Annotated in this window: 54 protein-coding genes (2 of these 54 only partly in view); 29 read left to right on the top strand and 25 right to left on the bottom strand. The window is 67.5% G+C overall.

Features of this window, described 5'->3' with window-relative positions; genetic code table 11:
• A protein-coding gene (locus AS181_RS18310; RefSeq protein WP_058252960.1) for a metal-sensitive transcriptional regulator crosses the window boundary here: on the top strand, window positions 1–327 show its 3' portion. The gene continues 21 nt to the left of window position 1, outside the view; only the last 327 of its 348 coding nucleotides appear in the window; its start codon lies beyond the left edge, outside the window; its stop codon occupies window positions 325–327.
• Window positions 328–349: 22 nt separating this feature from the next.
• Here the strand turns inward: AS181_RS18310 and AS181_RS18305 are convergent, their stop codons facing one another.
• Complete coding sequence (locus AS181_RS18305) at window positions 350–1,285, bottom strand: M23 family metallopeptidase (protein ID WP_058252959.1); 936 nt, start codon at window positions 1,283–1,285, stop codon at window positions 350–352.
• A 269-nt stretch (window positions 1,286–1,554) separates the two neighbouring features.
• Here AS181_RS18305 and AS181_RS18300 point away from each other — a divergent pair, with 269 nt between their 5' ends.
• Window positions 1,555–2,208 carry a DUF305 domain-containing protein gene (locus tag AS181_RS18300; RefSeq protein WP_058252958.1) on the top strand — a complete coding sequence of 218 codons (654 nt, stop codon included), beginning with the start codon at window positions 1,555–1,557 and terminating at the stop codon, window positions 2,206–2,208.
• Window positions 2,209–2,236: 28 nt separating this feature from the next.
• Here AS181_RS18300 and AS181_RS18295 read toward each other — a convergent pair whose 3' ends face one another.
• The gene (locus AS181_RS18295; protein ID WP_005179979.1) at window positions 2,237–3,187 is read right to left on the bottom strand and encodes a M56 family metallopeptidase; all 951 of its coding nucleotides are present in this window, start codon (window positions 3,185–3,187) and stop codon (window positions 2,237–2,239) included.
• A 235-nt stretch (window positions 3,188–3,422) separates the two neighbouring features.
• On the opposite strand from AS181_RS18295, the gene AS181_RS18290 reads away from it, so the two are divergent.
• Both AS181_RS18290 and AS181_RS18285 read left to right on the top strand, forming a co-directional pair.
• Entirely contained in the window at window positions 3,423–3,740 is a 318-nt protein-coding gene (locus AS181_RS18290; RefSeq protein ID WP_058252957.1) for a hypothetical protein, read from the top strand.
• Between the two features lie 135 nt (window positions 3,741–3,875).
• Window positions 3,876–5,216, top strand: a complete 1,341-nt coding sequence (locus tag AS181_RS18285) for an IS256 family transposase (RefSeq protein ID WP_254859612.1) — start codon at window positions 3,876–3,878, stop codon at window positions 5,214–5,216.
• 475 nt (window positions 5,217–5,691) lie between these two features.
• On the opposite strand, the gene AS181_RS25645 is transcribed toward AS181_RS18285, so the two are convergent.
• The gene (locus AS181_RS25645; RefSeq protein WP_269434039.1) at window positions 5,692–5,817 is read right to left on the bottom strand and encodes a hypothetical protein; all 126 of its coding nucleotides are present in this window, start codon (window positions 5,815–5,817) and stop codon (window positions 5,692–5,694) included.
• 682 nt (window positions 5,818–6,499) lie between these two features.
• On the opposite strand from AS181_RS25645, the gene AS181_RS18280 reads away from it, so the two are divergent.
• Window positions 6,500–6,958 carry an Hsp20/alpha crystallin family protein gene (locus AS181_RS18280; RefSeq protein ID WP_058252977.1) on the top strand — a complete coding sequence of 153 codons (459 nt, stop codon included), beginning with the start codon at window positions 6,500–6,502 and terminating at the stop codon, window positions 6,956–6,958.
• Window positions 6,959–7,905: 947 nt separating this feature from the next.
• Here the strand turns inward: AS181_RS18280 and AS181_RS18275 are convergent.
• From AS181_RS18275 to AS181_RS18255, 5 genes are read right to left on the bottom strand one after another with little or no spacing between them, the layout of a single operon-like run.
• A complete protein-coding gene (locus AS181_RS18275) occupies window positions 7,906–9,198 on the bottom strand; it encodes a DUF58 domain-containing protein (RefSeq protein ID WP_058252955.1) in 1,293 nt (430 codons plus the stop codon).
• Window positions 9,198–10,280 (bottom strand): AAA family ATPase, encoded by a 1,083-nt coding sequence (locus AS181_RS18270; protein ID WP_058252954.1) that lies wholly within the window; start codon window positions 10,278–10,280, stop codon window positions 9,198–9,200. Before AS181_RS18270 ends, AS181_RS18275 begins: the two co-directional genes overlap by 1 nt.
• The gene (locus AS181_RS18265; protein ID WP_231742537.1) at window positions 10,277–11,560 is read right to left on the bottom strand and encodes a DUF4350 domain-containing protein; all 1,284 of its coding nucleotides are present in this window, start codon (window positions 11,558–11,560) and stop codon (window positions 10,277–10,279) included. The genes AS181_RS18270 and AS181_RS18265 overlap by 4 nt, the downstream gene beginning before the upstream one ends.
• Window positions 11,557–12,237: a DUF4129 domain-containing protein gene (locus AS181_RS18260; RefSeq protein WP_058252953.1), complete on the bottom strand. Its 681-nt coding sequence runs from the start codon at window positions 12,235–12,237 to the stop codon at window positions 11,557–11,559. The genes AS181_RS18265 and AS181_RS18260 overlap by 4 nt, the downstream gene beginning before the upstream one ends.
• Complete coding sequence (locus tag AS181_RS18255) at window positions 12,234–13,118, bottom strand: glycerophosphoryl diester phosphodiesterase membrane domain-containing protein (RefSeq protein ID WP_058252952.1); 885 nt, start codon at window positions 13,116–13,118, stop codon at window positions 12,234–12,236. The genes AS181_RS18260 and AS181_RS18255 overlap by 4 nt, the downstream gene beginning before the upstream one ends.
• Before the next feature lie 373 nt (window positions 13,119–13,491).
• Here AS181_RS18255 and AS181_RS18250 point away from each other — a divergent pair, with 373 nt between their 5' ends.
• A complete protein-coding gene (locus tag AS181_RS18250) occupies window positions 13,492–13,881 on the top strand; it encodes a nuclear transport factor 2 family protein (RefSeq protein ID WP_058252951.1) in 390 nt (129 codons plus the stop codon).
• A 105-nt stretch (window positions 13,882–13,986) separates the two neighbouring features.
• On the opposite strand, the gene AS181_RS18245 is transcribed toward AS181_RS18250, so the two are convergent.
• Entirely contained in the window at window positions 13,987–14,667 is a 681-nt protein-coding gene (locus tag AS181_RS18245; RefSeq protein ID WP_058252950.1) for an SDR family oxidoreductase, read from the bottom strand.
• An 85-nt stretch (window positions 14,668–14,752) separates the two neighbouring features.
• On the opposite strand from AS181_RS18245, the gene ggh reads away from it, so the two are divergent.
• Window positions 14,753–16,093 carry a glucosylglycerate hydrolase gene (gene ggh, locus AS181_RS18240; protein WP_058252975.1) on the top strand — a complete coding sequence of 447 codons (1,341 nt, stop codon included), beginning with the start codon at window positions 14,753–14,755 and terminating at the stop codon, window positions 16,091–16,093.
• On the opposite strand, the gene AS181_RS18235 is transcribed toward ggh, so the two are convergent.
• Window positions 16,090–16,713 carry a TetR family transcriptional regulator gene (locus AS181_RS18235; RefSeq protein WP_058252949.1) on the bottom strand — a complete coding sequence of 208 codons (624 nt, stop codon included), beginning with the start codon at window positions 16,711–16,713 and terminating at the stop codon, window positions 16,090–16,092. The genes ggh and AS181_RS18235 overlap by 4 nt on opposite strands.
• 122 nt (window positions 16,714–16,835) lie before the next feature.
• Here AS181_RS18235 and AS181_RS18230 point away from each other — a divergent pair, with 122 nt between their 5' ends.
• The gene (locus AS181_RS18230; RefSeq protein ID WP_058252948.1) at window positions 16,836–18,311 is read left to right on the top strand and encodes an MDR family MFS transporter; all 1,476 of its coding nucleotides are present in this window, start codon (window positions 16,836–16,838) and stop codon (window positions 18,309–18,311) included.
• Window positions 18,312–18,336: 25 nt separating this feature from the next.
• Here the strand turns inward: AS181_RS18230 and AS181_RS18225 are convergent, their stop codons facing one another.
• Both AS181_RS18225 and AS181_RS18220 read right to left on the bottom strand, forming a co-directional pair.
• Window positions 18,337–18,666 (bottom strand): hypothetical protein, encoded by a 330-nt coding sequence (locus AS181_RS18225; protein ID WP_058252947.1) that lies wholly within the window; start codon window positions 18,664–18,666, stop codon window positions 18,337–18,339.
• Between the two features lie 125 nt (window positions 18,667–18,791).
• Window positions 18,792–19,082, bottom strand: coding sequence for a WhiB family transcriptional regulator (locus tag AS181_RS18220; RefSeq protein ID WP_058252946.1), 291 nt, complete (start codon window positions 19,080–19,082; stop codon window positions 18,792–18,794).
• A 554-nt stretch (window positions 19,083–19,636) separates the two neighbouring features.
• Here AS181_RS18220 and AS181_RS18215 point away from each other — a divergent pair.
• From AS181_RS18215 to AS181_RS18155, 13 genes are all read left to right on the top strand, one after another.
• Window positions 19,637–20,020: a cupin domain-containing protein gene (locus tag AS181_RS18215; RefSeq protein WP_058252945.1), complete on the top strand. Its 384-nt coding sequence runs from the start codon at window positions 19,637–19,639 to the stop codon at window positions 20,018–20,020.
• 9 nt (window positions 20,021–20,029) lie between these two features.
• Window positions 20,030–20,614, top strand: a complete 585-nt coding sequence (locus AS181_RS18210; protein ID WP_058252944.1) for a dimethylamine monooxygenase subunit DmmA family protein — start codon at window positions 20,030–20,032, stop codon at window positions 20,612–20,614.
• Window positions 20,611–21,612 carry a PDR/VanB family oxidoreductase gene (locus AS181_RS18205; RefSeq protein ID WP_058252943.1) on the top strand — a complete coding sequence of 334 codons (1,002 nt, stop codon included), beginning with the start codon at window positions 20,611–20,613 and terminating at the stop codon, window positions 21,610–21,612. The genes AS181_RS18210 and AS181_RS18205 overlap by 4 nt, the downstream gene beginning before the upstream one ends.
• Window positions 21,609–23,141: a heme-dependent oxidative N-demethylase family protein gene (locus AS181_RS18200; protein ID WP_058252942.1), complete on the top strand. Its 1,533-nt coding sequence runs from the start codon at window positions 21,609–21,611 to the stop codon at window positions 23,139–23,141. The genes AS181_RS18205 and AS181_RS18200 overlap by 4 nt, the downstream gene beginning before the upstream one ends.
• Window positions 23,138–24,136, top strand: a complete 999-nt coding sequence (locus AS181_RS18195; RefSeq protein ID WP_058252941.1) for a PDR/VanB family oxidoreductase — start codon at window positions 23,138–23,140, stop codon at window positions 24,134–24,136. The genes AS181_RS18200 and AS181_RS18195 overlap by 4 nt, the downstream gene beginning before the upstream one ends.
• Complete coding sequence (locus AS181_RS18190) at window positions 24,133–25,143, top strand: heme-dependent oxidative N-demethylase family protein (protein ID WP_078112481.1); 1,011 nt, start codon at window positions 24,133–24,135, stop codon at window positions 25,141–25,143. The genes AS181_RS18195 and AS181_RS18190 overlap by 4 nt, the downstream gene beginning before the upstream one ends.
• 56 nt (window positions 25,144–25,199) lie before the next feature.
• On the top strand, window positions 25,200–26,570 hold the full coding sequence (locus AS181_RS18185; protein WP_058252940.1) for an ammonium transporter: 1,371 nt from the start codon (window positions 25,200–25,202) through the stop codon (window positions 26,568–26,570).
• 227 nt (window positions 26,571–26,797) lie between these two features.
• The gene (gene glnT, locus AS181_RS18180) at window positions 26,798–28,156 is read left to right on the top strand and encodes a type III glutamate--ammonia ligase (protein WP_435084634.1); all 1,359 of its coding nucleotides are present in this window, start codon (window positions 26,798–26,800) and stop codon (window positions 28,154–28,156) included.
• Between the two features lie 63 nt (window positions 28,157–28,219).
• Complete coding sequence (locus AS181_RS18175) at window positions 28,220–29,116, top strand: glutamine amidotransferase (RefSeq protein WP_058252939.1); 897 nt, start codon at window positions 28,220–28,222, stop codon at window positions 29,114–29,116.
• Window positions 29,104–29,862, top strand: a complete 759-nt coding sequence (locus AS181_RS18170) for a protein glxC (protein ID WP_058252938.1) — start codon at window positions 29,104–29,106, stop codon at window positions 29,860–29,862. Before AS181_RS18175 ends, AS181_RS18170 begins: the two co-directional genes overlap by 13 nt.
• A 335-nt stretch (window positions 29,863–30,197) precedes the next feature.
• Window positions 30,198–31,529, top strand: coding sequence for an FMN-binding glutamate synthase family protein (locus AS181_RS18165; protein ID WP_058252937.1), 1,332 nt, complete (start codon window positions 30,198–30,200; stop codon window positions 31,527–31,529).
• A complete protein-coding gene (locus AS181_RS18160) occupies window positions 31,526–32,716 on the top strand; it encodes an NAD(P)/FAD-dependent oxidoreductase (RefSeq protein WP_058252936.1) in 1,191 nt (396 codons plus the stop codon). The genes AS181_RS18165 and AS181_RS18160 overlap by 4 nt, the downstream gene beginning before the upstream one ends.
• A gap of 94 nt (window positions 32,717–32,810) precedes the next feature.
• A complete protein-coding gene (locus AS181_RS18155; RefSeq protein WP_442902795.1) occupies window positions 32,811–33,458 on the top strand; it encodes a helix-turn-helix domain-containing protein in 648 nt (215 codons plus the stop codon).
• 9 nt (window positions 33,459–33,467) lie between these two features.
• On the opposite strand, the gene AS181_RS18150 is transcribed toward AS181_RS18155, so the two are convergent.
• From AS181_RS18150 to AS181_RS18105, 10 genes are all read right to left on the bottom strand, one after another.
• Entirely contained in the window at window positions 33,468–34,154 is a 687-nt protein-coding gene (locus AS181_RS18150; RefSeq protein ID WP_058252934.1) for an EthD domain-containing protein, read from the bottom strand.
• Window positions 34,155–34,549: 395 nt separating this feature from the next.
• A complete protein-coding gene (locus AS181_RS18145) occupies window positions 34,550–35,836 on the bottom strand; it encodes an MFS transporter (RefSeq protein ID WP_058252933.1) in 1,287 nt (428 codons plus the stop codon).
• A gap of 57 nt (window positions 35,837–35,893) precedes the next feature.
• A complete protein-coding gene (locus AS181_RS18140; protein WP_058252932.1) occupies window positions 35,894–36,367 on the bottom strand; it encodes a MarR family winged helix-turn-helix transcriptional regulator in 474 nt (157 codons plus the stop codon).
• A gap of 91 nt (window positions 36,368–36,458) precedes the next feature.
• Window positions 36,459–37,088, bottom strand: coding sequence for a TetR/AcrR family transcriptional regulator (locus AS181_RS18135; RefSeq protein WP_058252931.1), 630 nt, complete (start codon window positions 37,086–37,088; stop codon window positions 36,459–36,461).
• A gap of 130 nt (window positions 37,089–37,218) precedes the next feature.
• Complete coding sequence (locus tag AS181_RS18130) at window positions 37,219–38,748, bottom strand: acyl-CoA synthetase (RefSeq protein WP_058252930.1); 1,530 nt, start codon at window positions 38,746–38,748, stop codon at window positions 37,219–37,221.
• A 7-nt stretch (window positions 38,749–38,755) separates the two neighbouring features.
• Entirely contained in the window at window positions 38,756–39,883 is a 1,128-nt protein-coding gene (locus AS181_RS18125) for a DUF5938 domain-containing protein (RefSeq protein WP_058252929.1), read from the bottom strand.
• An 84-nt stretch (window positions 39,884–39,967) separates the two neighbouring features.
• On the bottom strand, window positions 39,968–40,771 hold the full coding sequence (locus AS181_RS18120) for an SDR family NAD(P)-dependent oxidoreductase (RefSeq protein ID WP_058252928.1): 804 nt from the start codon (window positions 40,769–40,771) through the stop codon (window positions 39,968–39,970).
• A gap of 260 nt (window positions 40,772–41,031) precedes the next feature.
• Window positions 41,032–43,125, bottom strand: a complete 2,094-nt coding sequence (locus AS181_RS18115) for a PhoX family protein (RefSeq protein ID WP_058252927.1) — start codon at window positions 43,123–43,125, stop codon at window positions 41,032–41,034.
• Between the two features lie 146 nt (window positions 43,126–43,271).
• Complete coding sequence (locus AS181_RS18110) at window positions 43,272–45,314, bottom strand: TPM domain-containing protein (protein ID WP_058252972.1); 2,043 nt, start codon at window positions 45,312–45,314, stop codon at window positions 43,272–43,274.
• A 93-nt stretch (window positions 45,315–45,407) separates the two neighbouring features.
• Window positions 45,408–46,199, bottom strand: coding sequence for an LLM class F420-dependent oxidoreductase (locus tag AS181_RS18105; protein ID WP_058252926.1), 792 nt, complete (start codon window positions 46,197–46,199; stop codon window positions 45,408–45,410).
• A gap of 94 nt (window positions 46,200–46,293) precedes the next feature.
• Here AS181_RS18105 and AS181_RS18100 point away from each other — a divergent pair, with 94 nt between their 5' ends.
• The 3 genes from AS181_RS18100 (at window position 46,294) to AS181_RS25450 (ending at window position 49,698) form a co-directional block, all read left to right on the top strand.
• Window positions 46,294–47,457, top strand: coding sequence for a MalY/PatB family protein (locus AS181_RS18100; RefSeq protein WP_058252971.1), 1,164 nt, complete (start codon window positions 46,294–46,296; stop codon window positions 47,455–47,457).
• An 85-nt stretch (window positions 47,458–47,542) separates the two neighbouring features.
• The gene (locus AS181_RS18095) at window positions 47,543–48,187 is read left to right on the top strand and encodes a class I SAM-dependent methyltransferase (protein ID WP_078112485.1); all 645 of its coding nucleotides are present in this window, start codon (window positions 47,543–47,545) and stop codon (window positions 48,185–48,187) included.
• Between the two features lie 113 nt (window positions 48,188–48,300).
• Entirely contained in the window at window positions 48,301–49,698 is a 1,398-nt protein-coding gene (locus AS181_RS25450; RefSeq protein ID WP_058252925.1) for a PGAP1-like alpha/beta domain-containing protein, read from the top strand.
• A 36-nt stretch (window positions 49,699–49,734) separates the two neighbouring features.
• On the opposite strand, the gene AS181_RS18085 is transcribed toward AS181_RS25450, so the two are convergent.
• The 3 genes from AS181_RS18085 to ilvD form a co-directional block, all read right to left on the bottom strand.
• Window positions 49,735–50,001, bottom strand: a complete 267-nt coding sequence (locus tag AS181_RS18085; protein ID WP_068972112.1) for a lipopolysaccharide assembly protein LapA domain-containing protein — start codon at window positions 49,999–50,001, stop codon at window positions 49,735–49,737.
• A gap of 144 nt (window positions 50,002–50,145) precedes the next feature.
• Window positions 50,146–51,090 (bottom strand): manganese catalase family protein, encoded by a 945-nt coding sequence (locus AS181_RS18080; protein ID WP_058252924.1) that lies wholly within the window; start codon window positions 51,088–51,090, stop codon window positions 50,146–50,148.
• 174 nt (window positions 51,091–51,264) lie between these two features.
• Entirely contained in the window at window positions 51,265–52,980 is a 1,716-nt protein-coding gene (ilvD, locus tag AS181_RS18075; protein WP_058252923.1) for a dihydroxy-acid dehydratase, read from the bottom strand.
• 173 nt (window positions 52,981–53,153) lie between these two features.
• On the opposite strand from ilvD, the gene AS181_RS18070 reads away from it, so the two are divergent.
• The 5 genes from AS181_RS18070 to AS181_RS18050 all read left to right on the top strand — a co-directional run.
• The gene (locus tag AS181_RS18070) at window positions 53,154–53,993 is read left to right on the top strand and encodes an alpha/beta fold hydrolase (RefSeq protein ID WP_058252922.1); all 840 of its coding nucleotides are present in this window, start codon (window positions 53,154–53,156) and stop codon (window positions 53,991–53,993) included.
• Window positions 53,994–54,204: 211 nt separating this feature from the next.
• The gene (locus AS181_RS18065) at window positions 54,205–55,041 is read left to right on the top strand and encodes an alpha/beta fold hydrolase (RefSeq protein WP_058252921.1); all 837 of its coding nucleotides are present in this window, start codon (window positions 54,205–54,207) and stop codon (window positions 55,039–55,041) included.
• Between the two features lie 34 nt (window positions 55,042–55,075).
• On the top strand, window positions 55,076–55,903 hold the full coding sequence (locus AS181_RS18060) for an alpha/beta hydrolase (RefSeq protein WP_058252920.1): 828 nt from the start codon (window positions 55,076–55,078) through the stop codon (window positions 55,901–55,903).
• Between the two features lie 122 nt (window positions 55,904–56,025).
• Window positions 56,026–56,313, top strand: coding sequence for a DUF1490 family protein (locus AS181_RS18055; RefSeq protein ID WP_058252919.1), 288 nt, complete (start codon window positions 56,026–56,028; stop codon window positions 56,311–56,313).
• Window positions 56,314–56,400: 87 nt separating this feature from the next.
• A protein-coding gene (locus tag AS181_RS18050) for a heavy metal translocating P-type ATPase (RefSeq protein WP_058252968.1) crosses the window boundary here: on the top strand, window positions 56,401–57,443 show its 5' portion. Its footprint extends 1,099 nt past the window's final position; 1,043 of the gene's 2,142 nt are visible here — the first part of the coding sequence; its start codon is at window positions 56,401–56,403; the stop codon falls past the right edge of the window.

Below are 57,443 nucleotides of genomic sequence, written 5' to 3'. Positions count from 1 at the left end.
GGACAATCCTCCACCCCGGAAGAATCCTCTGCCTCGGAACACTCCTCCCACGGTTACATCAGCGACAAGGGCAAATACCTGGCCCGCCTCAAGCGCATCGAAGGCCAATCCCGAGGTATCCACCGGATGGTCGACGAGGAGCAGTACTGCATCGACATCCTGACCCAGATCTCGGCGCTGACCAAGGCACTGGAGGGGGTCGCGCTGGGTTTGCTCGACGACCACCTCACCCACTGCGTGCTCGATGCCGCCCACGCCGGCGGGGACGAGGCGCAGGAGAAGATCGCTGAAGCCTCGGCGGCCATCGCTCGCCTCGTTCGTTCCTGAGCCACCCACCACGCCGGGTTCGTCACAGGCGTGGTTCGCCGACCCACTGCGGCACCACCGGCCCCGGCGCGCGGGCGTCGGCATCAGCGGCCATCGCCAGAACCACCCCGCGATCGGCCAGCCACTGTGCCGGATCAACGTTGACTCCCGTCGGATCGAGAACCTCGAAATGCAGATGCGGGCCGGTCGACACCCCACGGTTGCCCACCGTGGCGATCGATTGGCCCATCCGTACTCGCGCGCCCTGCTCGAGCAGATTCTCGTCGTTGTGGCCGTAGGTGGTGATCGTGCCGTCATCGTGGCGGATCCGCATCCACAACCCGAACCCCTCAGCGGGTCCGGAGGTGATGACCTCCCCGTCAGCCACAGCGACAATCGGCGCACCCAGATCATTACCGATATCAATGCCCTGATGGCCCCGTCCGTCACCGAAGGTGGACGTGATCTCACCCGCAGTCGGCGCCACCGCACCGCCACTACCGGGCAGCAGCGGTGTCGGCGTTCCGGGTTCCTGCGGCTGGGGGCCATGCGGCTCGTTCGGATCGTGCGGCACGATCGCGGCGATCAGGGTGGCCACCAGCCGAGCCAGCGGTAACGCGTCGATGATCCGGAACCCGTCTATCGGATCAATGCGCGAAAACGTGCCGAAGCACTGCAGCGCGGCCACACTGCCCGCATCGCCGACACTGCCCGACTGGGCCTGAGCGCCCAGGCAGGACGCCGCCTGCGTGATCGGCTCCCCCAAACTCGCCGCTGCAGCACCACCCAAAGCGGCCTTCACCGAGTCCTGCACGATCGCGATCAACTCCCCGGCCACATGTCCATCGGTCGAGGCCGCCGCCGGTGCGGTGGCAATCACAGGCGCAACGCCCACACACACCGCCACCGCCACCCCCAGCGCCTTGGGGCCCCACCGCTGCCCCGCCTTGACCCGTAGCGATGTCAACACCATCTGCATGCGGTCGCACCTTCCCCACGGACGTCGTAGACCCACGCACGAGTGCCATGCGTGTACCCGCGAGATCACACCACAAGTCACTTGTGCCCCACCAGTCACACGCGGCTCCACTACGAAGCGAACTAATCAGGCATTAGCGGCTTTGTTTGCGCAGTTCACCGCCCGTTTTCCCGGCACCGGACAGGCGACTAACTACTATCGGCGTTAGTAGAATCGTTATCGAAGCGCCGCCGGGCGGTGGCGAAGTATCACCCTTGAGGAGGAGATCGATGAGAGCCACACGAACCGGTGTCGTCGTTGCTGCCGCAGCGGCTGTTCTGACAGTGGTGGCCGCGTGTTCGGACACCTCGACTGAGGATCATTCCTCGATGTCGGGGATGGGTACCAGCACGGCCAGTACCGAATCCTCAGCGGCGGCCACTGCCGAACACAACAGCGCGGACATCTCGTTCGCCCAGCAGATGATCCCGCACCACACCCAGGCGATCATGATGAGCGACATCCTGTTGGAGAAGGACAACATCAACCCCCAGGTCGTCAGTCTGGCCCAGCAGATCAAAGACGCTCAGCAGCCCGAGATCGAGCAGATGCAGTCGTGGCTGAAGCAATGGGGAGCCCCACTCGAGGGCCAGGGACACAACATGGACATGGGTACGTCGATGGCGCCGGGTTCCTCCCCGATGCCGTCGATGATGGGCATGATGTCGCCAGAACAGATGCAGCAGCTACGCGACGCGCAAGGAGCCGAGGCGTCGCGCCTGTTCCTGACGCAGATGATCGAACACCATCGCGGCGCCATCGCCATGGCCAAGACCGAGATTCAAGACGGCCAATCGCCCGAGGCGATCGCTCTGGCACGTCAGATCGTCACTGATCAGGAGAGCGAAATTGCGAGGATGCAGCAGCTTCTCAACAACCCCTAGCGGTCGGACCTGCCCGGGTCGGTCTCGGCTACACACACATCGCGATCACCATCGCCGAGACGACACCGGACACCGCTAGCGTGGTCGGCACCGCCACCACACCAGCCACCGCCGCGGCAGCACCCACATGATGACGTCGCGACCGGCACCGGTGACCGGAGTCCAAGCGGCTCAACCGAGGCCCCACCGACGACGAATCGCTGATCGACAACACACCCACCGGGCCCGCTACAGGTCCCGAACGGGCCAACGTTCCCAACGCCGAGCAGACCGCCCGCGCACCCACCAGCTGGGCCGCGCGGGCATCGGCGGCTTGCTCGACCAAGCCGGCGACCTCACGGCCCGCGCGGCTGAACAACGGAATCAGCGGGAACGCACGCCCGAGAGCGCGGGCCGCCAACACCACGGTGTGATGACGTTGCCGCCGGTGTGCGCGCTCATGAGCAACGACGGCATCGAGTTCCTCACCGGACAACGCCGCCTGCAACCCGGTCGTGGCGGCAATGCCGGCATCCTTGCCCGGCAGACAAAACGCCATCGGCCGCCCGTCGGCGAGCCACCACACATCGGGATAGCGCTCACTGCGGGCGCCCACCAACCGCAACGACTGAAGATACTCCTCACGAGCACCACGCATCCGCACCGCCGATCGCACCGCGATCGTCACCGCTCGGACAATCGCTGCCACGGTCACCACCGCCAGCACGCCACCAGAGATCGCTTCCACCCGCGGGGATGCGCCGTGTGACAACACCCGCAGACACGACACCACCTCAGACAACGAATGGATGCCGAAATGACCGGGAACCGCCAGCGTCACAACAGCTCCCACCCACAACAACGCAAACACGACCTGCGCGGCCGGCCAGGCCACCAACACCCAACGAGCATCGATACGGCCCTGCACCCGAACCATCCATCGAGGCCACAGCCAGCCCAGCACACCTGCGGCAACAACTAACACCACCGCTGCACTCATGGATGCTCACCCATCGTTCGCCTCGATCCTCGACGCCCGCCGTCGTGCTCGCTGAGACCCACGCTCAATACACCTTCCCGGCGGTCCGCCACCTGCACCACCAGCCAGTATGCCCCAGGGGCTCGTCCGTGACGCCGCAACTCCAGCACCCACCGCGCCGCCAATTACTAGGCCCTATAGTAGTTAGATGACGCGGGTTGACCCAGCCTGCGCGTACTAGTTCGAGGGATGCGCTGTGACCGAGAACCCGAGGGGGACGCACTCGCCCCCGGACGACCACCGTCGTCAGTATCTGCATGCCATGCGCGACGTCTACCGGGCACCCACGCCATACTCGGCCCACCAGTTCTTCCACCGCGCCCATCACTTCAGCGTCACCTCGAACCGACGCCGCCACCTCGCCGCACACATCGGTCTCGTCCGCCACCTCGCTGCGATCGGCGACCTCGCCGGGGCGCGTCACCACCTCGGTACGGTCCTTGCCTCCCTCGTCCTCCAAAGACATTGCGGCCAACAACCTTCGCAGGCTTCCATCCCCATCCAGAAGTCGTGACCACGACCGCGACGCCCCAGAGGGCCAGGGTGGCTCTCTACCGACCCTCTATCCCGGTCTCGCCGCCGCGACTGTCGCTGATTCGGTGTAAGTGGTTGTGATCGCCCCCGGCGTGGGGCAGGAGGAATCACGACGATGACCGACACTATCGGGGGCGTGGATGCCCCGGTGGCAGGGCCGGTTCAGACCGGTCGGGAACACGATGTCACCACCGCGGATGCGGTGCGTGAGCTCTCGAAGGCCGAGCAGGCTTTGGTGAGCGATCTGGTACGTAGCTCACGCGCTCAGGGGGTGGCGCTGACCGGTCCTGACGGGCTGCTCAAAGCATTGACCAAGAGCGTGCTCGAAGCCGCGCTCGATGTGGAGATGACCGAACATCTTGGCTACGACAAACATGACGTGGCCGGCCGCAACACCGGCAATTCACGCAACGGCACGCGCACGAAACGGGTCCTGACCGATGCGTGCGGGCAGGTGCCCATCGAGGTCCCCCGCGACCGCAACGGCACCTTCGACCCGGTGATGGTCGGTAAGAGCAAGCGTCGCGTCACCGATGTGGATCGGGTGGTGCTGTCGCTGTATGCCAAAGGCCTCACGACCGGCGAGATCTCGGCGCATTTCGCCGATGTCTACGGTGCGTCGGTGTCGAAAGACACCGTTTCGCGCATCACTGATCGGGTCATCGAGGAGATGGTGGGTTGGTGGGCGCGCCCGCTGGAGAAGGTGTACGCGGCGGTGTTCATCGACGCGATCATGGTCAAGATCCGTGACGGGCAGGTACGTAACCGGCCGATCTATGCTGCGATCGGTGTTGATCTCGACGGGCACAAAGACATCCTCGGCATGTGGGCCGGTGACGGGGGCGGCGAGTCGGCCAGGTTCTGGTTGGCGGTGCTCACCAACCTCGAGAACCGGGGTGTCCGCGACATCTTCTTCGTTGTCTGTGACGGGCTGAAAGGGTTGCCCGACAGTGTATCTGCCGCATTCCCGTTGGCCACGGTACAGACGTGCATCATCCATCTGATCCGCAACACCTTCAAGTACGCCTCCCGCAAGTACTGGGACCAGATCAGCGCCGATCTCACACCGATCTACACCGCGCCGACCGCCGCTGAGGCCCGGCTGCGGTGGGAGGAATTCGCTGAGAAGTGGGGAAAGCCGTACCCAGCGATCGTGGCACTGTGGGAGAGCGCGTGGGAGGAGTTCATTCCGTTTCTTGACTACGACGTCGAGATTCGGCGGGTGTTGTGCTCTACCAATGCGATCGAAAGTCTCAACGCCCGTTACCGGCGTGCGGTGCGCGCTCGCGGGCACTTCCCGAACGAGCAGTCCGCACTCAAAACGCTGTACCTGGTGACCCGGTCGCTGGACCCAAAGGGTACCGGTCAGACGAAGTGGGCCGTACGCTGGAAGCCAGCGCTCAACGCCCTGGCCATCACGTTCGCCGATCGTATGCCCGCAGCCGAAGAACGCTGACCCACCGAGCAATCGGAAAACCGCCGCTTACACCGAATATCGGACAGACCCTCGTTTCGGCCGAGTCGGCTCGGTCATCCGCTATGCGGCCGACATCCCGGCGGTGGCGGTGTGAGCGTTGTGGAGGTGTGAGATCGGACCGGCGGCGGTCCTCCAGAAGGTCATGACGTTCGGCTTCTTGCGTGGCTTCGCGCAGCCTCCGATCGCGGGCACGCTCGGCTCGCGGAGGGGCCAGTTTTGCGGCGAGTCGGGTGGTGGTGCGCCGCGGAATGTCCCCTGTCGCAACGGTGTGCGGTGAGGGCTTTCCTGCGCGGCTGCTCGAACCGGATACGGCGCGGGTTCGGAGGTAGGTCGTCGAGGGTTTCGAGGGAACCGCTGCCGTCACCCGCTGTCGGGGTGCCCGGCCAGGGCTGGCCGAGGCGTGGACGGACGTGGTCTGTCGCGGCGCCGGCAAACCCGCCAGGGGATCGAGGTGTCATTGCGACGTGGTGAGGAATACAAGGATGGCGGCCAGGGTGATGAGGTAGGCAAGGGCCCACCGTAGGTCGTGGTGCGGGGTGGGCGGGGTGTAACGGTGAAATGTGAGGCTGCGAGAGGTCATGACTGCGAGTTCGATCCAAGTGGTGGGATTGGAGTTGTGCGACAACAAGAGTCGTCGCAGGGCCGACGCACGTCCCGAAACGCCACCCTGAGCTCGAGGCGTCCAAGTCACTACGCCTCGGGAGGTGTGGGCCCGGCCGTAGAGGTGTGTGACGCGGTCAGGGCCGTCGAGCGGAAGCCAGCTGCTGTCGAGGGATGCTGTTGAGCCCACAGGCACCCATGCTGGTTAATTCGGGCCGGGCGTGCGTCGCTGCTGTTCTACGGGTGTCCGGTGTGGCTGGTACCGGTGTTCGGATTGATCCGGGTGGTGACGTGGCCGGCCCATGATGTGGGTCCACCAGTGCTGCAGCGGGCTGGGGTCGGGCCAGACGATCGGGTGAAGTTCAGGGGCGGGGGCCGACATCGGTTGGGTCCTTCCTGGGTCATGTCGCCGGAACGTGCCGGGGGTGAACGTCGTGTTCCTAGATAGCACTCGTCTGGGTGAATCGCCACCCGATGCCGAAAGCGGGCTACTGCTCTGCTCTTGGGTCGAGTGCTGTTGTGCCGGTGGAGGACTGAGTGCGTTGATCATCGAAAAGACGCTTGGCACTCACTGGCGTTGAGTGCTAATCTGATGGCGCGCAGTGATGGTTGATGTGGTGCCGTCAGCGTGGCGGCACCCGTGGATCAAGGAGGTGTTTGCGATGCTGGGTATCGATCCGTTCTCCATGGTTGATGACTGGGCTCGAGGACTTCTCACCGGCGAGTCCGGCGCTGGCCGACGTACACCGCGGTTCATGCCGATCGATGTGTACAAGGTCGACGACCACTATTCGTTGATCGCCGACCTGCCTGGTGCTGATCCTGGTTCGATCGATCTCAACGTCGACAATGGGGTGTTGACCTTGTCGGCGCATCGCAGCGCACTCTCGGATGAGGGTGTGCAGTGGCTGGCCAACGAGCGGTTCGCCGGCACCTATCGTCGACAGATCACTCTGGGTGAGGGTGTCGATCCGGCGAAGATCTCTGCTGCCTATGACAACGGTGTGCTCACGGTGACGATCCCGGTGGCCGAGAAGGCCAAGCCTCGCAAGGTGGCCATCGAGCATTCCGGCGCCGGACGTCAGGAGATCACCGCCGGCTCCGAGGCGGCCTCGGGCTGACTGACCGGGGAGGTGGTTCGTCACTGTCACCCCAGTACCGGGAGGTCTGAGATGATGATGGGCTGCGTCACGGCTGCGTCGCCAGCCGGATGTGTCGACGTGATCGACGCCGAAGACACCTGGCTGGCCGCTGAAATCGATGCTGTCTTCGCGCAGGTCGGCGATCCGCAACAGGTGCTACCTACCCTCACGTGCGGGGTCGGCACCGTTCGGCGCCGGGTACCTGGTTCAAGCCGAACCGCCGCTCGCATCGCGCACCTGCGGCCGCGACACCGAGTGGTGAGGCGAGGTGGGCGGCAGCGTGGCCCGCCCACCTCGATCTGAGAGCTTCTGAAAGACGCCTGCGTCCGGGAGCCGGAGGGGTTGGCGGTCTCGGGCTCTGGGCGATCGCTGTCACGCATCGAGCGTGGCGTGGCATGACCCGAGTGAGGTGGGCGGCCCAGGTTCATTCGGGTGTCTCATGACGAGCCCGACACTTTTGAACAGCCCGACAGTCGATGCTGCTCGCTAGTTGTCTTGGGTAGTGGCACAGTCGCATACGTTGTCACAGATTGAGTGCACTCTGATCGTCCGCGTCGCGCCGAAGCTGCGATCGATCGGCTCCTCGAATGCCATGCCAGCAAGGTGTTCGTGACCATGGTCAGTGTCGGGAACATAGTGATGCATCGGACGCGAAAAGCAGCAACGAGTGACTGTGCAGTGGTAGCGGAGCGTGTCGGTTGCTCTCGACTGTCGGTGTCCGTCGTCTCGCCTCGAGAGCAGAGGATGAAGGCTGTCTGTCAAGATCAACTTCACAACGTCTCGGGCGACGCGCGACATAGCTGTGGGAATGCAACGACACCGGTGCCAGCGGAGACACCTCGCGTGGTCGGCGCCGCTGGCATACACAAAATTGAAAACGATTGTCGAGCAGTCACTGTCATGACGAAGAGCATCAATCGCACCGGTCAGAGCAACCCTCGCAACTTGAGTAACAGATAGTGATCGGCGAGCTTGGCGGGCAGCTTGTCCGGTGGGGCATCCACCACGTCGACGCCGAGCCGGCCCACCGCGGTGGCGGTGCGGTCCCGCAGGGTGAGTGTGCGTGCCGCGGCGGCGGCGTCGTAGATCTGTGCGGCGTCGGCGCGCTCGGTCAGCATGTCGTCGAGGGCGGGGTCGGCGACTGAGCCGATGATGACCTTGTAGCGTTGCGCGAGCACCGAGAGCGGGGGGAGCAGCGACTCCTCGACGGCCGCGGGCTCGAGGGGCGTGAGTAGGACCAGCAGTGCGCGCTGTCGCCCGATCTTGGCGACCTCGGCACCGAGAAGTGGCCAATCTGCTTCCAGGAGGGCGGGCTCGAGATCCGCCATCGCGGTGACGAGGCTGTTCAGCAGCATCGTGCGACCGACGCCGACCACCCGTCGATGGACCCGCCGGTCGCCGGCGATCAGATCGACCCGGTCGCCGGCATGTGACGCGAGCGCGGCAAGCAATAACGCGGCATCCATCGCGGCGTCGAGTCGAGGTGTGTCGCCCACACGCCCGGCCGACGTCCGAGACGTGTCCAGGACGATGACGATGTGCCGATCCTTCTCCGGTTGCCACGTGCGCACCACGGTCGAACGACGCCGGGCGGTGGCCCGCCAGTCGATGCTGCGGACATCGTCACCCTCGACATAGTCACGCAGGGAATCGAATTCGGTTCCCTGACCACGCACGCGCACCGCCGACCGGCCGTCGAGCTGCCGCAGATGGGCCAACCGTGACGGCAGCAGCCGCCGCGAGTCGAAGGGCGGGAGCGCGCGGACGCGGCCCGGCAACGGCACCGACCGTTGACGTCCGGCGAGGCCGAGGGGACCCACCCGGCGGACGGCGACCCGGACCGCGAGTCGGTCACCGCGCCGGGTGGGGGTGAGAGTCGTTGTCACCGAGCGGGTCTCCGCACGTGGAACGGACGCCCGGTGGGTGTTGTCCGACGCACCCGCGGACGGCTGCCAGCTGTCGCGCAAGACTCCGCGGAACGTCTGCGAGCCGTGGTTGGTGACGGCGATCGAACACGTCGTGCGCTGGCCGAGCCGGATCGGGGCGGGTGCCGACCGCGACATGATGATCGACTTCGTGGACCCTGCCAGCGCGATGTCGAGGCAGGTGAGCAGGACACAGAACAGCGCCCACAGCACGGGGACGAAGTAGTTCGGCCATATCAGGATGGGCACCGCACCGAGCAGCACCAGGATCAGAAAGCGGCCGGTGAGGAACATCAGCGGGGGACGGGCACCGAGTTGATCGCGGCGTCGAGCACCGAACCCACCGACACCCCTTCGAGTTCGGCCTCCGGGCGCAACGACAGGCGGTGCGCGAGCGTCGATTGGGCGAGCGCCTGCACGTCGTCGGGGGTCACGAAGTCGCGGCCGTTCAGCCACGCCCATGCCCGGCTCGTGCCGAGCAGTGCGGTTGCGCCGCGCGGACTGACGCCGAGGGCCAGTGACGGCGAGAATCGGGTGGCCCGGGCGATGTCGACGATGTAGGCGGTGACCTGCGGGGCGACCGTCACCCGGCGGACCTGCTCGGCGCCGGCCTCGATGTCGGCGGCCGAGGCGACCGGACGGAGGCCGGCGGCGGACAGATTCCGCGGATCGAATCCGGAGGCGTGCCGCGTCAGCACGGTGATCTCGTCGTCGCGAGGGGGGAGCGGCAGGGTGACCTTCAGCAGGAAGCGGTCGAGCTGGGCTTCGGGCAACGGGTAGGTGCCCTCGTACTCGACCGGGTTCTGCGTCGCCGCGACGAGGAACGGGCTCGGCAGCGGGCGGGAATCCCCGTCGACGGTGACCTGCCGTTCCTCCATCGCCTCGAGCAATGACGCCTGGGTCTTCGGTGGGGTGCGGTTGATCTCGTCGGCCAGCAGGAGATTGGTGAACACCGGTCCTTCGCGGAAGGTGAATTCGGAGCTGGCGGAATCGAACACGAGTGAGCCGGTGACATCACCGGGCATGAGGTCGGGGGTGAACTGCACGCGCTTCGTCTCGACGTCGAGCGCGGCCGCCACCGACCGGACGAGCAGCGTCTTGGCCACGCCGGGAACGCCTTCGAGCAGGATGTGCCCGCGGCAGAGCAGCGCGATCAGGATGCCCGCCACCGCCGGGTCCTGGCCGACGACGGCTTTCCCGACCTCGCCGCGCACGGCCCCGAGCGCATCGCGGGCGCGGTTCGGCGCTCCGCCGGGTCGGTGGTGCGCGTACTCCGGTGGTGGCCCGGCAGGTGCCTTGGCGAACGGGTCTGCGTGTACGGATGCGTCCGGGGCGAACGGACCGGGGCGTGGGTTGCGGGACGGGTCGACGGTCATGGCGTGTGTCGGACTTCCTTCTCGAGGTTGGTCAGCTCGGCGGTGAAGTGCACGAGCTGGGTGTCGGTGGTGGGGAGCGGACCGGACAGCAGCGACCGGACCTCGCCCAGATCACGGTGCGTAGCCCCCACCACGGCGAGGACGATCGCCGACACCATCGGGTCCGAGTTCTCGGTCGACGCGACGACGGTGTCCCAGTCGGGTCGCGACAGTGCGTCGGTGGCACGGGCGGCGTCGAACGGAAGTCCCAGATACGACGCCAGCGAACCCAGCGTGTGGATGCGCAGCGCCGCCGCGGCGCGCGCGTCGGCTCCAGCGCGGTGATACATCCGGCCCCGCGCCCGGGTGGTCTCGACCGCCTTGACGACCGCCGGGAGCGGCTCGGTGACCAGCGAGCCGAATCGCCGGCCCCGCCACAACATCAGGGCCAGAACCGCGAAGACGGTCAACACGATCAGCGGCCCGACCGCGGCCGGGATGTCGGACTCCTCCTCCTCGGTCGCGACTTGATCGGTGAAGAAGGGCACGTACCAGAGGATCTCGTCGGACCTCGCGAATATCCGCACGGCGACGCCGGCGTTGTCCTGCTGTGCCAGGTGCTCGTTGGTGAGCATTGCGCCACTGATGACGACGAATTCGGGACGGTCGGCGGTGCGGGGGACCACGACCAGATTCGATGTCCCGTCGGACGTGAAGCAGGCCGTGGCCGCGGGCGAGGTCGGTGAGTATCCGAACGGACTGAAGTCGACGACGTCGGTCTCGTCGATGCCGGGCGTGCGGCAACCCGCGGGGACCGCTGCCGGGCCGGCGCCGTAACCGGACGTGACGGGCAGGTCGAGCGCGGTGAGCACGGTGGTGTCCGGCGCGATCAGGATCACGCGGTCGGCGTCCTGCACGCGCTCTCGGAACTGTTGTGTCGTACCGGGATTGAGCGATGAGGTCGAGCTCGCCACCACCGTGGTCCCGCGGCCGGGACGTGGGGCGTCGGTGAACTCCGCGAGGCCGCGCACCTGCCGGAGGTCGGTCCCGTGGTCGTCGAGGATCTGAGCGAGAGCGCGCGATCCGGTGGGCTGGGCGTTGTCGGGGTCGTAGCTTACGCCGGGACCGGGCGTGCCTTGCGCCCCGGTGAGTGCCGTGACACCGAGGAGCCCGACGCCGGCGACCACTACCAGCACGATGGTCACCCAGATCCACGCCGGCGTCTTGTTCTTCGCGGGCGCCGGTCGCATCGGCGTCGACGTGACGGGTCCGGGTGGCGTCGCCTGCACGGTGCCGGTCACCGGGGCACCGCCAGTCGGCTCGACCGGACCGTGTCCTGGTCGACCGGCCGTGCGGACGAGACCCCGCGTTCGATGTCGAGGACCGCGCGCGCGGACTCGGCCGATGCGTGTCGGTCGCCGTAGGCAATGGCGTCGAACAGGTCTGTCGCCGTTCGTAACCCGGAGTCGTAGGTGGGGAAGCGGGGTCCGAGGTCGACAGCGACCTCGTGGGCGGTCAGAGACGGTTCATCGGCCAGCAGACCGCGCTCGATACCCCGACGAGCCACGGCACGGACGGCGGCGAGCACACACTCGTCGTACCGGCCCGCGGCGAAGGCGGCGTCGGCGTCGGACCGGAAGTCGGCCGCGGACCGAGCCGGCCCTGTCAGTACCGACCCCGTTGGCGGGCCAGCGGTGGTGCGGGGAACTCGTGGGTTGCGTCGGAGATGCCGGACGACCGCGACGACGAGCCCGAGGACGAGGGCGATCGCCACGACGATCACGATGCCCCGAAGGGTGTCGGAGCCGCCGAACCAGCCGAAAACGTTGTCGGCGATCCACTCCCAGAGCCGCTCACCGAAGCGGTCGAACCACGACGGTTCGGGTGGTTGATACTCGGATTCGGACAGCTCCTCCTCGGCCCACCGGCGTGCTTCGTCGTTGCCGGGGTCCAATGGCGCAGCGAGAACTCCGATCACCGGTCACCCTGTCCGGAGAAGAACGGCGTCGGGGCCGCCTCGGCGCGTGCATCGTCAAACAGGACGGCCGGGACGACGGTCAGTACCGGTTGCACGACCATCGACGCCACGACGATGCCGATCACCGCGACGACGGTCTCGGTGGCACGGGCGTCCCCGTCGTCGAACCACATGCCGGAGATCGATCCGAGAAGATCGAAGGGGTACATCATCGTCGTCATCGCGACCCACGCCAGCACGACCATGACCGCCAGGATGCCGAAGGTCCGCCAGAACCGCTCCGCCGACAACGACCCCGAGCGGGCGATCGCGTCTCGCACGGAGAGGCCGTCTATCACGATCGCCGGCGCCGTGAACACCGTGCGTACCAGCAGCCACGTCACCGGGATGAGCGCGACGAGGAAGAGGAGAAGACTCCCGGTGATCAGCACGATTCCGTCGGAGGCGATGCCCAGTCCGAGGAGTGCGATGCCCGGGGCGAACGCCGCGGCGACGGCGAGTCCCAGGAGTGCGGTCCACCCCGACAGTCGGGCGAGGGACCGGCGTCCCGCGCGCAGGGTGTCGTCGATTGTCGGTACGGACCCGGCGCGCAGGCGGGCCAGGGGACGGGCGGCGAGACCGCTGAGTGCGCCCGTCATGACGGTCCACTGCGCAAAGACGATGAGGACGAACGCGATGACCGGTGCCAGGCTCGCCCAGTCGTCCGGGTCGTCGAGGGTCGGTTCGGCACTCACCAGCCACCAGGTGACGAGCGCGACTGGTGCCGCCGCCGCGGCCCAGCTCACGCCGACGAGGCCCAGGAAGACGCGCGGTGCCGCGAACGTGGTGGAGAAGATCTGTTGCAGCAGTGCGTTGACGGGCGTCGGTCGTCGTGGCGGCATCCACCCCGGCCACCCGTTCCCCGGAAGGGGAGCACTCGAGCCAGGTGGGGTCGACATCGCCGAACCCCATTGCGGCTGCGGTCCGGGCACGGTAGGCGGCCGCGGTGTGGGTGGACCCTGCGGCGGTCCCGCATCTGGCACCGGGCTCCACTCGTCGGATACGACGGGCGGCTGCCACGGGGGCTCGCCGGACGGTGGTGGAGGTACGCGCGGCGGCTCGGTCATCGAGAGGTGCACCGGCCTTTCCGCACGCGGGGAAACTGTGCGGCGAACGTATCAAACAACTCCGACCGGGCACCGAAATCATCCACCGGTTGACGGACGCCGTGCTACCGTGCCGAATTAGAACACGTTCTACTTTTCTGGAGGATTCATGACCGTGGAACAAGCCGGGCTCGCCGAGAAGATCGACGCGGCCGTCGACTCTTATATCGAGCTGCTCAACTCGGGTGCCGCAGAGCAGATCGCCGACCTCTACGCCGCGGACGCGACCGTCGAAGACCCCATCGGCGCGGACATCCGCGACACCCGCGAGCAGCTGGTGGAGTTCTACTCGGTGATCACCGGTATGGACGAGCGCACCGCGACGCTCAAGTGGAAGAAGATCGCCGGCGACACCGCGGTCTTCGAGTTCACGCTGGTCACCAAGACCGCCGGACTCGCCTTCGAGATCACCCCCGTCGACATCATGGTCTTCGACGCCGAGGGCAAGGTGTCGACGATGCGCGCGGTCTGGCAGCAGTCGGATCTCAAGCAGCTCTGACCCCTACCCGATTGAACCGCAAACCCACCCTTTTTCCGTAAACCCACCGCGCTTGGACCGGGTGGGTTTACGGAATAAGGGTGGGTTTGTCGGACAGCCGTGCAGTCAGCCCCGCCCGGTCGGCCTCAGCACGATTTCTTCGGGGTGGGCGTCGGCCGGGGTGGAGATGGCGTGCACGACTGCTCGGGCGACGGTCGCGGGACGCAGGAACCGCGACCCGTCGTACTCGTCTCCTTCGATGGCGACGATGTCGCGTTGCATGTCGGTGTCGATGCGGCCGGGGAAGACGGACGTCACCCGGAGGGTCGGTTCCTCGACACGCAACCCGTCGGCGAGCGCTCGCGCCGCGAACTTGCTTGCTGCATAGGGGGTCCATCCGGGGTTGACCCGGCGTCCCGCGCCCGAGTTGATGAACACGACGTGGCCGGCGGCCGCTCGTAACGCGGGGAGCAGCAATCGCGTCAGCTCGGCGGCCGCGACGACGTTCACCTCGAGGATGTGACGCCATTCCTCGACGGGTGTCTCCGCGACCGGTTCGAGACTGCTGGCCACCCCGGCGTTGTGGACGAGGACGTCGAGCTCGGTGATCGCCTCGACCGCGGCTTCGACCTCGTCGTAGCCGGTGAGATCGACGGCGAAGGTGCTCGCGCCGTCGAGTTCGGTCGCCAGCCGATCGAGTTCGGGGGAGGGTCGTCCGCCGAGCAGGAGGTCGTGGGTCGGCGCGAGCTGGCGGGCGATCTCGGCTCCGAGGCCGCGGCTCGCCCCGGTGATCAACGCGGTGGGCACCTCTCGACCCTACTGCGAATCCGTGGGTGGCAGCCCCGTCGGGCTCGATGAGCAGACGCCGACGTCGCGGGGCACAATCGTCGACGTGGCCAGGTACGGATTCACCCCAACGCAGCTGTCGGCACGTGCCGCGTACCTGCTCCGAGGCAACGACCTGGGCACGATGACAAGCGCTGCGCCCAAGTTGTATCCGCACATGTGGAGCTGGGATGCGGCGTTCGTCACGGTCGGTCTCGCACCGTTGTCGGTGGAGCGGGCCGTCATCGAGATGGACACCCTGCTGTCGGCGCAGTGGCGCAACGGGATGATTCCGCACATCGTCTTCGCGAACGGCCGCGACGGCTACTTCCCGGGGCCGGCTCGCTGGGAGTGCGCCCGCCTCGCCGAGTGCGCACCGGATTTCCCCGACACGTCCGGTATCACCCAGCCGCCGGTGCATGCGATCGCGGTGCAGCGCATCCTCGATCACTCCCGACGCCACGGTCGCACCACCCGCGCCGTCGCCAACGAGTTCATCGACCGGCGATGGAGTTCGCTGGTGCGGTGGCATCGCTGGCTGGCACACGCGCGGGACCCCAACGGCCGGGGGCGGATCACCATCTTCCACGGCTGGGAGTCGGGGATGGACAACTCGCCACGCTGGGATTCCGCGTACGCCAACGTGATCCCCGGGGTCGACCTTCCGCCGTACCAGCGCGCCGACCTCGATCACGTCGACGACTTCTCGATGCGGCCCACCGACCTCGAGTACGACCGCTACATCTGGCTCGTCGAACAGATGAAGCGCGCCAATTACGACGACGCGCTGCTCCCGAAGGTGATGAGCTTCGCCGTCGAGGACGTCTTCGTCTCCGCCATCTTCGCCGTCGCCTGCGATGTATTGGCGACGATCGGTGAGGACTACTCCAAACCGCGGTCGGATGTCCGAGATCTCCGCGCGTGGGCTGACCGGTTCCGGGCCGGAGTAGTGTCCGCCGCCAACGATCGGAACGGTGCCGCAAGGGATTTCGACCTGCGCGCCAACTCGTGGATCAACACCGAGACGATCGCGGTCTTCGCGCCGCTGCTGTGCGGCGGCCTCTCCCGGGACCGCGAACGCGCGCTGCTGCGACTCTTCGACGGCCCGCGCTACTGCGGCCACCCGGATCTGCGGTATGCGGTCCCGCCGTCGACGTCACCGATCTCGGCCGACTTCCGCCCGCGCGAGTACTGGCGCGGGCCCGTCTGGCCGGTGATGACCTGGCTCTTCAGTTGGGCGTTCGCCCGCCGCGGCTGGACCGAGCGGTCGGCGCGCCTGCGCGAGGAAGGACTCCGCCAGGCCACCGACGGGACGTTCGCCGAGTACTACGAACCGTTCACCGGCGAACCACTCGGCAGCATGCAACAGAGCTGGACCGCGGCGTCGGTGCTCGACTGGCTCGACTAGAGCTCCCGCATCCGACGGCACACGTCGTCGTAGACGTCCACGAGTGGCCGGGGCGTCCCCGACGACCCGGGACGCTCGTTGATTTCTACCCACTCCTCGAAGGCGCACTGCACCTCGAGATTGGCGATCTCCAGGATCATCCGTAGCTGACCGCGAGTTCGCGCCGAGCTGCGGTCGCCCAGGGCCTCGGGCCGTCGGCGTGACTTGTCGGCGTAGCGGCCGAGGGCGGCTCGGCTCAGGGTGGGTGTCGCGAGTACGAGTTTCTGCACGCGCATGAAATGGGCGGACACGTCGTCGCTGCGATCACCGAACCCCTCCAGGAGCTGCCGGTAGACGCCCTCGATGTCGGCGAGCGACAGGGCATCGGGGTCGATGCCGGCCAGATGGTCGTCGAGTGCCTGGTCGAAACCGAAGCGGTCGAAGAGCACGCACTCTTCCTTGGTCGGGAAATACCGGAAGAACGTGCGCGGTGAGACCCCGGCGGCCGCGGCGATCTCGTCGACCGTCGTCTCGTCGAATCCGTTGCGCTCGAACAGTTCCACTGCGGCCTCGTAGATCTCCAGGCGCGTCGCATCTCGACGGCGGGCCCGCAACCCGCCGGTCTCGGAGGATTCCGGCATGGGTCGAGACTAGCGGTCGACCGGCGCGGGTGTCAGTCGGTGCCAGCCTGGCAGTCTCTGCCACTTTCCGGTAGCGTCGCCGTGTGATCGACCCGGACCACCACAGCGATGAGAGAACGACAGTGACCGAGAACGCCGCCCTCCCGGGCACCGACAACAGAACCGACACCGGCACGGATCGCAGCGCCGTCTTGCTCATCGGGGTCCTGCTGGTCGCGGCCTTCGTGGTGATCCTGAACGAGACGATCCTGAGCGTCGCGTTGCCCACCCTGATGGCCGACCTCGAGATCACCGCCGCCACCGCGCAATGGCTCACCAGCGGGTTCCTGCTGACGATGGCGATCGTCATCCCGATCACCGGCTACCTGATGCAGCGATTCACCCTGCGTTCGATCTACATCGCGGCGATGACGTTGTTCACGATCGGCACCCTCGCCGCCGCCCTCGCGCCGGGCTTCGAACTCCTGATCGTCGCCCGCGTGGTGCAGGCGTCCGGCACCGCGCTCATGGTCCCGCTGCTGATGACGACGATCCTGAACGTCGTCCCGGAGCAGAATCGTGGCCGCACGATGGGACTGGTCTCCATCGTCATCGCCGTCGCGCCGGCCGTCGGTCCGACGGTGTCCGGCCTGATCCTGCAGTCCCTCAGCTGGCGAGCCATGTTCTGGATCGTGCTGCCCATCGCGATCGGTGCGCTGATCCTCGGCGGGGTGTTCGTCCGCAACGTCACCGAACGTCGGCCCGCGCAGCTCGACCTCATCTCGGTCCCGTTGTCGGCTCTCGGCTTCGGCGGTGTCGTCTACGGTCTCAGCAGCATCGGGGAGTCGGCGGGTGGGCACGCCCCGATCCCACCGTGGGTGCCACTCGTCATCGGCGCCGTCGCGCTCGCGTTGTTCGTCGTGCGACAGCTCAAACTCGCCGACCGCGGCTTGGCACTGCTCGACCTGCGGACCTTCGCGATCGCACCGTTCCGCTTGGCCGTCGTGCTGATGGCCGGGTTCATGCTGACGCTCTTCGGCGCACTCATCCTGCTTCCCCTTTTCCTACAGAACGTGATGGGCAAGGACGTCCTGACCAGCGGCCTCGTGCTCCTGCCCGGTGGCCTGGTGATGGGTCTGCTGGCGCCCTTCGTCGGTGCATTGTTCGACAAGGTCGGTGCACGACCATTGGTGCTACCGGGCACTGTGGCCGTCAGTGCCGGCACGTGGCTGCTCACCACGCTCGACGCCGGGTCGTCGTTGGGCATGGTGATCGCGGCTCACGTGATCCTCAGTGCTGGTATCGCTTTCGGTCTGACGCCGCTCATGACCTCGGCGCTGGGATCGCTGAGTCCCGAGCTGTACTCGCACGGCAGCGCGACCGTCAGCACCATCCAGCAGGTCGCGGGAGCGGCAGGCACCGCGCTGTTCATCACGCTGATGTCCCGGGGTACACAGTCGGCCATCGACGACGGGGTGAACCCGCTGCAGGCGGGGGCCGATGGCATTCATCTGGCCTTCGTCGTCGCGGCCTGCCTGTCACTTGTGCTCATCGCAGCGGCCGCGCTCGTCCGTGGCCGAACGGGTGCACCGACGGCCCGGGCCGCCGAGTCGGCCTAGCCGCTCGACCGTCGCTCCGGCCGGCTCATCGGGTCCGGTAATCCAGCAGACCGGACCAGAACTCGTCGGGGATCTCGTCGCCGGCGCGCAGCACCTGCGCAAGGCCGGCGGCCATGAAGACGCCGAGCAGACCGAGCCATAGCCCGGACACCGAGATCGCCACCCAGGCGATCACGACGGCGGCAGGCCACGGGTCGAGGATCAACAAGACCGGCGCGAAGAAGAAGCCCGCCCCGATGAACCACGAGGACAGGGCGCGATCGCACCGCATGACCGCGGTCAGCCACCGCGGACTCGAGCCCGTGGGCGCGAGGAGAGCAGCGGGCCTTCTGCCGACGGTCGGTCGGTCGGTCATCAGACACCTCCTCTGCGGATCGTCGTGATCCCAGTGTCGGCGTCAGACGTCGTGACAGCCACTACCTCTCAGGTAGTCGCCGCACCCGGGCCGATGTCGTGTGCGAATGCCACCGCATCGTCGGGTCAGGCCGTCGTCCGGTGCTCTTCGTTCGGGTGTGCGTGTGGAAAGCCGATGGATCGCAATCGATTCAGTGCATGGGTACGGGCCCGGTGCTGGTTGCCCGGCGGCGGCACGTAGACACCCGCCCAGATCCCGGTCAGGTGAGTCGGATCGTCCAGGGCGAGGCGGGCGCAGCGCGAACGGATCGGACAGCGGACGCACCCGTCGACAGCGTGCCGATTGGCCAGGCTCCGGGCACCGGCGGCCTGCTCCGGGAACCAGGCGTCCGGGTTCGAGGTACACGTGGGTTGCATGTCAGGCACTCCGCCGACATCGCGCGCACCTCGTGCACGACCCGTCGTGCTGGTTGCGCCGGCAACCGTCACCCACTGACGCCGATGGCCCATCGATCCCTCCGATCAAACTGAGAACGTATGTTGTCAGAGTCTGGTCGAAGGTGCAACACCGATCGCGAATCACGTTGCCGCGCTGTCGCGGTCGTGCCGAGCAGGCCCGCGGAGTCGAGTCATGAGACGGCGCCCGGCTGGGTTCTCAACCGGGCGCCTGGGCCGGGTCGCTCGCATGCGGCGGAACCGGCTTGCCGACCGCGGTACCCGACCGACCAGGGGCCGAAACGGCGAGCACCTGCGGGTCGATGTCTGCGTGCCCGACCGCTCACCCTGCCCGGGACGGGCCGGTTCCGTAGCACGCCATTACAGCGCCGTCACGAATACGAAACACGACCCTTGTTTCATAACAGGGGACAAAGTCCACTACGGGGAGTCGTGCCGATGGGGCGCGGACCCCGGATGTCGCCGACGTACCGCCGCCCGCGAGTACGCCCAGATCGAACCTGTGAAGGAGCATCGTGACCATCGAGAGTGCCAAGGCCCTGGAGTTCCGCGTGACCAGCGGCGGATACGAGGATTTGCCGAAGATGCCCGAGGCGGAGTACCCGGGCACCGAGGGCTTCATCGGAGACGTCTACGAGAACCCGGACGGAAGCCCCATGTGCAGCGGGTACTTCGAGCTGCGCCACACCGACGAACCGCTGTACTACGAATACGAATACGACGAGATGAAGGTCGTGCTCGAAGGCGAGTTCCTCCTGGAGAACAAGGAGACCGGGCAGAAGACCGTGGCCAAGGCCAAGGACGCGATCTTCTTCCCGAAGGGATCCAAGATCTACTTCAGCACCCCCGACTACGCGCTCGCCTTCTACACCGGGTTGCGCGACGCCACCCTCCTCTGAGTCGCTGCCATGTCGCAGATCGACTTCTCCAGCGTGCCGACGTGGGCACGTCCCGGCGTACCGATCGAGGCGACGACGCCCGCACCGACCGGCAACTCGTACGTGCTGGTCGGTGTCGGGGATGTCGCCGAAACCCTGGCTCGCTGGGAGTCATCACTACCTCCGCGTGCCACCACGCGTATCCACGGGGACACCGACTCGGTCGGCGCCCAGCTCGGCAGCACACTCGCCGAAGCCGTTGTCGGCGTGCGAGTCTGGATAGTGGCGGAGCCGGGATCGGCACTGACACTGCGCGCAGTCGCACTCGGTGCCGGACTCGAGGACGACGAGATCGCCGTCGTAACGGTGACTTCCGCGCCGCAGAGCGTCGTGGAGATCTTCTGCGCACACTGCCGATCGGTCACCCGCGCGGCTGCGGACGTCGATGACATCGTCGGGTGCGTCGGATGCCGTCGCGACCTGCTCGTGTACCACCACGTCTCGCGTCGAACCGGACAGTATCTGGGTTTCATGGCCGACGCCGAGACCGCCCAGCCGGCCTGTCCGGGAACCGGACCAGGCGAGGTACCCACCCTCATGGAGGACCCCTCATGAACACCGGAGTGGCCGAGATGAGCACCCCCGAGTCCGTCGTGCGTCCCGGAGCCGGCGCGACGACGCTGGAACTCGTCGTCACGGCTGTCGACGCCCCCGCCCGAGACATCCGCACGATCACCTTCGCCAGCCCCGGCGGCAACGTGCTGCCCGGTTACATCCCGGGCAGTCACGTCGTCGTGCACGCGGGTGCCTTCACCAACGCCTACAGCCTGACCGGCGACGGCGCGCATCCGTTGCACTACTCGATCTCGGTGCTCCGACTCGATGACGGCAAGGGCGGATCACGTTGGCTGCATGACGAACTCGAGGTCGGTGCAACGGTGTCGGTGGGGTTGCCGCGCAGCGCGTTCGCTCCGGTCGTCCGGGCGCGTAAACATCTCCTGATCGCCGGGGGGATCGGGATCACGCCAATGGTGTCCCACCTTCGGTCGGCGGCTCGCTGGCGCCGGGATGTGCAACTGCTGTATGTCTTCCGTGATTCGGCGGCCGCCCACCTCGACGAGGTCACCGCACTCGCCGGACCCCGCGCCGAACTGTTCACCGACCGGCACTCCTTCGCCGATCGCCTCGCACAAGCCCTGCGTACCCAGCCGATCGGTACCCACCTGTACGTGTGCGGTCCGTCGGCGATGATCGACGCGGTCACCGCTGCGGCGGTGGACGCCGGTTGGCCGGAATCGCGGATTCATCTCGAGCGGTTCGGGATCGACGCTCTGGACGCCGGCGACCCCTTCCGTGTAGAGCTGACCGCTTCCGGGCGGACGGTCGAGGTACCGGCGGGGACGAGCATGCTCGAGGCTCTCGAGAACGAGGGCGTCGTCGTGCCGAATCTCTGTCGGCAAGGCGTGTGCGGTGAGTGCCGCATTCCGCTCGCCGGCGGTATCCCGGTCCACCGCGATCTCTACCTCAGCCCCGAGGAGAAGGACGCGGGCAACGCCATCATGCCGTGCGTCTCGCGCGCTTCGGCCGCCAGCACCCTGGAGGTTCCCCTGTGACAGACACTCTCGACCCGGGCGGAGCGACGACGACGGTCGCGCCAGATCTCCTCGCGGGCTTCCCGTTCCCGTTCCCCGAGGACCGCTATCGCTACAGCACGAATGTCGAACCGGCCCGGACCCCGGTAACCACGGCGGCCGGCGAGTGGGGGACGTCGGTTGTCGACATCGACTCGGAGTACCGCACCGAGATCGATCAGCGCGCGGTGATCCTGGCCGCCGATCCCACCCGCCATGCTGTGTTGCCGCATATGGTCCCGGCCGCGTGGGACGCGATGTTGACCGTCATGGGTGAGCTCGCCGCGACCTGTCCCGGGTTCCGGCTCGCGTCGACCGGACCCGACACCTGGTTGTGGCACAACGAGATTCTCGGGATCGAGCAACACTTCCGGTACGGTGACCCGGCGACTCTTCCCGAGGAACCGTTGCGCTACATCAGCTCTCAGGTCCAGGAGGACATCGCACTCCTGGATCAGCGCAACGAGCAACTCCACGTCGACGCCGGGGTCGTCACCTTCGCCGCCGACTGGAGTTTCGGGTTCGACGTCGGGATGAGCTTCCTCGAGATCCACGGACCGGTGCCGCGCATCCACCCCGAAGGCGTCATCACCCGTGCGCACGAGTTCCTCAAGCGCCTCCAACCTCATCAGCCGTACCGGCGAACCAACTGGACGTTGACGATCGACCGCAGGCTCGACGTCTCGACCGAGATCTATCACGAGTGGGGACCGGACCGGGAGCTCATCCAGCAGGTCCCCGACGACGAGTTCGGCAGGCGGGTACACCTCCGCGTCGAAGTGCAACACCTCATCCGACTGCCGGATTCGGGTGCGGTGATGTTCCTCATCCGGACGTACATGCTTCCGCTCGAGCAAGTCGCCACCATCGACGTCTGGCGGCGGCGGACTGCGGACGTGCTGGCCGAATTGCCCACTGACATGGCCGAATACAAGGGCATCATCAAGTTCCGGGATCGTGCGGCGCAGTGGCTGCGCGCGGCCGCACCGGCGACGCCGGGGACCACCGGGCCCGGCATGCCGCGGTGGCCCGCCTCGCCCCCGGCCGTCGACACCAGCGGGGCGGCGTTCCTCGTGGTGGCGATCGGCGACGATCCGGCGGCCGCGCACGTGTCACGGAACTGGGTGGCGGCCGCCGAGGCCGCCGGAGAGACGCGGTTGGTTGTCCTTGACTCACTGGGCGACGCGGTCGACAGATCGGCGTTGCAGTCTGCTCTGGACGAGTGCCGCACCGGTACCCGAATCCTGGTCACCGGCGGGCAGTACGACGTCATGACGGCACTCGCAATGGCGCGTAACGCGGGGGCGGTGGCGGCCGAACTGGCGTGCTATGTCACGCACACCCGCGACCTACCGCTCTACTGCGCGCATTGCCGCGAGACCTTTCGCGCCGAGGCCGTTGTCGGCGGCGTCGTCGCGTGCCCCGGTTGCGCTCGGGATCTCGAGGTGCACGAACACCATTCACCGGTGATGGGCAGCTTCCTGGCCTCTGCGGTCGGCGGTGACGAATGACCGCGGTCGCCGTAGGGCAGTACCCGGCCCACCTTCATCCGGCCTACGCCACCGGTCCGCGACCGATGCGTGTCATGTCCGTGCGGCAACTCACCGACGAGGTCACCCATTTCCGGTTCGGCCCCGTCGACGACGCCCACGCGGTCCTGACCGCGTACCAGCCGGGCAGCCATCTCATCATCTCGGCCGGCGGACAGCGGAATGCCTACTCGCTCGTCGACGACGGGATGTACCCGACCAGCTACGGCATCTCGGTGTTGCGACGTGGTGCGGGCGGTGGTTCGGATTGGTTGCACGACAACCTCGTCGTCGATGCCGTCGTCGAGATCGAGGGTCCGCGTTCGATGTTCCCGCCGGTGCTCGATCAGCGCGGCGCATTGCTGATCGCGGGCGGAATCGGGGTCACGCCGGTGCTGTCACACGCCCGTGCCCTCGCTCGGGACGGGCGTCGGGCCGACATCGTCTACTCCTATCGGCGTGGATGCGGTGCGCACGCCGAGGACCTGCGGGCGCTCGCCATGCAACCTTCCGTGACGCTGCACGAGGTGTCCGGGGCTGCGGCCACCATGCGGGTGATCGCTGAACGATTGCGGGCGCAACCGCTCGGAACGCACGCCTATGCCTGTGGTCCCACGTCACTCCTGGAGGCGTACACCCGGCTCGCGGAGGCCGCCGGATGGCCGAGCGCGCGAGTACATCTCGAACGTTTCACCGCCCCCGAACAGGTTCCCGGCGATCCCTTCACCGTGACGGTGGCGTCTTCCGGCCTCCGCATCGACGTGCCACCGGGTGTGTCGCTGCTGCAGCGGTTGCTCGACAACGGCGTCCCGGTGCCGAGTCTGTGCCGTCAAGGCGTGTGCGGCGAATGCCGAATCCCGCTGCGAAGCGGCCGAATCGAGCACCGCGACTTCGTACTGACCGACGACGAGAAGACCGTGGGCGACGCCATGCTGTGTTGTGTCTCGCGCGGTCAGGACATCGAGGTGGACCTGTGAGCATCGAATCGTTCCCGACCCGTCGGGTCGACCACCTGGCGAACCTGCCGTGGCCGTTTCCGGACGAGATGGAGCAGTTCTCCTACAGCGTGAACGTCGAACCGGCACGCATCCCGCGCCCGACTCGGGCCGGCGAATGGGGTAGGCACCTCGTCGATCTCGGCGGCGCCGAGTATCCGGAGATCATGGCCGAGCGACGGCGGATCCTCGACACCGATCCCACACGCGTCCGTGTGCGCCCGGGGATGGAACTGGCCTCCTGGGATCTGCTGTTGTACTACCTGCGCGATCTCGGTCACGCCTACCCCGCGGCGATGGAGCTCACCGAACACGGTGACGGTCGATTCCATTGGTGCAACCGGCTTCTGGGTACGGATCAGGAGTTCGTCCTGGGCGATCCGGCCACCCTCCCCTGCGGCCCCATGGAATTCCTGGCGCGTGAGGTACCCGACGACCTGCTGCTCGTCACCGAACGCGACGGGCACCTGTACTTCGACGCCGGCGTGGTCACCTTCGCCGCCGCGTGGTCGGTGTCCTTCGACGTCGGGATGGACATGTACGAGATCCACGCGCCCGTTCCCCGCATGCTCCGCGAAGGCATCGTCGCCCGCGCCGAACAGTTCCTGCGGAGGCTACCCGCAGACCAGGTGTACCGCAGGGTGAACTGGACGCTGTCGGCGTCGGACTCCCACAAACTCGACGTCAGTCTCGAGGAGCTGCCGGAGTGGGCGGGCGACGTCGCGGGCATGATCGCCGACGGCGATTTCGGCCGCGCGCGACTGCGCATCGAGCTGGAACACTTCGTCCGGTTGCCGATGTCGGGTGCGGTGACGTTCAATATCCGGACATTCATGGCCTCGCTCGAGGACGTGAAGCGCATACCCGAGTGGGCCGGTCAATTGGCGACCGTCATCGAGACGCTCGGCGAGGACATCGCCGCCTACAAGGGTTTTCTCGACTATCGCGACAACGTCGTCGCATATCTCCGCGGTCAAAGTCGCCCGTGAGCCCTGGTCCCGTTACACCCGACTTCTCGTAGAGTCCCAGAACCGAAAGATCGCTCATGGAACCCATACTCGCCGCCAATGCCGACCTGGCATGGATGCTGGCGGCCTTCGTCTTCGTCCTACTGATGTTCCCGGGCCTGGCCTTCTTCTACGGGGGCATGGTCGGATCGAAGAACGTCCTCAACATCATGACGATGGTCATGTCCACCCTGGCGATCACGGCGGTCCTGTACGTCGTGATCGGGCACGGCCTCGTGTCCGGTCCGTCGGTGGGCGGGTGGGGCCTCATCGGCAACCCGACCGACTACATCGGCCTGACCAACTGGCTCACCGACGACGCTTCCGGCGCCACCCAGACGCTCTACTTCGCAGCCTGGTTCATCCTGTTCGCGGCCATCACGATCGCCATCGTCGCCAGCGGCGCGGCGGGCCGGATGAAGTTCTCGGCGTGGCTGGTCTTCGCGCCGATCTGGCTCCTCGTGGTGTACTTCCCGGTCGCACACTGGGTCTTCGCGGCCGACGTCGACGACAACTACAGCGGTGGTTTCCTGCTGAACGATCTCGAGATCGTCGACTACGCAGGCGGCACCGCGGTTCACATGAATGCCGGTGTCGCGGCCCTTGCCCTCGCGGTGGTGCTCGGTGCGCGCAAGCGGCGGATGGAGCGCCCGCACAACGTGCCGATGACGATCATGGGTGGCGGCATCCTGTTCTTCGGCTGGTTCGGGTTCAACGGCAGTTGCGCGCTCGGCGCCAACTTCCTCGCGCAGGCCGTCATCCTGAACACCCTGCTGGCCGGTTCGGCGGGCATGATCGGTTTCGCGATCATCGAGAAGTGGCGCGAGGGGCACGTCACCTCGCTCGGCATGATCACCGGCACCGTCGCGGGCCTCGTCGGGATCACCCCCGCGGCCAGCAGCATGGCACCGCTCGGTGCGCTGCTCGTCGGCATCTTCGCAGCCGCGGTCGTGGCGTTCCTGCTCAGCTTCAAGAGCAAGCTCAAGATCGACGAGACGCTGGACGCCTTTGCCGTACACGGTATCGGCGGCATCGTCGGAACCATCTGCATCGTGCTGTTCGCCACCGAGGCCGCGCCGGCCGGTGTGCAGGGCATCCTGTTCGGCGGACCGGTCGACATCGTGTGGCGCGAACTCGCCGGCATCGTCATCACCTGCACCTACTCGTTCGTGATGACCTGGCTGATCGCCAAGGGGCTCGACAAGCTCATCGGCATGCGCGTCGACGAGGAGACCGAGATGGTCGGCCTCGACACCGCGGTCCACGCGGAGACGGCGTACGAGATCCCCGCCGCCTCGGTCGGTCACGCCGGCGGACTCGCGACCATGTCGCCGGCCCGCGCCGCGGACAAGGTGGAGGAGGCGATGCCGTCGTCGGCTCCGGCCTCGGCGCCACCGGCCGGGGTCTGATCCATACCGGTCATCGGTTCGGCAACTGCTCGGGGGTTCACCGTTCGACGGTGGGCCCCCGAGCGCTGTGCGTCCGAGGACGTGGAAAACGTTGCCGGACAGATTGACACCCACCGCTCACGGAGTCGAAACAGGGACGAAACATCTACCGGGTCTACTAATAGTAGACAGTGGTTCACGCGAGTGGACATGCGAAACGAAAGCCCTTAGAGTCGACCCCGGAGCACATGATGACAACCACCGAGACGACGACCGGCGAACTCGCCGATCTCTGCGCAACGCACGGCACCAAGTTCATCCTCGCGATGTTCGTCGACCTCCGCGGCAAGCCCTGCGCCAAACTGGTGCCGGTGGAAGCGGTGGACGAATTGGCCACCGAGGGAGTCGGTTTCGCCGGATATGCGGTCGGCGCGATCGGCCAGGAGCCGAAGGATCCCGATCTCATCGCGATTCCCGATGTCCGGTCCTTCCTGCCCATCCCGTTCATCAAGGAGGGGCTCGCGGTCGTCCAGTGTGATCCCCATGTCGAGGGCAAGCCGTGGCCGTTCGCGCCCCGGAACATCCTCAAGGCGCTCATCGCCCAGACCGCAGACGCGGGTTTCGAACCGTGGGTCGGGGCCGAGGTCGAGTACTTCCTCCTGAAACGGGCCGCCGACGGCTCGCTGGTGACCGCCGACGCCGCCGATGACTCCGACCAGCCGTGCTACGACGTCCGCGGTCTCACCCGGATGTACGACCACCTCACCACCGTGTCCACCGCGATGAACCAACTCGGGTGGAGCAACTACGCCAACGACCACGAGGACGGGAACGGCCAGTTCGAGCAGAACTTCGCCTACTCCGACGCGCTCACGACCGCCGACCGCGTCGTCACTCTCCGGTACCTGCTCTCCGCCCTGGCTGCGGAGAAGGGCATGATCGCGACCTTCATGCCGAAACCCTTCGCGGAGCGCACCGGGTCGGGTCTGCACTTCCACTTGTCCCTCACGCAGGCGGGCGACCCGGTGTTCCCGCAGGTCACCGACGACGAGCGAGGACTGGGGTTGTCGGAGACGGCGTACGGGTTCATCGGTGGGATTCTGGAACACGCACCTGCGCTCCAAGCCGTGATCGCACCGACGGTCAACTCCTACAAGCGAACCGGTGCGACGGCGACGCGCTCGGGTGCGTCCTGGGCTCCGCGGCGGGCGACCTACGGCGGCAACGACCGCACCCACTACATCCGGGTGCCCGATGAGCAACGCGTCGAACTCCGTGGCGGTGACGGGTCGGCGAATCCGTACCTGGCCGTCGCCGCGCTGCTCGGTGCGGGACTCGACGGCATCAAGCGGAGTCTGGACCCGGGCGCCGTCGGCAACTGCCCCGGCCACATCGCCGAACTCCCGCTCACCCTCCTGCACGCGGTGGAGGCGCTGGAGGCCGACGGGGTCGTCGCCGGCACGCTCGACGCCGCGCTTCCCGAGGACTGGCCCGCGGACGAGCAGCGGGTCTCGGCATACTTCGCCGGACTCAAACGCGACGAGTTCTTCGACTGGCACGCGGCGGTCACGCCGTGGGAGGTCGACAAGTACCTGACGGCGTTCTGACCGTCCTTCCCCAGAACACACGACCTCTCAACGAGATTCATCGATCGACGTAAGGAACTGATCATGTGCGGAATCGTCGGGCTGCACCTGCGCAACCCTGACCTTCACCCCCGGTTGGGCGAGATGCTCGCCGGGATGCTCGGCGAGATGCAAGACCGTGGCGCGGATTCGGCGGGTATCGCCGTCTACGGCAACCCCACGTGGGCACCGCCCGGACACGGCTGCATCTCCCTCCTCAAACTCGACGTTCTTCCCGACGAGGTGTCCACGACGCTGGGAGCGGCCCTCGGGGTGCCGGTCGCGGCACAGACGATCGACGTGACGCTGGTGGCCTCCGCCCCGGCGCCGGCCGACGAGCTGCTGGCCGCGGCCCGCGCCGCGTATCCGTCGGCCCTTGTCGCCGGTTTCGGTTCCGACCTCACCGTCCTCAAGGGCGTCGGGGCGCCCCGTGACCTGACCGAATCCTGGGGCCTGGCCGCGGCGTCGGGATGGCAGGGCGTCGGGCACACCCGGATGGCGACCGAATCGGCGGTCACCTCCTCGGGTGCACATCCGTTTGCGGTCGGCCCCGAACAGTGCCTGGTCCACAACGGTTCGTTTGCGAATCACGCGACCATCCGGCGTGAACTGCGGGCTGCCGGAGTGGAGTTCGACAGTGAGAACGACACGGAGGTGGGGGCGCGCTTCGTCGCACACCAGCTTGCGGCGGGCAAGGACGTGGAGACAGCGTTGAAAGAGGTCTGCGCGAACTTCGACGGCTTCTACACACTGCTGGTGTCGAATCGCGATTCGTTCGCGGTGGTCCGCGATGCCATCGCATGCAAACCGGCCGTGATCGCCGAGACCGACGACTGGGTGGCGATGGCGAGTGAGTACCGCGCACTGGCCAAACTGCCCGGCGTGGAGAACGCCCGCATCTGGGAGCCCGAGCCGGAGGTCGTCTACGCATGGACTCGATGACCGCCGAGTTTCCCTCCACCCCTCCCGTTCCCGCCTCGAACGACACGGCGAAAGCTGAGACGATGAACCCCAATCACACCTTCGACCTCGCCGAAACCCCGTTGCGCGAGATCAACTCGATGCTGCACGGGGACATCTCCGGCGAGATCGTCATCGACAACCCGGCCGGAGCCCACAGCGTGGCCGCGGGCGTCAACCTCCCGGTGAAGATCACGATCAACGGACACGTCGGCTACTACGCGGCCGGCATGAACCAACAGGCCGAGGTCACCATCGACGGCAACGCCGGTACCGGCGTCGCCGAGAACATGATGAGCGGCAGCGTGATCGTGAAGGGCAACGCTTCCCAGTCGGCCGGCGCCACCGCCCACGGCGGGCTCCTCGTCGTCGAGGGTGACGCCGCGGCACGCTGCGGCATCTCGATGAAGGGCGTCGACATCGTCGTCGGTGGAAACGTCGGCCACAACAGCGCTTTCATGGCGCAGGCGGGCCGCCTGGTGGTCCGCGGGGACGCCGGCGACGGTCTCGGTGACTCGATCTACGAGACCCGGATCTATGTGCGGGGCGAGGTCGCCTCGCTGGGTGCCGATTGCATCGCCAAACCGATGCGCGCCGAGCACCTCGAGGAACTGGCCGGGTTGCTCAAGGCCGCCGGTTTCGGCGACGACGACCCCCGCGACTACACCCGCTACGGCTCCGCCCGCGAGCTCTACCACTTCAAGGTCGACAACACCTCCGCGTACTGAGCCGTCCCTGCCTCCCGAGTGCGAAGGGCCGGCGGCCGAGTCGGCAAACCCTTCGTGACGCTCGCAAGCTCGCTCCTCAGCGGTGACAGCGCCCACCTCTGCTCCCTGAGGTGCGAGGAGCGCAAGCGACGAGCCACGAAGGGTCCTGGCGAGACGAGTTGCGAAGACCCTTCGTGACGCCCCTCCGCAGGCTCCGGGGCTCCTCAGGGAGCAGGGGGACGCCCCTCCGCAAGCTCCGGGCGCTCCTCAGGGAGCAGGGGGGACGCCCCTCCGCAAGCTCCGGGGCTCCTCAGGGAGCTGAGATGCGCCCGACCACACGACGAAAGAGAACCACCATGACCGACAACCTGAGCGTCGAACAGCGCGGCCTGCGCGAGTCGGCCACGTTCGACCGCACCACCATCGCCGCGATCCAGCGCGCGGCCGAGACCGGCATCTACGACATCCGTGGCTGGGGCGCCAAGCGCAAGCTGCCGCACTTCGACGATCTGCTGTTCCTCGGCGCGTCGATGTCCCGCTACCCCCTCGAGGGTTATCGCGAGCGCTGCGACACCGACGTCGTCCTCGGCTCGCGAAATGCGAAGTACCCGTTGCATCTCTCCACCCCGGTGACGATCGCCGGGATGAGCTTCGGCGCGCTGTCGGCCGGGGCGAAGGAAGCGCTGGGGCGCGGGGCCTCGGAGGTCGGTACCTCCACCACCACCGGTGACGGCGGGATGACGCCCGAAGAGCGTGGTCAGTCCAAACATCTCGTCTACCAATACCTTCCGTCGCGATACGGGATGAACCCCGACGACCTGCGCAAGGCCGACGCGATCGAGATCGTGCTCGGCCAGGGTGCCAAACCGGGCGGCGGGGGAATGCTGCTGGGACAGAAGATCTCCGAACGCGTGGCTGGGATGCGGACCCTGCCACAGGGTATCGACCAGCGCAGCGCGTGCCGTCACCCCGACTGGACCGGACCGGACGACCTGGCGATCAAGATCAACGAGTTGCGCGAGATCACCGACTGGGAGAAGCCGATCTATGTGAAGGTCGGCGCCACTCGCACGTATTACGACGTGAAACTCGCGGTGCATTCCGGCGCCGACGTCGTCGTGGTCGACGGCATGCAGGGCGGAACGGCGGCGACCCAGGACGTCTTCATCGAACACGTCGGCATCCCGACCCTCGCCGCCATCCCGCAGGCGGTGCAGGCCCTGCAGGAGTTGGGTGTTCACCGAGAGGTCCAACTCATCGTGTCGGGCGGAATCCGCAACGGCGCCGATGTCGCCAAGGCGATGGCCCTCGGTGCCGACGCCGTCGCCATCGGCACCGCAGCGCTGATCGCGTTGGGCGACAACGATCCCCGATACGCCGCGGAGTACGAGGCGCTGGGATCGGCCGCCGGTTTCTACGACGACTTCCAGGACGGGCGCGATCCCGCGGGCATCAGCACGCAGGACCCGGAACTCTCGGCGCGTTTCGACCCAGTCCTCGGCGGAAAGCGCCTGGCGAACTTCTTGCGCGTGATGACGATGGAGGCCCAGACGATCGCCCGTGCGTGCGGCAAAGCGCACCTGCAGCATCTGGAGCCCGAAGATCTCGTCGCCATCTCGATCGAGGCGTCGGCGATGGCCCGCGTTCCGCTCGCCGGGACGAACTGGATTCCGGGGGCCGGCCTGTGAGCACCGAGACCGCCTCGGTCGTCATCGTCGGTGGCGGCCTCGAGGGCGCGGCGGCCGCCTGGGCCTTGGGACAACGCGGCATCACCGATGTGATCGTCTGCGAGCGGGACACCGTCGGCGGCGGGATGACGGGCAAGTCGTCGGGCATCGTGCGCTGCCACTACGGCGTCGGTTCGCTGGCGGCGATGGCCGCGGTGGGACTCGAGGTCTTCGAGAAGGCGGAGGAGATCTTCGGCTCCGACATCGGATTCCGTCAGACCGGGTATGTCGTCGGCGTCGGCGAGCCCAATGTCGAGAACATGCGGAAGAGCCTCGCGGCGCAACGTGCGGTCGGCGTGCAGACCGAGGAGATCGACGCCGCCGACGTCGCCGCGATGTGGCCGACCGCCGACCTCGAACCCTTCGCAGCCTTCGGTTGGGAAGAGCGCGGTGGGTACGGCGACGCGTATCAGACCGCGCAGGCCTTCGCGGCCTCGGCGCGGGCATCGGGAATCCGAATTCGTCAGGGGACCAACGTCACCGGCCTGATCGTCGACGCCGGCCGGGTGGCGGGAGTCCGGCTCGCGGACGGTTCGACGATCTCCGCAGACACCGTGGTCGTTGCCACCGGTGTCTGGTCCAAACCGTTCCTCGCGCCCTACGGGGTCGACATCCCGATCGAGGTGCACCGCGAACAGATCGTGATGATTCACCCCGGTGAGGACCTCGGCGAGGTGCCGGTCTTCTCCGATCTGGTGTCGCTGCAGTACGTTCGACCGGACGTCCGGGGCGAGATCCTGTTCGGCAACAGCGATCTCGCGGCGCTCGACATAGCGAATCCCGACGACTACCGGAACCGCGCGGACTCGGACTTCATCGACCTCACCGTCGACAAGGTCGGCACCCGGTTCCCCGGGTTCACCGATCCGGCCATCACCACGAGCTACGCCGGGTGCTACGACGTCACACCCGACTGGAATCCGATCATCTCCCGCGGGCCGCTGGACGGGCTCGTCCTGGCGGCCGGGTTCAGCGGCCATGGGTTCAAGATCTCGCCGGCGGTCGGCCGGTTGATCGCCGACCTCGTCGTCGACGGACGCAGCGCGGACCCGCGTATCCCGGAGTCGGACTTCCGGTTCACGCGGTTCGCCGAAGGCGCCCTGCTGACGACGCGCTTCCCGTATGTGGGAGCCGGCGAGATGCGCTGACCGGGGCGCCGGATGATCCGAGGCCGTGGCCGTCGACAGGAGTGGAATCGTGTGTCAACTGTCAGGAAACGTTGTTTCTCACTATGCTGGCGGCGTGACGGACGACCCATTGATCCGGAATCAGTCCGGCACCGCGCGAGAGAGACCTGTCGACCAGTCGGTCGAGGAGCTGGAGCTCGAGACGGCGATCGCGCACAACGTGCGGCGCCTGCGACGTCAGGAGGGACTGTCGGTGGGGGACATGGCCACTCGCGTCGGCATCTCCAAGGCGATGCTGTCGAAGATCGAGAACGCCCAGACCTCGTGCAGTCTCAGCACGCTCGCCCGCCTGGCCAACGGCTTCGATGTGTCGGTCACCTCGCTGTTCCGCGGCGCCGAGATGGAGCGGTCGGCGGTGTTCGTCAAAGCGGGCGAGGGCTCGGAGATCGTGCGCGAGGGGTCCCGGGAGGGTCACGAGTACGAGCTGCTCGGCTCGCTGCGCGGTGAGCACAAACGCCTGGAATGTCTGCTCGTCACCTTGACGGAGAAGTCGGTGACCCAGCCGTTGTTCCAGCATGCGGGAACTGAGTTCCTGTACGTCCTCGAGGGCGTGATGGACTACGCCCACAGTCGCTCGGTGTACCGGATGCACCCGGGCGACTCGCTACAGCTCGACGGCGAGGGCGCGCATGGACCCGTCGAACTCGTCGAGCTGCCGGTGCGCTTCCTGTCGGTGATCGCGTTCCCGGATTCGGCCGTGTGACAACCCGATTCAGGTTCGCGACCGGCTGAGTTCGAAGTCGTAGCGCGAGGTCGGCACCACGTCGAGGTAGCGGTCCGCGCCGAAGCGGGACACACTCTCGAGCATCTGGGTCATCCGACGCTCGAGTTCCTGCTGATCACCGCCGCTTCCGTAGAATGCGTGGATGTCGCTGACCGCCGCCATCGGGAACAGTTCCTCGACGATGGCCGCGACCGGCGGGGTGTCCTCGGTCAACGGTCGTTCGACGATGTTCTGGACGTAACCGAACGTGGCTTGGGTGTCGATGGCGACCTGGGTGTGGTCGTCGAGCCACCGACGAAGCCACTCGGCGTGGTCTAGCTCGTCCGGGCGACGGAGGAAAGCGATATTGGACAGCGCGTCTATCCGCGTCCCGTCGGCGGGCAGGGTCGGATTGAGCGGCGCCCGCGCGGTGACCTCCCAGGCGGCGATCGGTCCGTCGAGCACGTCGTTGATGACAGCGAGTACGGGCCCGGTGTGGGGCGCCCAGAACGAGAGCACGGCGCCGATCGGCGGGTCGAGTTCGTCGATCCGCATGGCCCCGGAGACCGCGTCGTCGCTGAGGTTGACCTGCACGCGCGTTGCCCCCGCTGCCATACAGCGCTCGACGAGATCGTCGGCAGCGGTGCGGCTCGGCCCGTCGCCGCGAATGGCGACGATCACCTTCGTATCCGTCATCCCGCGGACGGTACCGGGGCGTTCCGCGCGCCGGTCGCCGATTCGCAGATCCCCACCTCATCGCTCCCTGAGGAGCGCCCGGAGCTTGCGGAGGGTGCGACCCAACCCCCGCTCCCTGAGGAGCGACCGGAGCTTGCGGAGGGCGCGACCCAACCCCCGCTCCCTGAGGAGCGCCCGGAGCTTGCGGAGGGCGCGTCACGAAGGTTCTGCCGGGCCTCTCGCCAGGACCCTTCGTGACGCTCGCAAGCTCGCTCCTCAGGGAGCGGGTGGTGACGCTCGCAAGCTCGCTCCTCAGGGAGCGGGTGGTGACGCTCGCAAGCTCGCTCCTCAGGGAGAGGGTGGAGACGGTCGCAAGCTCGTTTCGTACGGAGCAGAAAGTCGGATTTGCAGGAGGCTCAGAACTCCTCGGCGCCGATGAGAGCGGCATCGTCGGCGACCTTGTGGTCGTGGGCGACCTTTGCCAGCGACACCGCGCCGAGGGCGACGACGCAGTATCCGGTGGCGAACCACCACGGTGTCGCCTCCGAACCGGTCCACTTCGCGAGGTAGGCGACGAGCACGGCGGCGATCGCGGCGCCCATCCAGCGGAGGAAGCTGAACCCGGCACTCGAGACCGAGCGCGGGGTGTCGCCGCCGACGGCCGACATCGCGACGTCGGTGAAGAGGGTGTTGAGCACGCCCGACGGGAAGCCCGAGAGGATGACGGCCAGGCCGATCAGCCAGATCTGTCCGGTGAACGTGCCGATCCCGGCCAGCACCATGACAAGTCCGTATGTCGAGATGGCAACCATGACACCGGCCTTCTCACCGACGACCCGAGCGAACAGCGGCGCGACGAAGACTCCGGCGACCGCGGTGAGCAGACCCCAGCCGAAGAAGACGAGTCCGGCGTAGATGGGTCGCAGGCCCATCGCGATCGGCGCCCAGGCGATCACGGTGAAGAGGGCGCCTGTGTAGAAGGCGGAACCGACGGACGTGACGAACAGGGTGCGGTTGCGCAGGACCTTGATCGGGTCGACGATCCGGACCCGCACTCGTTCGGACCGGGGGCCGTCGGCGGGAAGCATGAACGCGCACAGGATGGCTCCGGCCAGCATCAGCAGGGCGGTACCGGCAAACGGTGCGCGCCAGGTCCATTCACCGAGCGTCGCGCCCAGGAGCGGTCCGACGGCCAGTCCGATGCCCAGGGCGGCCTCGTACATCATGATGGCGCTGTTGCGGTTGCCGACCGCCGATTGGACGATGAAAGCCAGTGCGGTGGCGAGGAACAGTGCGTTGCCGAGACCCCAGATCACCCGGTAGGCGATGAGCTGGTCGATGTTGTCGGCGAAGGCCGAGACGCCGGCGGCGACGACGATGAGTCCCAGCCCGACGGTGAGTGTGCGTCGCGGCCCGAAACGGTATGCGGCCCAACCGGTCAGCAGCATCGCGACGCACTGGACGCCGACGTAGACACCGAACAGGAGCGTGAGCTTCTCCGGTGGGGCGTTCAGCGCTTCGGCGATGCTGTGCAGGATCGGATCGACGAGGCCGATGCCCATGAAGGCGATGACGGCGGCGAAGGCGGTGATCCACACCGCGCGCGGCTGGGCGCGCAGAGAGGCGAGCATCGACGGTTCGGTTGCGGGGGTGTCGCGCGCAACCGCGGCGGTGTCGCCCGGGGTGTGTTCGGTGACGGTCATTGATTCCTCTGCCAGATCAGGCGGACGGCCGGCGGTGTCGAACCGTGACCGGGCCGCTCACGCACTCGCCGGGCGGGCGGGGTGCGATACCGGGTGATTGTCCAGCTGGTCGCGCAGGGCCTGCAGGGCCGGTCCGGCCGCGGCGATGGCTTCGCGCTGCTGATCGTCGAGTGCGGCGAGCGCACCGGTCAGGATGACGTCCCGCTCCTCGCGGATCTGCCGCACGAGGGTGCGCCCGTGGTCGGTGAGGCCGACGAGCACGGCTCGGCGGTCGTCTGGATCAGGTCTGCGTTCGACCAGGTCGTGCTTGGTGAGTCCGTCGATCACCGACGTCGCTGTCGGCATGCGGATGGATTCGCGGGTGGCGAATTCACCCATCCGCATCGGCCCGTGATCGGCGAGGACGCTCAGGGCGGAGGTCTGCGCCGCGGTCAGCTCGACCGACGGTGCGCGACGACGAAGGGCCAGGTAGAGCCTGGTGATCGTCGGCCGCAGGGTCTGGGCGAGCTGGGCGGGGTCGGAAGCGGACACGTTTAGAGAGTCTAATACTTAGGGATTCGAAGTATTAGGGCGGAAGGCTGTGACGCTGCGCACGCATCTGCGACTCGACTCGTTCAGACGGTCAGTGGTGCCCCACGACTCCGAAGAAGGCGATCAGGTCCTCGCGGGCGGTCGCGACGCCGTCGGGCCGGCCGTCGATCTCGCTGAGCAGTCCGCGCTGGAAGATGCCGTCGAGCGCGATGTAGGCGACCGCCGGTGTCACCGCGGGCTGCGTCCCCGACAACTCGCAGAATCTCTCCACCACACGCCAGATCATCTCTTCGCGCCGGCGCTCGATCTCGATGACGTCAGCGCGGAAGGAGTCGTCGAACATGCTCTGGTTGCGCAGGTCGTACCAGAGCCGATGAATGGCTGCCTCGGAGTGCATGCCTGCGAAGAAGGTGTCGGCGAACTCGTCGCGTAACTGGTCCGCGGTCACCGCGTGGGCCACGACCTCGTCGTAGCGGGTGACGCAGACGGCCTCGTACTGCCGGACCGCGTGGGCGATGAGGTCGAGCTTGTCGGTGAAGTAGTAGTGCAACACCCCGTGCGAGTACTCGGAGTTCTGCGCGATCTCGCGCAGGCTCGTCCGCGCGTACCCCAGTTCGGCCAGCGTCGTCAGAGTCGCCATGGCCAGCTCGTCGCGCTTGGCCTGGAACTTGTCTCGTGCGCGGGCCTCGATGCGGGCCTGTCGGTCGACGACCTGTGTCATCTCGCGGTCCTTGCCGGGGGATTCCCTTGCTCGGGGAGTGATGGAGTTCGAGACCCGAGTGTACCCACCCGGCCGAGTTCGACGCTTGTCGGCGCCGGCCGGGCGGGCACCGGGTGAGGCCTCGATCCGGTCAGCTGAATGCGCCCCGGACCTCGGTCTTCAGGATCTTGCCGACCTTGGACCGCGGCAGTTCGGTCCAGATCTCGATCTCCTTCGGCGCCTTGACGCTGCCGATCCGTTCCTTGACGAAGGCGATGAGCTCCTCGGTGTCGGCGTCGTGCCCCGCACGCAGTTCGACGGCGGCCGTCACTCGTTCGCCCCATTTGGGATCGGGCAGCCCGATGACGGCCGAGTCCTTCACCGCCGGATGGGCCAGCAACGCCTGTTCCACCTCGGCCGAGTACACGTTGAACCCGCCGGTGATGATCATGTCCTTGGCGCGGTCGACGACGAAGAGGTAGCCGTCGTCGTCGAGGTAGCCGATGTCGCCGGTGTGATGCCAGCCGTACGCGCTCACTTCGGCCGTGGCCGTGGGGTTCTCGTGATACCCGTCCATCACGAGCGGTCCCCGGACGACGATCTCCCCGCGCTCGCCACGACTCAGCAGCGACCCGTCCTCGGCCATGATCGCGACCGTGGTCAGCGGTGTCGGCCGACCGGCCGATCCGAACCGCTCGGTGGCCATCGACCCGTCGTCGTGGAAGTGCTCGGCGGGCGCGAGGGTGGCGATCATGTTCGGCGCCTCCGTCTGCCCGAACAACTGGCCGAGCACCGGGCCGATGCGCGTCAGTGCTTCTTCCAGCCGCGTGGGCGACATCGGCGCGGCGCCGTACCAGAGGCACCGCAGCGAGCTCAGATTTCGACTGTCGAGGTCGGGATGGTCGAGCACCCCGTAGATCACCGTCGGCGGGAGGAACGCGTGGGTGATGCGATGCCGCTCGATCAGTGCCAGGAACTCGCCGATGTCAGGTGCCGGCATGATCACGACCTCGCCACCGAGGCTGAGGATCGGGAACGTCAGCACCCCCGCCGAATGGGTCAGCGGGGCGAGCGCCAGATACCGGGGGCGCTCACCGAACGGGTAGCTCATCAACGCCAGTGCTGTCGAGGTCATCATGTTGTCCTCGGTGAGTCGCACCCCCTTCGGTCGGCCGGTCGTCCCGCCGGTACCGGCGAGCATGCACACACCGCCATCTGGTCGTCGGCGTTCGTCCGGCTCGGCCCGATGTTCGTCGAGCCAGCCGTCGAACGGCGTCGCCCAGTCGACGTCGCCGTCCAGACAGATCAACCGGTCCAGTTGCGGGAGCCGATCTTTGATCTTCTCGATCAGGCCGGCGAACTTCGCCTGGAAGAACAGCAGCCGGCACCCGAAGAGATCGAACAGCTGTCGGTTCTCCTCGGCCTCGTTACGCGGATTGACCGGGCACCACACGGCACCCGCACGCGAGATGCCGAAGACGCATGTCAGGGCCAGCGGATCGTTGGCCGACAGGACGGCGACCCGGTCGCCGGCCTCGATCCCGTTGTGCTGCAACGCGCCCGCGATGGCGGTGGACCGATCCTGGACCTCGCCGTAGGTCGAGGTGACCCCGCCGGCGGTGAGGCACGGCGCGTCGCGCCCCAGCGAGGCGCCCTTGTCGAGGTACTCCGAGAGTCGCATGTCGTCCTCAGCGGTGCACGGTGACGATCGGGTCCAGGACGAGACCGAAAGCGCGAAGGGTGCCGAGCAATTCGCGATGGCCGAACGCCTGGCAGCTCGAGACGAAGCCGACACGGCGGGGGCGGGCCTGGAGCAGTTCGTTCGCGGCGTGCGCGTTGAGCAGGGCGGTCTGCTTGTAGTTGGAGTTGCCGTGGATCACGCAGTGCGCGCGGCCGAGCGGACCGGAGGCGTAGACCGAGTCCAGCGAGGTGTTCAGGCGCGGGTTCTCACGCGGGGGCATCTCGCTGCGGATGGCGGCCGACTGCTCGTCGATGATCCGGTACTTCTCCTCCTCGGACTTGCCCTCCATCTGTTCGAGCGCGGCGGCCACCAGAACCGGAACGCCCTGCATCAGTGGCCGATTGAAGACGCCGCCGAGTGCCTTGGCGGTGGCCACGCGCGGGTCGTTCTTGAACCACACCGGGTGTGATGTACCGCCCCAGGGCAGAGCGAGACCGAGGTCGTGCTGACCGGGCACGCTGACCGTGTACAGACCCGCGTCCGCCGGCCATTCGACGTACTCGTTCTCCTCGAGGTAGTACGCCTTCGCGAATGCGGCATTGGTGAGGATCGTGTTGGTCGACGCGACGGTCGGGTGGCCCTTCCAGAACACCTGGATGTCGAGGGTGTCCAGTCCGGGGTTCTCCAGGCAGATGTTCGCGGCGATCTCGCCGATCGAGTACATCTGCGCCAGGCCCGGCGTCAAGACCAGTTCGCGAGAAGCGAATTCGGCTCCGTACTGTGCCTCGGCATCGATCATCCAGTTCTGTTCACCGTTGGTGTCGGTGTAGTGGGCCCCGATCTCCAGGCACGCCTGGACGACCTCGTGGCCGTAGCGGGCGAACGGCCCGACCGTGTTCAATACGACGTCGGCGCCGCGGAAGGCCTCGGTCAGCGCCTCGACCGTGTGCTCGACCTCGACGATGTCGTACGCGACCGTGTCGATGCCCGGCACCGCCTCGACGGCGCTCTTCAGCCGGGAGTGGTCGCGGCCCGCCGCCAGGAACGGGATGTTGTACTCGCGCAGATATTCACAGATCAGCCGACCGGTGTAACCGGACGCTCCGTAGACGACGACGCGCTTGTCAGTGGGCATGGTGGGACTCCTCGGGTCTGGGACGGTTGTGTGGTGCGGATGGATCGTGGAAAGTGTTGTGGCGAGCGGGGTTCGATGAGCTTGCTACATCCCCATCCCGCCGTCGACCGGCAGGCCGGCGCCGGTGATGAACTTCGCGGCGTCGGAGACGAGGAAGACCACGGCGTCGGCCATGTCGTCGACCTGTCCGAGTCGGCCCAGGGGTGTCAGCTCCGCGACTGCCTGGGCAGCCGCCTCCGGGGACTCGAACAGCCCCAGGGCCGCGGTCTCGACGGCAAGCTTGTTGCCCATCGCGGTCGGGGTGAGTGCGGGATAGATCGAGTTGACGCGCACTCCGTAGCCGAGCTTGCCGGACTCGGCGGCCGCCACCCGGGTGAGGCGGTCGATACCCGACTTCGTCGCGGAGTAGACGCTGATGCCGGGGAAAGCGATTGTCGCAGCGACGGATGCGATGTTCACGACGGCTCCGCCCTTGCCCGCGATGCCGCCGGGACGCATCGCGCGGAACGCGTGCTTGATGCCGAGGGCAGTACCGAGCACGTTGACGTCCAGCATCTTCGACGCCTCGCCGGCGTCGAGATCGACCAGGAGGTTCGTCACCTCGATGCCGGCGTTGTTCACGACGATGTCGAGCCCGCCCAGCGACTCGACGGTCGACGCCACGGCCGACTCCCAGGCCGCGTCGTCGGTCACGTCGAGCGCGACGAACTCGGCCTTCGCGCCTTGTGCCCGAAGCGTTTCGACCGTCTGCCGACCGCCGTCGGAGTTCACGTCGCCGATCGCGACGGACGCACCCGCTGCGGCGAGCGCCTCGGCCATCCCGGCACCGAGGCCCTGCGCGCCACCGGTGACCAGTGCCGTCCGCCCGGTCAGGTCATAACTCGTCATCGTTCCACCTCCGTGAGACCGCCTCGGCCGAGGCGGAGAAGCAAGACACAGTCGAGGTGACATGTGCTGCACGCCACACTAAGCCCCGGTCTTGACACTCGTCAAGAAAAAGCTTGACGACTGTCACGATGGGGTGCGGTCCACGAAAGATCCAGTTCAACGACTCGGTACCGCGGGACAGTCCTGGTGGGAGATGCAGAACACCCCCGAGCCGGGCCGCAGCGCCGGGACTCGAGGGTGCTCAGGATGCAGGGGTGTGGTCAGACGCCGATCTCGCCTCCGTTGTCCCGCCACACGGCGACGACGGACGGCCGGGGTTGGGACTGTCCGCCGTCCGGCCAGTGCGACGCCGGGTTGTCCGCGGAGTGGTCGTCGAGTTCGCCGGGGTGCTGAACCGCGATCAGGACACGATTGGAGTCGATGATCGGACCGCAGGTCTCGCCACCCTTGGGCACGGTCAGGAACTGCTTGGTCTCCCCGCGTCGATCGCCGTCGAGGGCGACCGCGAACAACCCGTCGTTGCTGTCGAGTGCGTTGCCGTCCGTGGAGATCCACAGATTGCCATGGGGGTCGAATGCGACGTTGTCGGGGCAGGAGATCGGACTGACCTTGGTCTTGTCGAACCCGCCGTAGTAGGTGTCGGCAGCAGCCGGGTCGCCGCACACCAGAAGGAGTTCCCAGGTGAACTCGGTGCCGGTGTGATCGTCGGTCATCTCCAGAACCTGACCGTTCTTGTTCTCGTTGCGGGGGTTCACCGCATCGGCAGGCGCCTCACCATCGGTGCCGCGATCGTCGTTGTTCGTCAGCGCGCAGTAGACCTTGCCGGACTTCGGATTCGGTTCGATGTCCTCGGGCCGGTCCATCTTGGTCGCGCCGACGGCGTCGGCGGCCTGGCGGGTGAACACCGCGACCTCGGCAGGGGTCATTCCGGGGATGTACGAGCGTGCCGAACCGTCGGCATTGACCGTCAGCAGCGGCTTCCAGGAGCCCTTGCCGGCGAATTTCCCTGAGGCGGGCGGGGTTCCGGTGCCGTCCACCGGGTCGGGGGAGTCTCCGGTGAAGGTGGCGACGTAGAGCGTGCCTTCGTCGAGGATGCCCATGTTGTGGTCGCGGGCCGTCTTCGACAGGCCGGACTTCATCTTGCGGCTGGAGACGAACTTGTAGATGTACTCGAACCTCTCGTCGTCACCGCTGTAGGCGACGACGGTGTCCTTGTCCGGCCCGCTCCCGACCACGTAGATGTTAGCCGATTCGTGCTTGAACCGGCCCATCGAACTGTGCTTCACCGGAACGGAATTCGGGTCGTGCGGATCCACCTCGACGATGTAACCGAAGCGATTCCCCTCGTTCGGCTCGACGGCCAGGTCGAAACGCTTGTCGAACCGTCCCCAGTAGTGCTCGTCGCCGTCGTCCTCGAAGGAGTAGCGCTCGAGCCGCTCCTTGGCCTTGGCATCGGTGACGGTGCTCGGGTTCGCGAAGTAGTTGTTGAAGTTCTCTTCCCCGGAGAGCATCGTGCCCCACGGGGTGAGACCTCCGGAACAGTTGGCGAAGGTGCCCAGGACAGTGGTGCCCGCCGGGTCTGCGGCCGTCTTGACGAACTCGCTGCCCGCGGCCGGACCGGTGAGGCGGAAGGGGCTCGAGGCAGTCAGACGTCGGTTTCGAGGGCCCACAACGGTTTTGAGAGCTCCGCTGCCGGATTGCGCGGTGACCTCGACGACTGCGATGCCGACCGACGCCATGGCGATGCGGGCCTGCTGCTCGGTGGGTTCGCCTTCCTTGTAACCGGCGAACATGAAGGGCTCGGTCGGATACTCCAGGTTGGCGACCAGGTAGTGGTGATCGGCCACGCCGTCGACCGGGATCAGGCCGGCGAAGTCGTTGTTGAAGCCGAACTGCCCGGCCTGCGCCTCGGGCGTCTGATTGGCGAAGTCGAACTCAGGAGCGCCGGGCAGGATCGGGTCGCCCCACCTGATCACCACCTCCTGGCGGTACCCGTCCGGGATCACCACGGCATCCTCGGTGTTCGGCGTGACGGCGGCGAAGTTCATGCCCGGCATCGCATCTCCGGATGCCGCACCGCTCGACGGCGAGGCCGACTCCGACGACCCGGAATCACCGCACGCCGCGAGGAGCGAGGTCGCACCGACGGCCACCGCTGCACCGGCCGAGGTCTTGAGAACGCTTCGACGCGAGACCGCGGTGCGGACGACGTCCCGGAAGTAGTTGTTGTCGCTGGTGTTCCCGGGATCGTGGCGGCACGCGTCGCCGCACTTGTAGCGGCAGGTCACGTAGGCGCGGGACGAACGCCCGGCATCCTCACCGGTGGACATGAACAGCTGCAACGGAATACGCACACGGGCTCCTCTGAAAACATGGTCGCGCCACGGGGCCGGCGCACGACGAGGAGCACGTTAGGAGGATGAAACGAACCGATGGCTACCCGAGCGTTAACGGCAGCCCAACACCCCTGTTGGTTCCACGTGGAACATCACGTTCGACCTCAAAAGCGCCCGCCGGTTCCGATCCGGCCCGACGATCCGGAACCGCCGAAGGAGCCGGGGCTGCGTCCGCCGCTTCCGAAGCCGCCCCCGCCGAAGCCGCCGCCACCGAAGCCCCCGCCGAATCCACCTCCGCGTCCTGCGACGGTGCCGCGTAGGAAACTGTCGACGAGGATTCCGCCGAGGACCGCACCGGCGGTGGACGAGCCGCCCGGATGTCGCTGTTGCGACTGCCAGTCGACGACGTCGGTCTGAGCGGCCATGAGCGCCTGGTCGGCCAGGGAACCGGCGCGACGTGCGGTCGCGGTCGCCACCGGTGCATCGGTGGCAGCGGCGTCCGTCGCGGACTGCAGAAGCCGCTGCGCCTCCGCCAGTCGGGTACGTGCCGTGGACTGCACGGCCCCCCGCCGGGTGCCGATGAAGTCGGCGGCCGCTGTCACCTTGGCCTCCGCCGATTCGAGTGCCGCGGTGAGGACCTGTGCCCGACGGATGCGCTCGGCAGCGGCGTCCCGCGCCGCGGCGAGTGCGTCGTCGAGATCGGCATCGGCGTCGACGAGCGCCGTGAAGGTACCCAGCGGATCGGCGTCGAAGTTGCTGCGGGCATTCGCGACCGCGGCGCTCGCGACCTCGATCACGGTCGCCAGCGAGGTCCCGCCGGTCTGTGCCAGGGCGTTGGCCTCGGCCAGTTCGTCGTCCACCTCGGCGATGAGCGCCGGCATCCGCGAGCGGGCGACGGCGATGTTCGCGTCTGCATGATCGATGGCGTCGAGCAGCGTGGTCGCCTGCTCGATCGATCCCTCGGCCGACCTGATCGCAGCGACGGCCGGTCCCTGCTGACCCACCGGTGCCGCGATGGCGGCGCGCCCCTGATCCGCGGTCGCCTCGGCGAAGTCGATCTGGGCTCGGGCGAGATCGACATTGTCGAGGATGGAGGTCAACGTGGCCTCGCCGTGCTTGCCGATGAGCTCGGTCAGCTGCTGCGACGCCGTCTCCAGACGGGCACGCAGACCGATGAGTTGCTGGGTGATGGAGTCGAATCGCGAGTCCGCATTGATGAGGAGGTTGCGCATCGCGTCGAAGTTCTCGACGTGGTCGTCCAGTGTGCTGTCGATCTCGGTGCAGGTGGTGATGATCTGGACGAGCATCGAGCGTCGTTCGTCGTCGGTCTCGGGAACGTTGTCATCGAGACGCTGGCGCAGCGCGAACGCCCGTCCGAGCGCCTGCTCGGCGTGCCGCACGGTGTCGGTGAACGGAGCCGTCTCGGCCTCACCGAACTCGCCGACCGCCAACTGGAGCTCTTCCTTGCTGGTGCGGATGGCGTTGTCGAGGTCCGTGAGCACCTCACGCGACCACGGGTCGAGCACCTCGACGGGTTGCGCGGCCAACTGGTCGACGGTCAGTTCCTGCTCGCGCAGGGACTCGACGCTGTCGTCGATACGACGCTGCCTGCGGCGTCGGGAGTAGAGGTACGCGCCGCCGCCGCCGAGGACGGCCACGCCGCCGACGACGCCGGCTGCGATCAGGCCGGTGTGGTTCGGATCGAGTGCGCCGGACAGCCCGTTGACCGCCGCCAGGCCCGCACCTGCCCAGTTCGCCTCACGCAATTGCGGGACGACGTCGTCGTTCGCGACTTCTTCGAGTGTCGATTGATCGAGGCCGCCCACGCTGTCGGGTGCGAAGAACCGATACGCCCGGTCCTCGGTGGCGACGGCGAGCAGGGCGTCATGGTCACCCAGCTCGCTGGCGGCGGCGGTGCGATCCGCCCATTCCTCGCTGGTCAGACCGTCGAAATCGCGGACGTACACGATCCACATCTGGACCGCGTGGGCGTTGTAGAGCGAATCGATGGCCGTCTCGAGTTCGGTGCGCTGCGCCGGGGAGATCGCGTCGGCGGAGTCGACGACGTAGTTCGGCAGCCGGGTGGGCGGCTCCGCCGACGCCGCGCCGGGGAATGCCAGGGCCATGAGGACGCCCAGCAGTCCCGTCAGCGCGACCGCCGAAGCCGCGCGTGTCAGCAGTTCCCGAAGTGCCGGCACTCGATGCATGATCACAAACCTAGCCGTGCGGGCGTGCGGTGTCGTCGACGCCTTCGGGGGAGTGTCGGCACCCGGGCGCGGGTGCGCCCGGGCGCTACGCGGTCAGTTCCGCGAGTCGCGCCACCGGCACAGCGCCTCGAGAGCGGTGAGGTCATAGTCGGGACCGGTGACGCCGACGGTCAACAGCGTGACGCCCTCGTCGGCGAGTGCATCGGCATCGCGCAGCAGCGCGTCGGTGTCCCCGTCGAACTGCACGCCCGACGACCGCTCGATGGTCTCGGGATCGCGACCCACGGCGGCGCAGTGCTCGGCCAGCACCTTGGACTTGTGCCGGTACTGCTCGACGTCGTTGAAGCCGTGCCAGACGTCGCCGTGCTCGGCGATGTAGCGCAGCGTCTTCTTCTCGCCGCTGCCGCCGATGAGGATCGGGATGTCGCGCGTGGGAGCCGGATTCAGCTTGGCCAGCCGCGATTTGATCCGCGGGAGGGCGGCACCGAAATCGTTCAACCGGGAACCGACTGTGCCGAAGTCGTAGCCGTACTCGTCGTAGTCCTTCTGGAACCAGCCGGCTCCGACGCCCAGGATCAGACGGCCGTTACTGATGTGGTCGACGGTGCGGGCCATGTCGGCGAGCAACTCCGGATTCCGGTACGAGTTGCAGGTCACGAGCGCGCCGATCTCCACCCGAGAGGTCTGCTCGGCCCAGGCGCCGAGCATCGTCCAGCACTCGAAGTGCTCGCCCTCGGGGGCGCCGTAGAGCGGATAGAAGTGATCCCAGTTGAACGCGATGTCGACGCCCGTGTCCTCGGCGCGGCGGACCGCGTCACGGATCAGCGAGTACTTGGGTGCGTGCTGGGGCTGGATCTGGACACCGATGCGAATGGGGAAGGCCATGCCGACCAGTCTGCCCGCTGACGGCGGAATCGTCGACGAACATGGTGGCCGCGCACTGGTGGTGCCGCGTTGGTATCGGCGGTACGAAGTAGCGGTGAGCATCAGACCGGTCGCACCGCCGCTCGACGAACTCCGTCGTCGTACGAGCGCGAAGTGGAGCACGCACCCCGACGACGTACTACCGCTGTTCATCGCGGAGATGGACTATCCGCTCGCACCGGTGGTCGCCGACGCCATCATCGACCGGGTACGTGCGTCCGACATCGGTTACGCGGCGACCTCGGGTTCGGCAGGGGAGGTCTTCGCCGGGTTCGCCGACCGTCGGTGGGGGTGGCGGGTGGATCCGGCTGACGTCAGCTCGACGACCGACGTGAGTGTCGTCATCGTCGAGAGTCTGCGCGTCGCGATCAGTCCCGGCGACGGCGTCGTCCTGATGCCGCCGGTCTATCCGCCGTTCTTCGAACTCATCCCCGAGGCCGGCGGTCGTGTGCTCGAGGTGCCCCTCCTCGAGGAACGCGGGTCGTCGTCGACTGCCTGGCGGATGGATCTTGCAGGCATCGAACGCGCCCTCGCCGCCGGGGCCCGCGCGGTTCTACTGTGCCACCCGCACAATCCGCTCGGCCTCGTCCACGACGCGACCGACCTCGCGCGACTGGCCGGCTTGGCCGCGGCACATGGCGCGACTGTCGTCAGTGACGAGATTCATGCGCCGCTGGTCCACCCCGGCGTGGAGTTCGTCCCGTTCCTCGCGGTGAGCGACACGGCGCGTGACGTCGGCGTGGCCGCACATTCGGCGAGCAAGGCCTTCAATCTCGCCGGTGCCAAGTGCGCGCTCACGGTTGTCGCGTCGGATCGGGGCCGGGCTCTGATCGCGCGGCAACCCGAGGAGGTGCGCTATCGCACGAGCATTCTGGGCCGCGCTGCGACCGAAGCGGCATTGGCGCACGGTGACGAGTGGCTCGACGCCACCCTCGAGGTCATCGGGGAGAGCTTCGATCTCCTCGAACAGCTGCTCGCGCAGCATCTTCCGACGGTTCGGTACACGCGGCCGGAGGCGTCGTATCTCGCGTGGCTCGACTTCCGCGAGACCGGGCTGGGCGACGACCCCGGGCTCGTCATTCTCGACAAAGCCCGCGTCGCCCTGCATTACGGACACGCCTTCGGGAATCCGGGTGCCGGTTTCGTTCGACTCAACGTCGCCTGCTCGGCCGACGTGCTGACCGAGGCCATCAGGCGGATCGCGGGCGTGGTGCACTGACCTGGGGTCTCCGCTCCACCATCAATTCTTGCCGGATCGGCAACCGTCCTTGCCGCTCACGACGGTGCGTGCCAGAGTCGAAGACATGACCACCGAGAACAGCCATCGCCCCGAGGCCGCGACCGAGTCCCGGGGGAGCAACGATCCGGGAACCGCCGAAGGGTGGGACGAGCGGTACCGCAGCGCGGACCGTCTGTGGACCTCCGACGTCAACCCCGCGCTCGTCGCCGAGGTGTCGGACATCGAGCCGGGCACCGCGCTCGACGTCGGGTCGGGTGAGGGGGCCGACGCCCGATGGCTCGCCGACCGCGGATGGCAGGTCACGGCCCTCGACATCTCGCAGGTCGCGGTGGATCGGGCCCGTGAGATCGACCCGCGGCCGTCGATCACGTGGTTGCGTGCCGACGTGATCGTTGATGACGTGCCGGCGGCCGACGTCGACCTTGTGACCATGCATTACTTCCCGATCCCGAAGGAGAATGTCGACGCGGCCCGCCGGCTGGCCGAAGCCGTCGGCCCCGGCGGGTCCCTGCTCGTCGTGGCACACGCCCCCGAGGATGTGCGTGCACATGGCTTCGACCCGGACGCCTACGTCCAACCCGCTGATTTCGCGGGACTGCTCGGCGACGGTTGGGAAATCGTCACCGACGAGACGCGGGCACGTGGACGGGCCGCGGGAGGCGGTCACCACACCCACGACGTCGTGCTCCGCGCACGCCGGGCCGCCTGAGATCCCGTTGCGTTTTGTCCCGGTAACCGGGACAAAACGCAATCTGATCTGACGGGTGGCGGTCGTGACTTCAGCTCCGCCCCGAATTGAGTGCACATCTGTACACTCGGGGCATGACCGCCACGACCACGCGTGAGTCCGAGCTGCGGGCGCTCACCGACCTCGGGCTGTACGAGGCCGGCGCTGCGACGCGCGGCGTCGGAGCGATGCACCGCGTCATCGCCGGGGGCGTCTTCCGGATGCTCCGGCCTGTCCTGGGGAGTTCCGTCGACACCGCGCGGATGGTGCATGACGCCGTCAGCGAGGGGACGTACAACTCGATCACCGCGGCCCTCGACGCCGGCCGGTCGGCTTCGGACCATGTGCCCTGGTCGGAGGGCCGCGCGCCCTCGCACACCCCTCGAGGCGCGGTGCTCCTCGGCATCCTCAACGGTCTCATCGGCGATGAGCTCGAAACCGCGGACTCGCCCCTCACGGCCGACATGTCGATCCGCGTCGACGGCAGGCCGGTCTCCCTCGACGCCGAGTCGCTCCGCGATGGCTTCCCCGACGCGGGTGGACACGTCGTCGTGTTCCTGCACGGCCTGATGGAGTCGGAGTTCGCGTGGTCGCTCAGACCGAAGCGAACTGGGCCCGCTCGCTCCGCTCCCGGCGCCCGGCGAACTGGGCCCGCTCGCTCCGCTCCCGGCGCCCGGCGAACTGGGCCCGCTCGCTCCGCTCCCGGCGCCCGGCGAACAGGGCCCGCTCGCTCCGCTCCCGGCGCCCGCCGACCCACATACGGCGAGCGGCTGACCCACGACATCGGCGCCACCGAGGTCCAGATCCGCTACAACACCGGTCGCCACATCAGCGAGAACGGCCGCGCCCTCGCCGACCTTCTCGACGCACTCGTCCTGCTCTGGCCGACGCCGGTGACACGACTGACCCTCATCGGGCATTCGATGGGTGGGCTGGTCGTCCGAAGTGCTTGCCACGCAGCCGATCAACGCGGCGACTACTGGACGGGCCTGGTGTCGGAGACGGTGTGCCTCGGCACGCCGCACCTCGGGGCTCCACTCGCCCGCGGTGTCCACCTGGCCACGAATGCGCTGAACCGGACGCCGGTCACCCGCCCGATCGGCTCATTGTTGCGTCGTCGGAGTGCCGGGGTGCGGGACCTGTTCCACGGCAGCCTGACCGACGACGACTGGATAGGTCACGACCCGGACGCGTGGTCGCAGCCGCCCGGCGCCGACGTGCCGCTGCTGGCGGGCGCTCGCCATCTCTTCGTCACCGCGACGATCACCCGCGACCCCGACCACCCGGTCGGGCGTCTGCTGGGTGACGGCCTGGTGCTCGCGCCGAGTGGGCGCGGGCAGCACACGCGGCAGCGTCGCGGGCTGAAGTTCCAGGAGGGGTTCCACATCGGCAACGCACACCATTTCACCCTGCTGAACGACGACGCGATCTACGAGTGGCTGCTCGGCCACCTCATCCCGCGAAAGGAGCTGCCGCCCGGGCGATCGTCGTGAGACCGCGCGGGTTTCGCCGACGAAGCGGCGTCGAACTCAGTGCGGACGGCGCTGCCGGTAACGTCCGCGCGCGGCGAGTACGCCGACGACCCATCCGACGAGAAAGACCACGGCCAGGATGAACCACAGCGGGGACTCGACACTCACCCAGAACAGGTCGATGCGCACCGTGGTCCGGTTCTGCACGATGAAGACCACCGCGAGAACGGTCAGTCCAAGCGCAATCCATTGCGGCAGAGACACCTTCGACAGCGCGGACGAGCTCCCAGTAGCGGGTTTCGGGGTGCCACGGTCTTTGGCCATGCCAGAGACTGTAGGCGCATTCGACGGCGGTCACCGGAGATCCCGTTGCGATTTGTCCCGCAATCCGGGACAAACCGCAACCTGACGCCGGCACCTCATGCCGGCGGGCGGCGCTCGACGCCGTGCACCACCCGCCGGACGTGGCTACTTCTTGCCGGGATCGTCGGCGGTGGCGATCTCGACCTCGGCGGTGGCCTGGATCAGCGCCAAGAGATCCTTGTCGAGTCCGGGAGCGAACTCTTCGCGTCGCTCGGGCGCGATGGTCATCGGGAACCCTTCGGGCATCTTCTCGGTGCTCAGTTCGGTCCCGTCGCCACTGGGGGACGCGCCTCGGTACAGCTTCGCCGCGTCGCTCTTGTTGTCGGCACTGAATGTGAACTGGACGCTCTGCAATCCCTGGTCGACCAGCTTCTTGACCTCCGGGAACCGCTCGGCGTTGGTCTTCGGGATGGGCAGGATCGAGCCCCAGTTGACCCCGAGGCTTTCCAGCGCCTTCGCGAAAGCGTTCTCGTGCGCCTGATCGCGGACGATCAGGTAGGCGATCGTGGAACGGGCGGTCTTGTTGTCGGTCATCTCGTAGATCCGACATTTCTGCAGTCGCCCGGTGGACTCGAGCATCAGGTTGTAGAGCAGGTCGAGAACGAGGTTCCCGCTGTTGTACACATAGGACCCCGACCAGGGGTTCCCGGCGGCGTCGACCGGCAGCGCGCCCTGCGCCCCGACGAGGTAGTGGTGAATGTTGCTGGTGTCCAAGGCGATGTTGAGGGGAGTCGCTCCCTTGGCGCCCGGTTTGTCGACCGGGTCGGTCTTCTTGCCCTTGTACTCCGGTGATCCGTCGAGCAGGCGGGAGATGGTGGTGCCGATGAGTTCGACGTGGCTGATCTCCTCGGTCCCGACACCCTGCAACAGATCCCGGTACGGCTTGGATGCCGGATCGCCGCGAAAGTTCATGGACTGGAACAGGTATTGCATCATCGTGCGCATCTCGCCGAACTGCCCGCCCAGCCCCTCCTGCAAGGCGTTGGCGGCGGCCGGGTCGGGCTCGTCGACGGCGATCTCGTTGATCAGTTGCTGAGTGTGCAGGTACACAGGTTCTCCTCGAGCTCGTTTGCAGGCGGATCCACAGAGGCCGCACTTCTGGAGCATCTGGTACGCCGAGCAGTACCCGCGCGTCCATCACGCAAACACGCCGGGCCCCGGCTCGGTCATGTCCGAGAAAACGTTCGGGCCCGGTCTGATGAGCTCAGAACACCGATACCGCGCTCAGCGGCAGACCGCCCCTTGCGACGCCGAGGTGACGAGCTTGGAGTACTTCGCCAGCACGCCGCGCGTGTACCGCGGGGGCAGGGGAGTGAACTCTCGTGCACGCGAAGCGAGTTCGTCATCGTCGACGAGGAGGTCGAGAAGACCGCGGCCGACGTCGAGCCGAATGCGGTCGCCGTTGCGGACCAGTGCGATCGGCCCGCCGTCGACGGCCTCCGGCGCGGTGTGACCCACGCACAGACCGGTGGTGCCGCCGGAGAACCGGCCGTCGGTCATCAACAGCACGTCCTTGCCGAGACCCGCGCCCTTGATGGCGCCGGTGATCGCGAGCATCTCCCGCATGCCCGGTCCGCCCTTCGGGCCTTCGTACCGGATGACGACGACGTCCCCGGCGGTGATCGTGCCGTCCTCGAGCGCGTCCATCGCGGCGCGTTCGCGGTCGAAAACCCGTGCCGTGCCCTCGAACACATCGGAGTCGAAGCCTGCGGACTTCACCACCGCGCCCTCCGGGGCCAGCGATCCCTTGAGGATGGTGATGCCGCCGGTGGGATGGATGGGCGACTTCGTGGCCCGCAGGACCTGGCCGTCCGGGTCCGGCGGCGCGATGTGCGCCAGGTTCTCGGCGACCGTCGATCCGGTCACCGTCAGGCAGTCGCCGTGCAGAAGGCCCGCGTCGAGGAGTGCCTTCATCACCACCGGCACACCGCCGATGCGATCGACGTCGGTCATCACGTGCCGGCCGAACGGCTTGACGTCGGCCAGGTGCGGAACCCGGCTGCCGACGCTGATGAAGTCGTCGAGCGACAGTTCGACCTCGGCCTCGTTGGCGATGGCGAGGAGGTGGAGCACCGCATTGGTCGACCCGCCGAACGCCATCACCACGGCGATCGCGTTCTCGAAGGCCTCGCGGGTCATGATGTCGCGCGCGGTGATCCCGCGGCGCAGCATCTCGACGACGGCGACCCCGCTCTGGCGGGCGAACTGGTCGCGACGCTTGTCCGGGGCCGGGGGCGCGGCACTGCCCGGGATCGACATCCCGAGTGCCTCGGCCGCGCTGGCCATCGTGTTGGCGGTGTACATGCCGCCGCACGCACCCTCACCCGGGCAGATCGCGCGCTCGATGGTGTCGACGTCCTCCCGGCTCATAAGTCCGCGCGAGCACGCCCCGACCGCCTCGAAGGCGTCGATGATGGTCACCTGACGCTCTTTGCCGTCCGACAGCGTCGCGTATCCGGGCAGCGTCGACCCGGCGTAGAGGAACACCGACGCGAGGTCGAGTCGGGCGGCGGCCATCAGCATGCCGGGCAGGGACTTGTCACAACCGGCCAGCAGGACCGAACCGTCGAGCCGCTCGGCGCTCATGACGGTTTCGACGCTGTCGGCGATCACCTCGCGGGACACCAGCGAGAAGTGCATGCCCTCGTGACCCATCGAGATGCCGTCGGAGACCGAGATGGTGCCGAACTCGAGCGGGTACCCGCCGCCCTCGTGCACGCCTTCTTTGACCGCCTTGGCCAGCCGGTCGAGCGACAGGTTGCAGGGCGTGATCTCGTTCCACGACGACCCGACGCCGATCTGCGGTTTCACCCAGTCGTCGTCGCCCATGCCCACCGCGCGGAGCATGCCGCGGGCCGCGGTCTTCTCCAAGCCGTCCGTGACGTCGCGACTACGCGGTTTGATGTCGATCTCGGCGTCCGGTTCGGTTCGCTTGGTCATGAGGGCAAGAGTAGTGGTCCTCGGCGTCGAGCGGTCGGAACACCCGATGCCCGGCGACGGCGTCACCAGATCGTGCGCGGACAGCACAGAACCGTGCGCTCGTGACCAGATCGGTGCCCGCCGGAGTGGTTAAGGTCCAGCTCGACCCCGTTCTCCCCTGGACAGGCCGTCGGATGAACCCCAGAATCGCAGTCCGGAAACTGGCCGGACGGGCAGTGCTCGTCTCGACGCTGATGGCCGCGGCCGTCGGCCTGTCGGTGGCCCCCGCCCACGCCCAGCCGTCGGCCCCGACCGTCGTCCTGGTGCACGGGGCGTTCGCAGATTCGTCGGGCTGGCGCGACGTCGCGCAGGATCTGCGCAGCCGGGGACTGGCGGTCCAGACCTTCGACAATCCGCTCCGGTCCCCGGCCTACGACTCCGAGCAGCTCGAGAAGAAGCTGGCGACCATCGACGGACCGATCGTCCTCGTCGGTCACTCCTACGGCGGCTTCGTCATCACCAACACTCAGGACCCCGACGTCCGTGCCAACGTCTACATCGCCGCCTTCGCGCCGACCACGGGCGAGTTCGTCCAGGGGCTGCTGAACCCGATCACCTATCCCGGTAGCCGGCTCCTTCCGCCGGCCCTGCAGCTGACGGTGGTCGAGAACGACCCGACCGGCGTGGCCGGACGCAACGTCGACGGTTACATCGCGCGCCCGTACTTCCGGGAGATCTTCGCGCAGGACGTGTCGCCCGCGGTCGCCGCCGACATGTTCGCCCACCAGAAATCCGCCGCGCTCCGCGCCAACCTGGAACCGTCCGGACCGCCGTCGTGGGCACGGGTGCCCAGCTGGTACCTCGTGTCCCAGCAGGATCGGGTGATCCCGCCCGCTCTGCAGCGCTTCCTGGCCGGTCGAGCCGCACCCGGGCGCACCGCCGAGGTCAACGCCTCGCACGCCTCACTGGTCTCTCGCCCCGACGCGGTCTCACGGACGGTGCTGCGAGCGGTCGACGCGACGCAACCGCGCTGACGGTTCCGGTCGACAGCCCCGCACACCGCGGCGGTGAGACCCGCGCTGTGCCACGTGATCCGTGGCAGCGCAGAGAAACTCGCCGTCGCGGTGTCGTCCTGTCGGTGCGAGGAGCGGCACCCGTCACGGACAGCACAGAACCGTGCAGCCTCGACACGATCGGCGATCCGGTTTCCTCCTACGGTGATCCCACATCGACACCGGAGGACCCATGCCCTACGTCACCACGCTCGACGGAACCGAGATCTATTACAAGGACTGGGGCGACGGACGTCCGGTCGTGCTCAGCCACGGGTGGCCGCTCAACGCCGACAGCTGGGAAGCCCAGCAGCTCTTCCTGGCGCACGACGGGTATCGGGCGATCGCGCACGACCGTCGCGGACACGGCCGTTCGTCGCAGACGTGGTCGGGCAACGAGATGGACACGTATGCCGACGATCTCGCGGAGCTGATCCGGCATCTCGATCTGCAGGAGCTCACGCTCGTCGGGTTCTCCACGGGTGGCGATGAGGTCACCCGGTACATCGGGCGGCACGGTACCGATCGCGTGGCGCAACTCGTGTTGGTCTCCGCGGTACCCCCGTTCATGCTCCAGACCGACGACAACCCCGGTGGGGTCCCGATCGAGGTGTTCGACGGCATCCGGTCGGCACCCACCGCCGATCGCTCGCAGGCCTATCGCGATCTCGCCGACGGGCCCTTCTTCGGCAACAACCGGGACGGCCAGAATGCGTCGCGGGGCATGCGCGATGCCTTCTGGCGACAGGGCCTGCAGGCGGGCGCACACAACACCTACGAAAGCATCGCCGCGTTCTCGGCCACCGACTTCCGGAGCGACCTCGCACGCGTGGACGTCCCCGCCCTCGTCATCCACGGCGACGACGATCAGGTGGTTCCCTTCGAGGTGGGCGGCAAGGCGTCCGCCGAACGGATCTACGGCGCCGAGCTGAAGGTCTACCCCGGTGCACCCCACGGGATCACCGACACGCACAGGGGCGAGCTCAACGACGATCTGCTCGCCTTCCTCGACACCTACACCGCCCCCTGAGCCCACGCCGGGCCCTGACAATCGGAGACTGCACATGACCACACCGCCGCCCGACACCATCGTCCTCGTCCACGGCCTGTGGGTGACGCCCCGGTCCTGGGAAGACTGGATCACCTACTACCAAGACAAGGGGTATCGGGTCATCGCCCCGGCCTACCCCGGCTTCGAGGTGGAAGTCGAGTCCCTGAGGGAGAACTCAGACGTGATCGCGGATCTGACGGTACCCGCGACGGTCGAGCACCTCGCCGGGATCATCCGCGAACTGCCGTCGCCGCCGATCATCATGGGGCATTCCTTCGGTGGCGTGCTCACGCAGCTGCTGGTCGACCGCGGGCTCGGCGCGGCTGCGGTGGCCATCAACTCCGCGCCGACCGAAGGTGTACGGACGCAGCCCCTTTCGCAGGTGAAGTCGTTGTTCCCGATCCTCAAGCGCTTCTCGAACCGCCACAAGGCGGCCGGATTCACACCGGACGAGTGGCACTACGCCTTCACCAACACCCTGAACGACGAGGACTCGCGCGCGGTGTACGACCGGTACGCGATCGCCGCGCCCGGATCGTGGGTCTGGAAGTACGGCGTGTTCGCAAACCTCACCCCGGGACATCAGGAGACCTGGGTGGATTACCGGCGCGACGACCGTGCACCGCTGCTGTTCATCGCCGGCGGGGCCGACCACATCATGCCGCCCGCGGTGAACAAGTCGAACGCGAAGAAGTACCGCCGGTCCATGGCGCTGACCGAGTCTTACGAGTTCCCCGGGCGGTCGCACTGGACCTGCGGTGAGCCGGGGTGGGAGAAGGTCGCCGACCACGCGCTCCGGTGGGCGGAGGAGCACTCCGCGCGGGGAGCGTTGCCGGCGTGAACATAAGCGGGACCGCATGTCCGACAACCGCACCCGCGGCCGCACCATGTGAGTCGCGGTGCGCCTGTAGCGTGGTGTCCTGTCACCACGTGTGCAAGCACATCGGATAGCGAGGACCCCACATGGCACTTCATGCACTGCTCGCCAAGGCCGGCGCGACGGTCGCCACCGGCTTCGTCGGAGCCGTCGCCTACGACGCCGTACGCACCGTCGCCCGACGCGCCCCGCTGCGTGAGGGAGCCGTCGTGGCGACCACGTGGGGTATCCGTGGAACCCGCAAGGCAGAGGAGGTCGCCGAGTCGGTGCGACTCAACACCGCCGACATCGTCGCCGAGGCGAAGGAACGGCTGGGCGAGGAGTCGACACCGCCGGGAACCGCCGTCGCACACGACCACGACCACGATCACTGAATCGTGAGCACGTCCGCGCCGACGTACTCTTCCGAGCTGCCACCGACCGACATCGTCGTCCGGTCGTCGGCGGCGGGCCGGGTGCGTATGACGGTTCCGTGGTTGCGGGTCACCGATCGCACTGTCGCCGACCGTCGTGCCGTGGCCGTCGAGGAGAGCGTTGCCCGGGTGACCGGTGTGCGCGCCGTGCACGCCTACCCGCGGACCGCCTCGGTCGTCGTATGGTTTCGGGCCGACACCGACCGGGATGCCATCGATCATGCGATCGCGGCGGCCACTCACGCCGACCCCGCGAATCTTCCTGACCGCGCACCGCATTCGGCCGACGTCACCAATGCCGACCTGTTGCGGATGGGCATCGGCGCGGGAGCCCTGGTCCTGCTGGGTTTCCGGCGCTACGGGTTCCGCCGCCCGCCGCTGCTCGGGCCGGCCTCGCGCACCGTCGCCACCGGTGTCACCATCTTCTCCGGGTACCCGTTCCTCCGCGGCGCGCTCCGCTCGCTCCGTGGTGGCCGGGCCGGGACCGATGCGCTGGTCTCGGCCGCCACGATCGCGAGCCTGCTCCTTCGCGAGAACGTGGTCGCGCTGACCGTGTTGTGGTTGCTCAACATCGGTGAGTTCCTCCAGGACCTCACGCTACGACGCACCCGACGCGCCATCGCCGAGCTCCTCCGCGGCACCCAGGACACCGCCTGGGTTCGACTCTCCGACGGCACCGAGGTGCAGGTCGCCATCGACGCGCTGCACGTCGGCGACGCGGTCATCGTGCACGAACAGGTCGCCGTCGCGGTCGACGGTGTGGTCGTCGACGGTGAAGCGGTGGTCGACCAGTCCGCGCTCACCGGCGAGAACCTCCCGGTGACCAAGCACGTCGGCGACCGCGTGCAGGCCGGCTCGGTGGTACTCACCGGCCGGATCGTCATCGAGGCCCACGCGGTCGGCGACGACACCTCGATCGGTCGCATCATCGGCCGGGTCGAGGAGGCCCAGCGCGACCGCGCTCCCATCCAGACGGTCGGGGAGAACTTCTCCCGGCGGTTCGTACCCGCGTCGTTCGCGCTGTCGGCGCTGACGCTGCTGGTGACGCGCGATCTGCGTCGTGCGATGACCATGCTGCTGATCGCGTGCCC

Origin of the sequence: Gordonia sp. SGD-V-85 (assembly GCF_001456905.1) — a bacterium.
In the GTDB taxonomy this organism is placed as follows: domain Bacteria; phylum Actinomycetota; class Actinomycetes; order Mycobacteriales; family Mycobacteriaceae; genus Gordonia; species Gordonia hongkongensis.
The sequence above is the reverse complement of the archived record's forward strand: the minus strand, read 5'-3'. Positions and strand labels throughout refer to the sequence as shown.

Excerpts from the sequence above, each read along its gene's own strand:
- AS181_RS18185 (WP_058252940.1), top strand. The coding sequence starts at position 25,200 with ATGGAACCCATACTCGCCGCCAATGCCGACCTGGCATGGATGCTGGCG.
- AS181_RS18295 (WP_005179979.1), bottom strand. The coding sequence starts at position 3,187 with ATGAGTGCAGCGGTGGTGTTAGTTGTTGCCGCAGGTGTGCTGGGCTGG.
- AS181_RS18270 (WP_058252954.1), bottom strand. The coding sequence starts at position 10,280 with ATGACCGTCGACCCGTCCCGCAACCCACGCCCCGGTCCGTTCGCCCCG.
- AS181_RS18235 (WP_058252949.1), bottom strand. The coding sequence starts at position 16,713 with ATGCCGGAATCCTCCGAGACCGGCGGGTTGCGGGCCCGCCGTCGAGAT.
- AS181_RS25645 (WP_269434039.1), bottom strand. The coding sequence starts at position 5,817 with ATGACCTCTCGCAGCCTCACATTTCACCGTTACACCCCGCCCACCCCG.
- AS181_RS18220 (WP_058252946.1), bottom strand. The coding sequence starts at position 19,082 with ATGCAACCCACGTGTACCTCGAACCCGGACGCCTGGTTCCCGGAGCAG.
- AS181_RS18105 (WP_058252926.1), bottom strand. The coding sequence starts at position 46,199 with ATGGCCTTCCCCATTCGCATCGGTGTCCAGATCCAGCCCCAGCACGCA.
- AS181_RS18120 (WP_058252928.1), bottom strand. The coding sequence starts at position 40,771 with ATGACGAGTTATGACCTGACCGGGCGGACGGCACTGGTCACCGGTGGC.
- AS181_RS18095 (WP_078112485.1), top strand. The coding sequence starts at position 47,543 with ATGACCACCGAGAACAGCCATCGCCCCGAGGCCGCGACCGAGTCCCGG.
- AS181_RS18255 (WP_058252952.1), bottom strand. The coding sequence starts at position 13,118 with ATGCCGCCACGACGACCGACGCCCGTCAACGCACTGCTGCAACAGATC.
- AS181_RS18130 (WP_058252930.1), bottom strand. The coding sequence starts at position 38,748 with ATGCGACTCTCGGAGTACCTCGACAAGGGCGCCTCGCTGGGGCGCGAC.
- glnT (WP_435084634.1), top strand. The coding sequence starts at position 26,798 with ATGATGACAACCACCGAGACGACGACCGGCGAACTCGCCGATCTCTGC.
- AS181_RS18275 (WP_058252955.1), bottom strand. The coding sequence starts at position 9,198 with ATGTTCCTCACCGGCCGCTTTCTGATCCTGGTGCTGCTCGGTGCGGTG.
- AS181_RS18165 (WP_058252937.1), top strand. The coding sequence starts at position 30,198 with ATGACCGACAACCTGAGCGTCGAACAGCGCGGCCTGCGCGAGTCGGCC.
- AS181_RS18250 (WP_058252951.1), top strand. The coding sequence starts at position 13,492 with ATGACCGTGGAACAAGCCGGGCTCGCCGAGAAGATCGACGCGGCCGTC.
- AS181_RS18205 (WP_058252943.1), top strand. The coding sequence starts at position 20,611 with ATGAACACCGGAGTGGCCGAGATGAGCACCCCCGAGTCCGTCGTGCGT.
- AS181_RS18225 (WP_058252947.1), bottom strand. The coding sequence starts at position 18,666 with ATGACCGACCGACCGACCGTCGGCAGAAGGCCCGCTGCTCTCCTCGCG.
- AS181_RS18305 (WP_058252959.1), bottom strand. The coding sequence starts at position 1,285 with ATGCAGATGGTGTTGACATCGCTACGGGTCAAGGCGGGGCAGCGGTGG.
- AS181_RS18300 (WP_058252958.1), top strand. The coding sequence starts at position 1,555 with ATGAGAGCCACACGAACCGGTGTCGTCGTTGCTGCCGCAGCGGCTGTT.
- AS181_RS18065 (WP_058252921.1), top strand. The coding sequence starts at position 54,205 with ATGCCCTACGTCACCACGCTCGACGGAACCGAGATCTATTACAAGGAC.
- AS181_RS18195 (WP_058252941.1), top strand. The coding sequence starts at position 23,138 with ATGACCGCGGTCGCCGTAGGGCAGTACCCGGCCCACCTTCATCCGGCC.
- AS181_RS18145 (WP_058252933.1), bottom strand. The coding sequence starts at position 35,836 with ATGACCGTCACCGAACACACCCCGGGCGACACCGCCGCGGTTGCGCGC.
- ilvD (WP_058252923.1), bottom strand. The coding sequence starts at position 52,980 with ATGACCAAGCGAACCGAACCGGACGCCGAGATCGACATCAAACCGCGT.
- AS181_RS18085 (WP_068972112.1), bottom strand. The coding sequence starts at position 50,001 with ATGGCCAAAGACCGTGGCACCCCGAAACCCGCTACTGGGAGCTCGTCC.
- AS181_RS18210 (WP_058252944.1), top strand. The coding sequence starts at position 20,030 with ATGTCGCAGATCGACTTCTCCAGCGTGCCGACGTGGGCACGTCCCGGC.
- AS181_RS18280 (WP_058252977.1), top strand. The coding sequence starts at position 6,500 with ATGCTGGGTATCGATCCGTTCTCCATGGTTGATGACTGGGCTCGAGGA.
- AS181_RS18175 (WP_058252939.1), top strand. The coding sequence starts at position 28,220 with ATGTGCGGAATCGTCGGGCTGCACCTGCGCAACCCTGACCTTCACCCC.
- AS181_RS18125 (WP_058252929.1), bottom strand. The coding sequence starts at position 39,883 with ATGCCCACTGACAAGCGCGTCGTCGTCTACGGAGCGTCCGGTTACACC.
- AS181_RS18060 (WP_058252920.1), top strand. The coding sequence starts at position 55,076 with ATGACCACACCGCCGCCCGACACCATCGTCCTCGTCCACGGCCTGTGG.
- AS181_RS25450 (WP_058252925.1), top strand. The coding sequence starts at position 48,301 with ATGACCGCCACGACCACGCGTGAGTCCGAGCTGCGGGCGCTCACCGAC.
- AS181_RS18110 (WP_058252972.1), bottom strand. The coding sequence starts at position 45,314 with ATGCATCGAGTGCCGGCACTTCGGGAACTGCTGACACGCGCGGCTTCG.
- AS181_RS18135 (WP_058252931.1), bottom strand. The coding sequence starts at position 37,088 with ATGACACAGGTCGTCGACCGACAGGCCCGCATCGAGGCCCGCGCACGA.
- AS181_RS18070 (WP_058252922.1), top strand. The coding sequence starts at position 53,154 with ATGAACCCCAGAATCGCAGTCCGGAAACTGGCCGGACGGGCAGTGCTC.
- AS181_RS18170 (WP_058252938.1), top strand. The coding sequence starts at position 29,104 with ATGGACTCGATGACCGCCGAGTTTCCCTCCACCCCTCCCGTTCCCGCC.
- AS181_RS18150 (WP_058252934.1), bottom strand. The coding sequence starts at position 34,154 with ATGACGGATACGAAGGTGATCGTCGCCATTCGCGGCGACGGGCCGAGC.
- AS181_RS18285 (WP_254859612.1), top strand. The coding sequence starts at position 3,876 with ATGACCGACACTATCGGGGGCGTGGATGCCCCGGTGGCAGGGCCGGTT.
- AS181_RS18055 (WP_058252919.1), top strand. The coding sequence starts at position 56,026 with ATGGCACTTCATGCACTGCTCGCCAAGGCCGGCGCGACGGTCGCCACC.